This is a genomic window from Sulfitobacter sp. CW3, assembly GCF_019392245.1.
Lineage (GTDB): Bacteria > Pseudomonadota > Alphaproteobacteria > Rhodobacterales > Rhodobacteraceae > Sulfitobacter.
Map to the genome: position 1 here is coordinate 344,818 of NZ_JAHXRL010000002.1, position 56,797 is coordinate 401,614.

The following is a 56,797-nucleotide window of genomic DNA, read 5'->3' on the forward strand; positions in this document are numbered from 1 at the left end:
CGCCCACATCCCCTGGACGGGCAAGCCCGACCATCGCGTTCATATTGGCCCCGTCGATATAGACCTGACCACCATGGTCATGGGTGATACGGGTAACTTCGGTTACCGTTTCCTCGAACACGCCGTGGGTCGAGGGATAGGTGATCATGCAGCCCGCCAGGTTTTCGCTGTGCTTTTCAGCCTTTTCGCGGAAGTCGTCCAAATCGATATCGCCATTGGCCGCGGTTTTGATCACGACCACCTTCCAGCCGACCATATTGGCGCTGGCGGGGTTCGTCCCATGCGCCGACATCGGGATCAGACAGATGTTGCGATGCCCTTCGCCATTGGCGCGGTGATAGGCAGCAATGGCCAGCAGCCCCGCATATTCACCCTGCGCGCCCGAATTGGGCTGCATGGAAATCGCGTCATAGCCGGTGATATCGCACAGCTTGGCCGACAGATCGTCGATCATGTGTTTATACCCAAGCGCCTGATCTTGGGGCACAAACGGGTGGATCATCGAAAATTCGCGCCAGCTGACAGGCATCATTTCCGCGGCTGAATTCAGCTTCATCGTGCACGACCCCAGCGGGATCATCGCGCGGTCCAACGCCAGATCGCGGTCAGCCAGACGACGCATATAGCGCATCATCTCGGTCTCGGCGCGGTTCATGTGGAAAATCGGATGGGTCAGATATTGGCTCTCGCGGATCATCTGATCGGGGAAACGATACTGCGCCTCGAATTTTTCGTCCGTGCGCAGGATGCCAAAGGCACGCCAGACCGCTTCGATGGTCGCAGAGACGCTGCGTTCGTCCAGCGTGATGCCGACGCGGGTTTCGCCAACGCGGCGCAGGTTGATGCCTTCGTCTACGGCGGACTTCATCACAGCTGCCTGCAAGGGGCCAACGTCAACGGTGATCGTGTCAAAAAACGCCTGCGGATCGACCTTGAACCCGGCTTCCTCTAACCCGTTCGCCAAACGCACAGTCTTGCGGTGGATGCGCTGCGCAATCGCTTTCAAGCCTTCCGGTCCGTGGAACACCGCATACATCGACGCCATCACAGCCAGCAAAGCCTGCGCCGTACACACGTTCGATGTCGCCTTTTCGCGGCGGATATGCTGCTCGCGGGTTTGCAGGGACAACCGATAGGCGCGGTTGCCATGTGCATCAATCGACACGCCTACAATTCGCCCCGGCATCGCGCGCTTATATGCGTCCTTGCACGCCATATAGGCGGCATGCGGGCCACCGTATCCTTCGGGCACGCCAAACCGTTGGGTTGAACCCACAGCAATGTCGGCCCCCATCGCGCCGGGCTCCTTCAGCAGGGTCAGCGCCATCGGGTCAGCTGTCACGACACCCAACGCACCAGCATCATGCAGCGCAGCGATATGCGATGTGAAATCACGCACATGCCCATAGGTGCCGGGATACTGGAACAACGCACCAAAGACGGCGCTCGCGTCCATCTTGTCAGGGTCCCCAATGATCACTTCAATATCCAATGGTGCCGCGCGCGTTTGGATCACGGCGATGTTCTGCGGATGGCAATCGCGATCAACAAAAAACGCCTTGGCCTTCGACTTTGCAACCCGCATCGCCATGGTCATCGCTTCGGCACAGGCTGTCGCCTCGTCCAGCAATGACGCATTGGCAATTTCAAGCCCTGTCAAATCACTGATCATGGTCTGGAAATTCAACAGCGCCTCAAGACGCCCCTGGCTGATCTCGGGCTGATAAGGCGTATAGGCCGTGTACCAGGCGGGGTTCTCAAAAATGTTGCGCTGGATTGCAGGCGGCGTGACCGTCCCGTGATACCCCTGCCCGATCAGCGACGTCAGCACCTTGTTCTTGCCCGCCACCACGCGCATGTGCTCAAGCACTTCGCGCTCGGACATGGGCTTGCCGAAATCCAACGGCTCTTTTTGCCGGATCTTGGCGGGCATTGTGTCGTCGATCAGCGCCGCAAGGCTTTGCGCCCCCACGGTCTTGAGCATCTCCGACATTTCCGCCGGAGACGGCCCGATATGTCTGCGGTTGGCAAAATCATACGGCAAATATTCGGTTGGCTTGAAAACCATGGCGCAACGCCCCTCATTCCAAATGGTCTAAAATCCCCGCCGGAGGCTCCGACGGGGGCAAATCGGTTTACCCGATGAATTTTTGATAGGCGGCTTCATCCATGAAATCGTCCATCTGGCTTGGATCAGACGCTTTCATCTTAAAGAACCACGCCTCGCCTTGCGGGTCGTCATTCACCATACCTGGATTGTCCGTCAGGGCACCGTTCACCTCGATGATCTCGCCATCGATAGGGGCCAGAATATCGGATGCGGCTTTGACGGATTCGATCACAACGACCTCGTCGTCTTTGCTGACGGTCACGCCTTCGGATGGCAGTTCCACAAACACCACATCGCCCAGCTGCTCTGCCGCGTGAATGGTGATGCCCACGGTGATTTCGTCGCCTTCAACGCGCAGCCATTCGTGTTCTTCAGTAAATATCATCTGTTCGTCCCTTGTTGATTATCGCTTAAAATTCGCCGCCACAAAGGGCAGCTTGGCCACACGCACAGGCAAACGCTTACCGCGCACCTCGCCCCACAGCGCGGTATCCACGCTGGCATATTCACTACCGACATAGCCCATAGCAACAGGTCCACCCACGGTCGGTCCAAAACTGCCCGAAGTAACACTGCCCACCAGCCGCCCGCCGGTTTCGGCATCGTAAAGCTGCGTGCCTTCGCGCATCGGCGCACGGCCTTCGGGGGCCAGCCCGACGCGCTTGCGCGCCACACCGTCCGCGAACGCCTTTTGCACCATTTCTGCACCCGGATAGCCGCCTGCACGCTCACCATCGGCACGGCGTACTTTTTGGATGGCCCAGTTCAAACTTGCCTCAACCGGGCTGGCCTGGGCATCAATGTCATTGCCATACAGGCACAAGCCCGCCTCAAGCCGCAGTGAATCCCGTGCGCCCAGCCCAATGGCCTCCACGCCTTCCAAGGCAAGCAAACGACGCGCGAGTGTCTCGGCATCCGCATCAGCCACGGAAATTTCAAACCCGTCTTCGCCGGTATATCCCGACCGCGATGCCCAGACCTCGATCCCGTCCAAATTCAATGTGCCAAAATCCATGAACCGCATATCCGCCGCCGCCGGATCCAGAGAGGCAACCGCCGCTGCCGCCGTGGGCCCTTGCAACGCAATCAATGCGCGATCGGTAATCGGCGTTACGGTCACATCAGGTTCAAGTGTGGCCTTCATCCGCGCGATATCCGCGCCTTTGCAGGCGGCGTTCACCACCACAAACAGATCATCACCGCGCCGGGCGAACATCAGATCATCCTCGATCCCGCCCGCATCATTGGTAAACAACCCATAGCGCTGCCGCCCATCGGCCAGCCCCAGCACATCCATCGGCACAAGCCTCTCGAATGCCGTCGCCACCGCGTCCCATGATGGGCCTGACAAGATCACCTGCCCCATATGGCTGACATCGAACAACCCGGCATCGCTGCGCGTATGCAGGTGTTCTTTCATGACGCCCATCGGGTATTGCACGGGCATCGAATACCCAGCAAAGGGCACCATTTTGCCACCCAGTTCCAGATGCAAATCGTATAGCGGGGTTTGATGCAAATCGCTCATGGTCTCAGGCCTTTTCTTTTCAAATCCAGAAGGCCTTTGACCAAACTGGCACTCAGCAGGCAGCACGATGCGACCCACAAAATGCCCCCTCTGTCCTTTCGCCTGAGATCGTTATCCCTTCGGCGGGTGCATGTGGCACCACTCTCCAGAGTGTTTCGGTCACGTAACGGTCCACTTGCCTGAGAGTTTCCGGGGCGGTTGCTCCTTCGGCACTGGGCTGTCCCAGTTCTCCCGTTACGGTGGCTATTGCTATGCCGGATCACAGCGCAGCGTCAAGCTAAGTCGCGCCTTTTCCTGCAATTGTTTTTCGCACTGCCGGTAGGTTATGCATCGCGCGCAGAGCAGTGGACATCCGCGCAATCATCGGCCAAAACACCCTAATGACACCGTATTTTTTCGGCTATGGCAGCCTCGTAAACCGCAACACCCACACCTATCCCGATGCGCGCCTTGCGCAGTTGCAGGGCTGGCGGCGGGTCTGGGTGCGCACCGCGTTGCGCGACATGGTTTTCCTCAGCGTTGAACCGGATCCCGGCACGACCATCGACGGGCTGGTGGCAGCCGTCCCCGGCGCGGATTGGGAGGCGCTTGATACCCGCGAAACCGGCTATGACCGCATCAGCTCCGGCGGCGCTGTGCTGCATGATATTCTGCCCTCCCCCGACATGGCGCATTATTCGATTGCCCCGAAAAACCAACAGCAAGGCGGCGATAACGCCATCCTGCTTAGCTATCTTGATGTGGTCGTTCAGGGTTTTCTACGCGAATATGGCACCGAAGGCGTGACGCGGTTTTTTGATACCACACGGGGCTGGGATGCCCCCGTGCTGAATGACCGTGCAGCGCCGCAGTATCCCCGCCACCAATCCCTGACCGCGCCGGAAAAAGCGCTCGTCGACGACAACCTGAACCGGTTAGCGGCGCAGGTGAAGTAGCGACATCAACCGGCCTTCGCGGCCGAACGCCTCGGGCCGTGGCCCTTTGGGTCGCCCGCCTGCCGCAATCAACCGCAGCGCCAACACCCAGGCAAACCCGCCAAACAAAATGCCCGCTGCCGCTTGCCCGATCAACACACCCGGCGCGCCGAACAAGGCGCTGCCCAGCCACACCAGCGGCACCATCCCAATCGTGTTGCGCCCCCAATTCGTGACCGTAGAATAATAGGGATGGCCCATGTTGTTGAACGCGGCGTTTGACACGAACAGCACCCCGTTAAAGAAAAACGCCAGCGACAGCGGGCCACAAAACAAAAATATTAACGTCATGGTGATACCATCGGCATCAAACAGCGCCGCCAACGGCCCGCGCGTCAGAAACAATCCGGCTGAAATTGTGACGATCACAATCGCCGCAAACAACACCCCCGCATTATAGGTGCGCTTGACCCGCCCCATATCGCCCGCGCCAAAGTTCTGGCCGATGATCGGCCCCACCGCCCCCGACAGCGCAAATATCACCGCAAAAGCCACCGGCATCATGCGGCTGACAATCGCCATTCCGGCGACCGCGTCTTCGCCATATGCCGCCATCGCGCGCGTGACATAGGCTTGGCCAACCGGCGTCGCCACTTGGGTCAAAATCGCAGGCACCGCAATGGCCAGCACGGGAAACAAGTCGCGCCACATGCCCGCAAGCTTGGGCCGCGCGATGCCGCCATAATGGCGCACAATCGGCATCAGCGCGGTATAGGCAATCACCACCCGCGCCACAAAAGATGCCAAGGCGGCACCGGTCAGATCAAGCTCAAAGCCAAAGATCAGGATCGGATCAAGGATCGCGTTCACAATCCCGCCCGCAATCGTTGCCATCATCGCGCGGCGGGCATCCCCATGGGCACGCAGAATGGCGCTGCCCATCATCCCCAACATCAAAAACGGCACCGATGGCACAACAATCTGCAAGAAATGCACGGCCAAATCCGCCGTCTCCCCCTGCGCGCCAACCAGATGCACCAACGGGTCCAGCGACAAAAACACCAAGACCGCAAACACCACCCCGAAAATCGCGCCATAACACAGCGCATGGGTGGTCCGCTCGCGCGCCAGTTCCATATCGCCCTGCCCCAAGGCCCGCGCCACCAAAGCCCCCGCGGCAATCCCCAGACCAATCCCGAACGAGGTGGTGAAAAACAAGATCGCACCAGCATAGCCGACAGCCGCCGCCAGTTCAGCCTTGCCCAGCATCGAAATGAAAATCATGTCGACAAAATCGACCAGAAACACAGCGACCAACCCGACCGACGCCAAAAGCGACATCGTCGCTACATGGCCGAACAGGTTGCCCGACAAAAATTTGGCGCGCCCGTCAGCCATGACACGCGCGCCCTATATTCATTTTGCCAAATAAACTCTCGCCGAAGGCTCCCGAACTTACGTCCAGGTGCCCGGTCAAATTCATCCGCGCGCCTTCACAACTTGCAAAAGTGGCAACACGGCAGCCATCTCGGGCCCGCGCGCTTGGCCGGTCAACGCCAGACGCAGCGGCATGAACAGCGTTTTACCTTTGCGCCCCGTCTTCTCTTTGACGGCGGCGGTCCAGGTGCTCCAGGTGGTTTCGTCAAACGCGCCCTCGGGCAGCATTGCCATGGCTTGCGCAATAAACTCTTTATCCTCATCGGCGATCACAGGCTCGGCCCCTTGGCTGAACATGTCCCACCAGCCTTTCAGGTCTTGCAGCGTGGTGATGTTTTCACGCGTGACCTGCCAGAACAGCGCCGCCTTGTCGTCGGGCACGCCGATCGCTGCGATATCATCCGCGACAGCCTCAAGCGGCAAGGTCTGCAAATAGCGGGCGGTCATCGGGAACAGGTCCTCGACGTCGAACTTGGTCGGAGCAGAGCTAAAGTGGCTGATGTCGAAACCGTCGATCAGTTCCTCCATGTTGGTGCGCAGCTCTACCGGGTCAGACGACCCGATCCGCGACAGCACACTCAGCAGCGCGAAAGGTTGAACACCACGCGCGCGCAGATCACGCAGGGCCAGCACGCCCAGACGTTTGGACAGGGCTTCGCCTTGCGGGCCGGTCAGCAGCGAATGGTGCGCGAACGAAGGGATAGTCCCGCCAAGCGCCTTCATGATCTGGATTTGTGTTGCCGTGTTGGTCACGTGATCCGATCCGCGCACCACATTGGTCACGCCCATTTCAGTATCATCGACAACCGACGCCAGCGTGTACAAAATCTGGCCGTCGGCACGGATCAGCACTGGGTCGGAAACCGATGCCGCATCAATCGAAATATCGCCCAGAATGCCGTCGTTCCATTCGATCCGTTCGTGATCCAGCTTGAAGCGCCAGACACCGGGGCCACGCTCTTCGCGCAGCTTGTTCTTTTCGGCTTCGGTCAGGTTCAGCGCGGCGCGGTCATAGACCGGCGGCTTGCCCATGTTCAGCTGTTTCTTGCGCTTGAGGTCCAGTTCTGTAGGCGTTTCCCACGCCTCATAGAAACGGCCCATCTCGCGCAGCTTGTCTGCCGCGGCGCGGTATTTGTCCAACCGTTCGGATTGACGCTCTACCCGGTCCCATTTCAGGCCCAGCCATGTCAGGTCTTCTTTCAGACCCTCGACGTATTCTTCCTTGCTGCGGATCGGATCGGTGTCGTCGATACGCAGAATAAAGGTGCCGCCATTCTTGCGGGCAATCAGATAGTTCATCAGCGCCGTGCGCAGGTTGCCGACGTGGATATAACCGGTGGGGGATGGGGCAAAGCGGGTGATGGTCATTGGGTTCTCCTGTTGGCCGCTGGCTTGTCACAGCGCGGCCAGATTGTCCAGAAAATGAGGCGGCGTTCAGCTGGGGTCGCGCCACCGGTTCACAATGGGGTAACGGCGATCCAGCCAGAAAGCGCCTTTGGTCAGGCGCGGGCCTGGGGCGGACTGAAACCGTTTGTATTCACTAATGTATATCAGGTGCTCGACCTTTTTTGCCACATCGCGGTCAAAGCCCGCTGCGACACAATCCGCAACTGACCCGTCCTGATCCACCAGAATATCCAGCATCGCATCCAGATCGGGATAGTCGGGCAGGCTATCGCTGTCTTTTTGATCTTCGCGCAGCTCCGCCGTGGGTGGTTTGTCGATGATACGCGGTGTAATCACCTCGCCCTCGGGCCCCATCATCCAGTCGCGATGGTTGTCATTGCGCCAGCGACAGGTCTCGAACACGCGGGTTTTATACATATCTTTGATCGGGTTATAGCCGCCCGCCATATCGCCATAGATCGTGGCATAGCCAACCGCGACCTCGGATTTATTGCCCGTGGTCAGCAGCATCTCGCCGAACTTGTTGCTCATCGCCATCAGCAGCAGACCGCGCAGACGCGACTGGATGTTTTCCTCGGTCAGGTCAGGCTGCATCCCTTCGAACAGCGGGGCCAGCGTGTGGGTAATCGCCGCGCGGCCCTGTGAAATCGGAACATAGTCGTAACGGCAGCCCAGCGCTTTGGCGACAGCCTCGGCATCATCCAGTGACGCTTGGGATGTGTATTCAGACGGCAGCATCACACAGCGCACATTATCCGCGCCCAGCGCATCAACTGCAATCGCCGCCACTATCGCCGAATCGATCCCGCCCGACAGGCCCAGCAGCACTTTCTTGAAACCAGTCTTGCGCATATAATCGCGCAGGCCCAGCACCATGACGCGGTAATCCTGTTCATATTCGGATGGCAAATGCGCCTTTGGACCGTCAACGATACGCCATCCTTCGGCATTCTGTTCAAGGTCGATATGCGCGACTTCAGCGTCAAAAGTAGGCATCTGGAACGCCAGCTTGCCGCTGGGATTCAACCCAAAGCTGGCACCGTCAAACACCTGATCATCCTGCCCACCGACCATATTCAGATAGATCAGCGGCAGTTCGGTTTCGATCACGCGGGCAACCATATTATTCAGCCGTGTTTCAAACTTGCCGCGATAATAGGGCGACCCGTTGGGAACCAACAGAAACTCGGCACCGGTTTCGGCCAAGGTTTCCGCGACGTCGGGGTGCCAGGCATCCTCGCAAATCGGGCTGCCAATGCGGGTGTTCCCAACAGAATAGGGACCGCCCAATGGGCCGCTGTCGAAAATGCGGACTTCGTCAAACACGGTCTCGTTCGGCAGATTATGCTTTAGAACCCGGCTGGCGATTTCACCGCCCTTAAGGATCAGGTAAGCGTTATAAAGATCGGCCCCCTCGACCCAAGGTGCGCCGATTGCCAATGCGGGGCCGTCGGCACAATCAGCGGCCAGCGCCTCAATATGGGTCATGACATCAAGCTGAAAGGCGCGCTTCATCACCAGATCTTGGGCGTTGTAGCCGGTAATGAACATTTCGGGCAATGCCACCAGATCGGCACCTGCCGCTTTGCCCTGCGCCCATACATCGCGGGCAAGGGCTGCGTTCCCCGCCAAATCCCCAACGGTCGGGTTCAACTGTCCCAGCGTGATGCGAAAACGCGATGTCATGTGGCCATCCTTCGATAATGTACGCAAGGGATGTAGCAGATCACGCGCCAAGGGAAAGGCCAAGCACCGCCGCCGCCCGCAAAAGAAGATTGCCCCCTTGCTGGCCATTGCTTAGTCTCCGCGCTAACAAAAGCGCCGTTCGTGATCTGGTGCCCCTTTAGTCGAAAGCTGTGCCATGCCCCGATTGCCCCTTACGCCTTTCATTCTGTGCCTCAGCTTGCTGCCGTTTTCGGTGCTGGCTCAAGACGGGTCGGTGCTGAGCAAGCAATATGACGATGGCGGTATTTACGAAGGCACATTTCGCGGCGGTGTCCAGCATGGCACAGGGACTTACACGCTCCCCAATGGCTATGAATATTCCGGCGAATGGGTCGATGGCGAGATCAAAGGGTCCGGCACGGCGCGTTTTCCCAATGGATCGATCTACGAGGGCAGCTTTGCCAAGGGCAAGCCCGATGGCATCGGCAAGATCACATTTGCAGATGGCGGCACCTTTGAGGGCGAATGGCAAGGCGGCGCGATCATGGGCCAAGGCATCGCGATCTATGCCAATGGTGTGCGCTATGAGGGGGCGTTTCGCAACGCGAAACACCACGGCAAGGGCGTGATGCAATCCCCCGGTGGCTATGCATATCAAGGCGATTGGGTGGATGGGGCCAAACAGGGCGTGGGCAAGATCACCTATCCCGATGGCGCGATATATGATGGCGAAATCCAAAGCGGTGAACGCAATGGAACGGGCACGCTAACCATGCCAGACGGGCTGGTCTATGTCGGGCTGTGGAAAGACGGGCAAATCGATGGTTCCGGCACATTGACCCAACCGAATGGCGACATTTACGAGGGTGATCTGGTCGCCGGGCAACGTCAGGGCACGGGTACAGTTACTTATGCCAATGGTGACACCTACGAGGGGCAATTCAAGGACGACCACCGCGACGGGCAAGGCACATTCACTGGAACCGACGGGTACGTCTATACTGGCGCATGGGTGGCCGGCCAGATCGAAGGCGAAGGTCAAGTTACCTATCCCGACGGGTCCGTATATGCGGGCAGTTTCCGGGATGATCTGGCCGATGGGCAGGGCAAAATCACCTATCCTGACGGGTCCAGCTACGAGGGGTCTTGGGCCGCAGGCGTTATCGAAGGGCGCGGCATTGCGACATATCCCAACGGCATTGTCTACGAGGGTGATTTCAAGAATGCGCGCAATGACGGTACAGGCACGATGACCTATGCCGACGGCTACCGTTACGAGGGCGACTGGAAAGACGGCCAACGACATGGCACCGGCAAAGCGGTCTATCCCGATGGCACAGCCTATGAGGGGACATTCGCCAATGGCAAACGCGATGGCACGGGCAAGATCACCATGGCCGATGGATTTACCTATGACGGCCAATGGGCCGACGGCATGATGTCAGGCCAAGGCACGGCAACCTATTCAAACGGTGATGTCTACGAGGGCACATTCGAGGATGGCAAACGCCAGGGGGCTGGCTCCATGCGTTATTCCACGGGCGAGGAAGCCTCAGGCACGTGGGTAAACGGTGCGCTCTCAGAATGATCGCCGTTATATTCGAAGCGTTCCCTTACGCAGACAAACGCAGCGACTATCTGGATATGGCCACAAGGATGCGCGCCTTGGTGGATCAGATCGACGGATTTATGTCGGTTGAACGTTTCCAGTCGCTCGCCAATCCGGACAAAATACTGTCGATATCCTTCTTTCGAGACGAGGCCGCCCTTAACGAATGGCGCGAGGTGACAGCCCGGCAAGCGGCCCCCAAAGCCGCGCGCGAAGATTACTTTCAGGATTTTCGCATTCGCGTTGCCCATGTGATGCGCGACTACGGCATGTTCTAGCGCCTGCACTCTCACAGAAATGCGCAGCGTTCATTTGCACCCAAACCCTTGTCCGCATTCTCTGGCTCTTAAATATCCCCGCGCGGAGCGCACTGAAACCGCGGCCACAGCCGCACCGCCTGTGGCAAACCACCGCTCTACCAAGGGACAGACGAACCCGCCCAGTCAAAGAATTCCCCCGTGTCATCCGCCCCCAACCCGTCGATCACTCGCGCGATATTTTCCGCCGCCGCGGACGCCTCGACAGCGGGATGGCGGGCAAGGTATTTCTCGGTGAACGGCGTTTTGACGGTACCCGGGTGCAGCGCCACGCAAATGCTGTGCTTGTGACTGCGCGCCAGCTCTATCGCGCCGGTTCTGATGATTTGGTTCAGTGCGGCTTTGGCACTGCGATAGCTGATCCAGCCGCCGATCTTGTTGTCACCGATGGACCCGACCCGCGCCGACAGCACCGCAAACACGCCTCGTCCGTCGCGGGGCAACAGGTCAGGCGCATGCCGCAACACCAACGCGGGGCCAACAGCATTTAGGGCAAACTGATCCATCATTGCCTTTTGACGGATAGACTTGATGGTTTTCTCAGGCTCTGCCCCGTCAATCTCAAGCGCGCCCGAGGCCACGATCACCACATCAAACGGCCCGTCCAAGCGGCCTATATGTGCCTCGACGCTCTCCTCATCCGTCAGGTCCAGCCCATCAACCGACCGCGACAGGCCCGTCACCTGATCGCCACGTGCCGCGTATGCGGTCGCCAAGGCCGATCCGACACCGCCCGACGCGCCAATAATCAAAATCTGTTTCATACCCTCAAATTAGCGGGAAAACCGCGCCCTTCAACATCCGCAAAGGAAACGCCCAAAAAACTCTTCCCATTTGGGTTCGCGCGGGTATAACGTGCCCCCATGACTTATGCTGATCATACACCGACCCTGACGCGCGCAAGCGCGCCGTCGTTGTGTGCAAACCTACTCCTGCTAATCCGCCTCTGAGCGTGCCATCCGGCGCGCCCGCTCAGAGGGATGTGCAGCGCGCCAAGGATTTGAAAAGCAGAATGAAAGAACCCAAAACATGACCGATACGACCAAACAAGACCGCGTCTTGATCTTTGACACGACGTTGCGCGATGGCGAACAATCGCCCGGCGCAACCATGACCCACGCCGAAAAGATCGAAATCGCCGGTCTGCTGGATGAAATGGGCGTCGATATCATCGAAGCCGGTTTCCCCATCGCCTCCGAAGGTGATTTTGCCGCCGTCAGCGAGATTGCAAAGCTGTCGAAGAATTCGGTGATCTGCGGGCTGGCACGTGCGCAGTTTGGCGACATTGACCGCTGCTGGGAGGCCGTGAAACACGCAGCCCAACCGCGCATCCATACCTTTATCGGCACCTCGCCCCTGCACCGCGCCATTCCGAACCTCACCATGGATGAAATGGCCGACCGAATTCACGAGACGGTCACCCATGCGCGCAACCTGTGTGACAATGTGCAATGGTCCCCGATGGACGCCACCCGGACCGAGCTTGATTATCTCTACCGCACCGTTGAAATCGCGATCAAGGCCGGGGCGACCACGATCAACATCCCCGATACGGTCGGCTATACCGCGCCACGCGAAAGCGCGGAATTGATCCGCAAACTGCTGGAAAACGTGCCCGGCGCAGACGAGATCATCTTTGCCACCCATTGCCACAACGACCTTGGCATGGCGACCGCCAACAGCCTTGCCGCTGTCGAGGCAGGCGCGCGTCAGATCGAATGTACCATCAACGGTCTGGGCGAACGCGCGGGCAACACCGCACTCGAAGAAGTCGTGATGGCCATGAAGGTCCGCAACGACATTATGCCCTATCAGACGGGTGTGGACAGCACCAAGCTGATGAACATCTCGCGCCGCGTCGCCACCGTGTCGGGCTTTGCCGTGCAGTTCAACAAGGCCATCGTCGGCAAGAACGCCTTTGCCCACGAAAGCGGCATCCATCAGGATGGCATGCTGAAAAACGCCGAAACATTCGAGATCATGCGCCCCGAAGATGTGGGCCTGACCGAAACCAATATCGTCATGGGCAAGCACTCGGGCCGCGCTGCGTTGCGCTCCAAGCTCGAAAACCTTGGCTATGAATTGGGCGACAACCAGCTCAAGGACGTGTTTGTCCGGTTCAAGGAACTGGCTGACCGCAAAAAGGAAATCTATGACGATGACCTGATTGCCTTGATGCGCACCGCGACAGATCCCGAAAGCGACCGGATCAAGCTGAAATCGATGCATGTTGTCTGCGGCACCGAGGGGCCGAACGTCGCCAAAATGACGCTGATCGTGGATGGCGAAGAACACAGCACCGAACAGACCGGCGACGGCCCCGTAGATGCGTCGTTCAAGTGCATCAAAGCGTTGGTCGATCACTCTGCCCGCCTGCAACTGTACCAAGTGCATGCCGTCACCGAAGGCACCGACGCGCAGGCAACCGTGTCTGTCCGTCTTGAGGAAGACGGTCGCATTGTGACCGGACAGGCCGCCAACACGGATACGGTCGTCAGTTCAGCCCAAGCCTATATTCACGCGCTCAACCGTCTGTTGGTACGCCGCGAAAAAGGCGGCACCGACAAACGTGAAATCAGCTACAAAGACGCTGGTTGATTGGACAAGGCAGGGTTTCGACCCTGCCTTTTTTATACGCCTGTCCGCGGGCAGCATTGGTCTCGCTCAAGCTCAAACTGTCGATGCTGCCGCTTGAATGAATACCGACTTCAATGCGCTGTTCGCGCTTCGGCTCAGTCTATTTATGAGCGAAAGTCCTGCCCTTTTCCGGCCAAAGGACAAAAAGCATCGCGCAGTGTGACGACCATCGCCTCTATCGCAGGTGACGTCCCTGCAGGATTGCGGTGCAGTACAACCCGTGCGTTGTCGATCGTGATAAACCCGTCCTCAGGTGTTAATTCGCGGCATCCAGGTGGAATTGAGCTGCGGGCCAACGGGGCAATGGCAATGCCATTTATCACGGCACTGCGCATGCTCGCCGAGGTGTCGCATTCGAAGGCCGAATAATAATCTACTCCGATTTGCTCCAGCGAGTGCAAAGCGTAGTCGCGGCACCAATCCGAACTGAAATATATCGATATGGGCAACGGTCGTCGCAAATGCTGGCAGTGAGTATTGGACGTGACCCAAACGGTCGGATCAATGGCCAGAACCTCTGCCTCATCTTCGCTGTAGCCTTCATAAACCACAGCAAGATCAATCTTGTCGGCCCCCAACGCGGCCAATTGCGGCGCGCTGAAATCGCAACGGGCGGTTACTTGTGTTTCGGGATGACGCTGTGAAAACGAGGCAAGCGCCGAAGGTAAGATGCTCTGCACATATTCATCAGGAATACCGACACGCACCGGCCCCGAAAGCGGTTTTTCCCGCAGCGCTGTTGCCGTTTCATCCAGCAGGCCGATCACACGGCGGGCAAACGGTAACAGTTGCCTGCCTCTTTCGGTAAGACTGACGCCATGCGGCTCGCGCACAAAGATGCTCTGGCCAAGACTTTCTTCGAGCCTTCGGATTTGCATCGATACCGCCGACTGCGTGCGGCCCATCTGATCTGCCGCGCGGGTCACAGAACCTGCATCAACAACGGCCAAAAAACCGCGCATGAGATTACTGTCAAGCGGTGGCTGCATGGCAAATCCCCATCAATTTTTCAGATACCTGACATCATTACTATGCGTTTGATTGATGTCAACCAATCGCCGAAAACCGATTTGAGTAACGGAAAGGCAGGCGATGAATGATTATAAAATTATATAAACGTTGGAAGGCCTTACGTGAACAGCGGCGGTCAATGGCGTGGATGTTGACCCGTGCAGACGACCGATGGCTGAATGATATAGGGCTAACGCGAAACGACCTTCGGGCGCTGCTGGAAGATTGGGAAGAGTGAGGTATCGTGATGTACCAGCTTCTGCCGTACATACTGTAACGGTTCGAACTACAAACCCAAGTAGGCGCTTTCAACAAGGCCTATGGTCCCAATTCTGAAACTGGATTGGTAGCTGGCAACCGCCGGAAAGTCCGCATAGCCGACATCGGCGCAGTCGGCAGCTAACGGCCGTTTGGAGCCCATTCAAACCGGATGCTGCGCTATGCACGAATGTCCGTTACCTTGAGAACGATCTAAAACCTTCAGCAACCACTCGGATTTTGAACGAGGTTTTTGGCAGCGTAGACTGGGGTGGTTTGGGCCTGTGCCACAAACGAGGTTTTTTGGAACAGGCATCTAAACAAATGACCGTGTTAATCGCGCGTCGAAGATCATAAAAAAAACCGCAGTGAATTACTGCGTTTGACTGCGGACTACATTTTGTAGGATTCCGATGAAGGCGAGGGAGGCAAGGTAGAACACCGGAAAGATAACCCCATTGGGAACGTCTGATAGACCTTTGCCGAGCAAGTGAATGACTACCACGGGGAAGAAGAAAAAGATGACAATTGCGCCTTGGAAGTAAGCTGTAGCTTTCTCAATCTTGGGTGACGATGGAAATGCAACCTGTCTATTTGCGGGGCTGTTGAAGATAAGGCGTTCCTTATTCTGGTTCATGTAGCGCAGAATAAACACTGAACCGACTATAAAAATCAGAAAGACGGTCAACTGAAGGCCAAGTGTGGTCGAACCCAAAAGAACAATGGTCATTAGAGCGGTCAAACCATGAATCCATAAGGCAATAGAGATCCCAAACTTGCCTCGAAGCGATAAGATGAACATCCAGATTTACCCCCTTTCACGTAGTTTCGTAATGTAATGTTACGCTATGCACAAATCGGTCTGCGAGAACTCCGAGCGAACAGTAACACCCTCCCAAAAACGACCGTTTGCTGAACGGCTCGCCAAACCGGACATTGAACCACGCGCAGCGGAAGTCCGGTTTGTCCGCATACCGGACATCGATGCAGACGGTCCCGTGTTTTTCATGAGCCAGCGCTTATTAGGCAGCGGCCTCCAGAAACTTCATTCCTAATGCTACTTTAGACGCTCGCCTGCTTTCACGAGGGGATTTTTTGCCGCGATCCGGCTCCTAAACGCCGCCACAGCCTTGCAAAAATATCCATAAGTATTTCTGCCTTTAAGCATTAATATAATTAGTTTTACACATGATAACCACATGGTCATAAAGCTGTACACCCTCAAAAGAGGCGTAAAATGCTGGGGGGCCCTCGTGGAAACAATGGAAAACGAACAGGAGCAAACGAACATGAATGCCCTTCCTTCACATCCCGAAGATGCAGCGGAAAGTGCTCTTGTTCACGTCCTGACGTCTCCCTGGAGCGATTCCACCATTGGTTACCGCGTTGGGGGCTTTAACCCCGGGCCCAACGTTCTTGTGGAATGTCACGACCCGGACGCGTCTTTGGTTTACGAGCGCCTCTTGAGATTGCCGACGCTTGCTTGGATGCGGGGTACTCTGAGCCTCGTATTCCGAGAGGTTATCGAGCGCGAAGGCCTGGAAGAGTGCGTTGCGGAGTTGATCGGATCCAAGCCAGACGAGCTGGTATCCCTGCCGCGTGACCTTGACGGAAAGCACCACACCGAAACGGCCATAGAAGGCTATTGGACGGTGTTACGGGCTTGCAAGGCTTTGGGCATGATCGAAGGACGAGGCGTTCAGCGGCCCGCCGTTGAGATCGGGAAAAGTTAGACGTTATCCGTCCGACACATCTGATTTCGAACACCACCGTGAGACAGCCGTGCGGCCCCACCTATCGTGGACGGTTCGCAGCGCAGACCCGCTGATTACGCAAAAATTAATGCCGTGAAGACTGATGTCGAAGCACCCGACGGTGCATCCGGCCTGAGGAGATTTCAAATGAACCAACACGTCACATCCGTCGAAGCCGATATCGATCTTTCCGAAGAGTTGGGGCTGGCAATTGCAGCAAACGACGCAGACCGGTTGGATGCGCTGTTCGAACCCCTGCCCTTGTCTGAAGCACTACGTGAGCTTCTAGAGCTTTCGGTCCCGGATCGCCGGACAGTCCTGACGCTCGTCTCGAGCGAGTTGGCCGCCGAGCTTGTCGAAGAAGCACCGCACGAGATGGGTGCCGACCTGATGGAAGGGCTTGAGACGTCTCGCGCCGTGGAAATCATGGACGAGATGGATTCGGATGTGCAGGCCGATCTGATCGGTGACATGGAAGACGCCGAGGCCGAAGCAATCCTTGCCCAAATGGACGCCGAGGATGCCGCTGATGTGCGCCGCCTTTCGGAATATGCCGACGACACGGCTGGTGGTTTGATGATGTCCGAGGTGTTCGAGTGTACGAACACGATGACAGTCAGTGACGTCATTCGGGTGCTTGCCAAAGACGACGACGACGTTGACCGCTATCGTGGCCAGCATCCCTATATCGTTGACGAAAACGGCGTGCTGGTAGGTGTCGTGTCATTGCGGGGCCTTTTGGCAACCAAACGTGCAGCACTTTTGACAACGATTATGGTCGAACCCATGTCGGTGCAGGTAGACACTGCGCTATCCGATCTCGATGATATCTTTGATAAATACGACTTCTTGGGTGTGCCGGTTATCGATGGTGACGGCAAACTGCTTGGCGTTGTGTCGCGCGATGCCGTGTCACAAGCGTTGTTGGAACGCGCCGAAAGCGAAAACCTGAAACTGCAAGGTGTGGTTGGGGATGAATTGCGTTCCATGCCAACATGGTTGCGGTCGCGGCGCCGGTTGGCGTGGCTGTCGGCAAACATTGTTCTCAACATTGTCGCAGCATCGGTCATCTCGGCCTACGAAGAGACACTTGTTGCGGTGATCGCTATCGCTGTGTTCCTGCCGATGGTGTCCGATATGTCCGGCTGCTCGGGCAACCAGGCGGTTGGTGTGACCATGCGAGAACTAAGCCTAGGTTTGGTCCGCCCCAAGGATGCATTCAAAGTTTGGCTGAAAGAAATCAGCGTGGGCGTCGTCAATGGCATCGCGCTTGGTGTTCTGATTGGCATCGTTGCATGGGTCTGGAAGGGCAGCCCTGCACTTGGTTTTGTCATCGGCGCAGCATTGGCTCTTAATACCATGCTGGCAGTGTCCATCGGTGGCGTCGTTCCGTTGCTGTTGAAACGGCTTGGGCAAGATCCGGCAGTCGCCAGCGGCCCGCTGCTTACTACCGTGACAGACATGGCGGGCTTCTTCTTTGTCCTAAGCTTGGCCACACTTATGATGCCGTGGCTGGTTTGATGAAGGGCACGCTGAAATCGAAAGAGCGTCGGCTGCTGGTCATCGGGTGGATGGAGCATGTCAGCCTCCCTGCGCTTGGGCTTGAGAACGTGAAGGCCAAGATCGACACTGGCGCGCGCACATCGGCGCTTCATGCTGTCGGGATCGAGACCTTCTTTCGGGGCGATACCGAGTGGGTGAGGTTTCAGGTTCCGATGGAAGGAATATCGCCAGCGCTTTGCGTCGAAGCACCGGTCCACGACCGGCGGCTGATCAAGAACACAAGCGGTGTCCCCGAAGAGCGGATCATCATCCGAACCCAGTTAAAATTGATGGACCAATCATGGCCCATCTCAGTCTCACTCGCTGATCGCAACAATATGCGATTTCCGATGATCGTCGGGCGCACCGCGCTCAAGAAACGAAATATCGCAGTGCATACGCGCCGCGCCAATCTGACCACCGAAATTGGTCAACAACGCCTTTGAGGCAGAAAGAATTTTCGAATGAAAATCGCAATGATGGCACGTAATGCCAACCTATACTCCCACAAACGCCTGAAAGAAGCCGCCGAAGCACGTGGTCATGAGCTGCACATTATCAACACGCTGCGCTGCTATATGAACATCGCTTCGCGTCGCCCAGAGATGTACTATAACGGCGAAAAGCTTGAAGGCTATGACGCGGTCATTCCTCGTATTGGTGCCTCTGTAACCTTCTACGGTCTGGCCGTTCTTCGCCAGTTCGAAATGATGGGCGTTTACCCGTTGAACGAAAGTGTCGCCATTGGCCGTAGCCGCGACAAACTGCGCTCGATGCAGCTTTTGGCCCGTGATGGTGTTGGCCTGCCAGTCACCACATTTGCCCATGACCCAAAACAGACTGACGAAGTGCTGGAACTTGCTGGCGGTGCGCCCGTGGTTATCAAACTTCTTGAAGGTACACAGGGCATCGGCGTCGTATTGGCCGATACCAAGCGTTCTGCGGTTTCCGTGGTCGAAGCGTTCCGCGGGGCCGGCGTGAACATCTTGTTGCAAGAGTTCATCAAGGAATCCGGCGGCACCGACATCCGCGCCATCGTTGTTGGAGGCAAGGTAATTGCCGCCATGAAACGTACCGGCGCAAAAGGCGATTTCCGTTCGAACCTGCACCGCGGCGGATCGGCCGAAGTTATCAAGCTGTCGCCGGAAGAGCGGTCTACCGCGATCCGCGCGGCCAAATCCATGGGTCTGAACGTCTGCGGCGTTGATATGCTGCGCGCCAACCATGGCCCCGTTGTGATGGAAGTAAACTCGTCCCCGGGTTTGGAAGGCGTTGAGAACGCAACCGGTCTGGATGTTGCAGGGAAAATCATCGAGTACATCGAAAAAAGCGCTGAGAAAGGCAACACCAAGACCAAAGGTAAAGGTTGATGGGTCGCCGCGCAGCATTTGAATTTGGGGGCGTCAGCATTGCAGCTGGCGCACGCCAAACCGTTGATCTTCCGGTCAGTGTTCTGTCAGACCACACGCCGGTTTCAATGTCTGTACATGTCATTCATGGAAAGCTGGAAGGGCCAACCATGTTCGTCAGTGCCGGCATTCACGGGGACGAAGTGATTGGCGTCGAAATCGTCAGACGTCTTTTGCGGACACCCAATCTGAAATCGCTGCGCGGCACGCTTATTGTGATCCCGATTGTGAACGCATTCGGGTTCATTAACCACTCTCGCTATCTTCCTGACCGCCGTGACCTGAACCGAATGTTTCCAGGCACGTCCGGCGGGTCGCTCGCGTCCCGATTGGCCAGTCTGTTCCTGAACGAGATCGTCGCCCGCTGCGATCTTGGGATTGACCTGCATTCAGCCGCAATCCATCGCACGAACCTGCCCCAGATCCGTATTTCCCCGGATAATCCCTATACGGCCGAGCTGGCCGAAGTGTTCGGCGCACCGGTCATTTTGCAATCCCCACTACGCGAGGGTTCCTTGCGGGGGGCCGCGAAAGACATCGGCAAGGATGTCCTGCTGTATGAAGCCGGTGAAGGCCTGCGTTTTGATGAGATGTCTGTACGCGCGGGGGTCGCAGGTATCTTGCGTGTAATGCGACACATCGGGATGCTTCCCGCCAAGGGTATCGCCAAGCCAAAAGCGGCGTCCCAGTATTGCCTCTCCAGCAAATGGCTGCGCGCACCGGCCGGTGGGCTTCTGCGCACCTTCAAGGCGGATGGCGATGTTGTGGCCAAAGGTGACGTGATGGCGATTGTCGCAGATCCATTTGGCGAAGAGGAAGAAGAAATCATCGCGCCATTTAACGGTATTGTGGTTGGCCGCGCGGTATTGCCAATCGTGAACGAAGGCGATGCCGTTTTCCACCTCGCGCGGGTAAAATCGATGATCAGAGCGGAAGGCGCGGTTGAAGAATTGAATGACCAGCTAACGGATGATCCGCTTTTTGACGAAGATGAAATTATCTAATTGGGCCGAACCGAACCCGAAAATGATAACACTCAAAAACTAATGGAATTGCAGGGGCAACAAGACATGCCCCGCTTGGGGGCTTTCGACAGCCCCCGGTTTCCAATTCAATAGATGCAGAGCAGCGCCCGTTGGTATTTTAGCAGCGGGCGCACCCAGCTTACGGACGTACCCCCTTTGCTATCAGTACGGATTTTTAGGCGACCGGTCGTCCGACAGGGACCGCTGTGACCGCTCGACAATCATCACGGTCGCATCTGCCAGATGTTGGCGTTCGATGTGGTGATCGCCACGCGCCACCCGCAGCTTATGGGCCTCTAGCATCACCTCGGCATGGGATGAACCGCGCGGCGGGATGAAAGTATAACATGCCAGTTCGATCAAAAACCCCAGCGGGTCCTTGAAATAGATCGAATGCATAAAACCGCGATCCTTGATGCCGGAATTACCGATGCCGCGTTCTTGCAGCCGGTCAAGCACTTGGTCGAACATGGCGCGGTCGACCTCGAACGCCAGATGATGCACGCAACCTGCATCGGTGGGGGTCCGGCTGTGAACCGGTTTGCGATCTTCGTTCGTGAAAATCGTGATCAAACGCCCGTCGCCGGGATCGAAATACAGATGCCCCTCGTTAGGGTTGTCCAGATTGGGCTGGTCAAAGATGAACGGCATCCCCAGCAGCCCCTCCCAGAAATCAATGCTGGTCTGGCGGTCCGCGCCCATCAGCGTGATGTGATGAACCCCGATGACTTGGATTTTCTGCATTTTCGCTTCCCCAATTTTAACACTTAGCTAAAATAATAGCGTAGTGGCGGCATCATGCCACCAGTATGGTCAATCCCCCTTTCGTCTTGGGGCACATCACCCTATACAACCCTACGACCTGTCGTTGATCAGAGTCGTTGGCCGAAAACGATTTTTTGCAAGGTTCTGCTGCTTATGTCGATATTTGATAAATTCCGTGGTTTGTTCTCGTCCGATATGGCCATCGACCTTGGGACGGCAAACACGTTGGTTTATGTCAAAGGCAAGGGCATCGTTCTATCAGAACCTTCGGTTGTGGCCTATCACGTCAAGGACGGCGTTAAAAAAGTGCTGGCCGTGGGTGAAGACGCCAAGCTGATGTTGGGCCGGACGCCGGGCAGCATCGAAGCGATCCGCCCCATGCGCGAAGGCGTGATTGCCGACTTTGATACCGCCGAGGAAATGATCAAGCATTTCATCCGTAAGGTGCACAAACGCTCGACCTTCTCAAAGCCCAAGATCATTGTCTGCGTTCCCCATGGTGCCACCCCCGTTGAAAAACGGGCAATCCGTCAGTCGGTTCTGTCGGCCGGTGCACGTCGCGCGGGTCTGATCGCAGAACCCATCGCTGCTGCCATCGGTGCGGGCATGCCGATCACCGATCCAACGGGTAACATGGTTGTCGATATCGGTGGTGGTACGACCGAAGTTGCGGTTCTGTCGCTGGGCGACATCGTTTACGCGCGTTCCGTTCGCGTTGGTGGTGACCGCATGGACGAAGCGATCATCAGCTATCTGCGTCGTCAGCAAAACTTGCTGGTAGGTGAAACAACCGCCGAACGCATCAAAACATCTATTGGTACGGCACGGATGCCCGATGATGGGCGCGGCACATCAATGCAAATCCGCGGGCGCGACCTGTTGAACGGCGTCCCCAAGGAAATCGAAGTCACCCAAGCGCAAATCGCCGAAGCCTTGGCCGAACCCGTGCAGCAAATCTGCGAAGCAGTGATGACAGCGCTTGAAACCACGCCACCCGATCTGGCCGCCGATATCGTGGATCGCGGCGTGATGCTGACAGGTGGTGGCGCGTTGCTGGGCGATCTGGATCTGGCGCTGCGCGAACAGACAGGTCTGGCCATTTCTGTGGCAGACGAGCCATTGAACTGTGTGGCCTTAGGCACGGGCAAGGCATTGGAATACGAAAAACAATTGCGCCACGCCATCGACTACGACAGCTAAATCAGGCACACTTTACCAAAGCCCGATCAGCGGCAGGACGGCCCTGCCCTAAAGGCAGGGAACACGTCACGTCATGGCTACAGACCGATCATCATCCAACGACTTTGGCCGGCCTTTACGGCGGATCATGTTGGCTGTGCTGTTCTTACTGCTTGTTGGCGTATTTCTGCTGTGGCGCATCGACAGCCCGCGTGTCGAACGGTTTCGCGCACAAATCACAGATCGCATCGTTCCCAATCTGGATTGGGCCATGGCCCCCGTGACCGGAACCGTCAATCTGCTGCGCGACTATCAAAGCTATCAACGGCTCACCGTACAAAACCAAGAGCTGCGGTCCGAACTGCGCAAGATGCAGACATGGAAAGAAGCCGCGCTTCAACTTGAACAGGAAAACGCCCGGTTGCTGGACCTGAACAAGGTGCGGCTTGATCCACGTCTGACCTATATCACAGGCGTGGTACTGGCCGATTCAGGATCACCGTTTCGCCAATCCGTTTTGCTGAATGTCGGATCAAGAGACGGCATCGTAGAAGGCTGGGCCACGGTGGATGGGATTGGCCTTGTGGGCAGAATTTCGGGGGTCGGAAAAGACACCGCACGGGTCATTTTGGTCACCGACATATCCAGCCGCATACCCGCGACCATCCAACCCTCTGGCCAGCGCGCGATTATCGCGGGCGATAACTCTTCTGCGCCGCCGATTGATTTTCTTGAAAACCCCGATCTTGTGCGCCCCGGTGACCGTGTGATCAGCTCGGGCGACGGGGGTGTGTTTCCAGCGGGCTTGTTGATCGGTCAGGTCGCCGCTGATCCCGGTGGCCGCTTGCGTGTACGGCTCGCTGCCGATTTTGAACGTCTGGAGTTTTTGCGGGTGTTGCGCGGGCACAGCGTCGAGACGGTGACCGAGGGCGCGTCAATTATACTGGACCAAAGCCGACCCGACCCAGCATCAAACACCCCCGAGCCCCTTGGCGAATAATGGACACTCAATCACCTCTTCGCCTGTGGATGATGCGCGCGGTGTTCCTGATGCTGGCGATGACGTTGCTGTTCTTTCACCTTCTGCCAATTGAAACGCAGCCCGTGGCCTTGTTTCAGGTCGATCTGCTGCCCCCACTTTCCAGCATCGACCCCGCAGAGGCGCGACTGCGCAACCTGCTAAACCAAGGTAATGCACGCTACATGGTTGCACCTGATCTGCTGATTGCTTTCGCCTTTGCATGGTCCGTGCGGCGGCCCGAATATGTGCCCGCCATTCTGCTCTGCGCTGTGTTTTTACTAACCGATTTATTGCTTCAGCGCCCGCCAGGCCTGTGGGCATTATTGGCCCTGATTGCCTGCGAAAACCTGAAAATACGCGGGCGGTCCTTGCGCGATAGCAGTTTCGGACCTGAATGGCTTGCCGTGACAATCTGGCTTGTGGCAGTTTTGCTGCTAAACCGCTTTGTGCTAGTATTGGTGTTGGCTCCCCGGCCTGACCTAAAATTGAGCCTGATCGAATTGGGGCTGACGGTTTTGGTCTATCCTATTGTGGTTTTGGTCACCCATCTGTTCATGGGCGTACGCAAGGCCACACCGGGCGACTTTGACAGCGCTGGCAGCCGCGGATGAGGAGACGGGGATGAGACGCAGCAGGGCAGAAACAGACGCGAGCCAAGCCAAGTTGAGCCGTCGCGCTGCGTTATTGGGCGGCGTGCAGTTGCTTTTTATGGGCGGTCTTGCCGCGCGCATGAACTATCTACAGGTCGAGCAGGCCGATCAATACCTGCTGCTCGCCGAAGAAAACCGCATTAACATCCGTCTGATCCCGCCCACACGTGGCGAGATTTTTGACCGCAACGGCATACAGCTGGCTCAAAACGTCCCCTCCTACCGCATCGTCATGGTCCGCGAGGAAGCTGGCGATGTCGAAGAGGTCATGCACCGTCTGGCCAAAGTGATCGACCTTGACCCCGAAGCCCGCGACCGCGCCATCGCCGAAGTGAAAGCCGCCGAGCGGTTTTTGCCCGTCACTGTCGCCGATAACGTCAGCTGGGATTATCTGAGCCGCGTTTCCGTGAATGCCCCCGCGCTGCCCGGCGTTAGCCCCGAGGTCGGCCTCACACGTGTCTATCCGCGCGGGTCCGACTTTGCCCATATCGTGGGGCGCGTTGGCCGCGTAAGTCAGGCAGATATAGACGCGCAGGAAACCCCGGACGCGGTACTGCGTATCCCGCGTTTTCAAATTGGCCGCATCAACGTCGAGGCCCGCGAAGAAGGGCTGCTACGGGGTCTCGCTGGCACAAAGCAGGTCGAAGTAAACGCCACAGGCAGGGTCATGCGCGAACTGTCTCGTCGCGAGGGGCAATCTGGCGCTGACCTTCAGCTGACCATCGATTCCAAGTTGCAAAACTATGTTCAGGCCCGATTGGGCACGGAAAGTGCGGCAGTCGTCATCATTGATTGTGAAAACGGTGACTTGGTCGCGAACGCGTCTTCGCCCAGCTATGACCCGAACCTGTTCATCGGGGGTATTTCATCAGCCGATTACGATCCGATGCTGGAATCAAAGCACCGCCCCTTGGTGAATAAGACCGTTCAAGGCACCTATCCCCCTGGATCAACCTATAAAATGGTCGTGGCTATGGCCGCATTGGAAGAAGGCATTATCGGGCCGGACGACACCGTCTATTGCCCCGGCCATGTTGAGGTTGGGGGGCGCAAATTCCACTGTTGGAAACGCGCAGGCCACGGCTCGATGGATCTCGAAAATTCGCTCAAGCAGTCCTGCGATGTGTATTACTATGACCTTGCCCTGAAAGTCGGGATCGAAAAAATATCAGCAATCGCCAAGCGGTTCGGGTTGGGCATCCGCCACGATCTGCCCTTGTCCTCGGTCGCGTCCGGCCTGGCCCCGACAAAAGCGTGGAAAAGAGAAACACGCGGCGCAGAATGGGTAATCGGCGATACCGTCAATGCGTCGATTGGCCAAGGGTTCACGCTCAGCTCGCCGCTCCAGTTGGCGGTGATGACAGCACGGATCGCGACCAACCGTATGGTCACGCCGCGCCTAATCAAATCCATCGATGGGATCGAACAGCCCTCGGGCGGGGGCGAACCGTTGGGGATGAACGAAAACAACCTGCGCAAAATCCGCAAGGGGATGCATGTTGTCGTCAATGACAGACGGGGCACGGGATACCGGTCGCGTATCATTGCCGAAGGGATGCGCATGGCGGGCAAAACGGGCACCAGCCAAGTGCGCAGCATCACCACCGCCGAGCGCGCCCGGGGTGTCAGCCGCAACGAGGATCTGCCCTGGGAACGGCGCGACCATGCGCTGTTCGTGGCTTTTGCCCCCTCGGACAAGCCGCGCTATGCCGTATCAGTACTGGTCGAACATGGCGGTGGTGGTTCAACAGCCGCTGCACCAATTGCGCGCGACGTGCTTTTACAGGCGCTTTATGGTGGCGAGCCCCCCCTTGATGCCTATCCAACAGGCGACAGAGACCGTATTGCGGAACAGCAAAAAGAACTGCGCGATGTGCAACCCCAGGCCACGATCAAAGGTAAAGATCAGGCATGAGTTATCTTGAATATAACGTCAAACACGTCCCCACCGGGTTCAGGAAAATCCTGCATCTGAACTGGCCCCTGACCATTCTGCTGATTGCTGTATCCTGTGTCGGTTTCCTGATGCTGTATTCTGTTGCGGGCGGCAGGTTTATGCCTTGGGCCGAACCGCAAATGAAACGCTTTGCCATGGGGCTGGGGCTGATGATTGCCGTGGGGATGGTACCCATTTGGCTGTGGCGCAACCTTGCCGGGGTCGCCTATCTCGGGACAGTGGTTTTGCTGATCGCGGTCGAACTGTTCGGCTCTGTCGGGATGGGTGCACAGCGCTGGATTGAACTGGGTTCATTTCGCCTACAGCCATCGGAGTTAATGAAAATCACCCTCGTGATGATGCTGGCTGCCTATTACGATTGGCTGCCAGCCAAACGCACATCGCGGCCCATTTGGGTGCTGCTTCCCATAGTCATGATCCTTGTGCCCACTGCGTTGGTGCTCAAGCAACCCGACCTTGGTACGGCGCTATTGCTGATGTGCGCAGGCGGGGGGCTGATGTTTCTGGCCGGTGTGCATTGGGCCTATTTCGCCGTTGTCTTTTCAGCCGGCATCGGGTTGATCACCGCGGTTTTCCAATCGCGCGGCACGCCGTGGCAATTGCTAAAAGACTATCAGTTTCGGCGCATCGATACGTTTATCGACCCCAGTACCGATCCCTTGGGCGCAGGGTATCACATCACTCAGTCCAAAATTGCCCTTGGGTCCGGTGGCTGGACGGGCAGGGGCTTTATGCAAGGCACGCAATCGCGCCTGAATTTCCTACCCGAAAAACATACTGATTTTATCTTTACCACCCTTGCCGAAGAATTCGGATTTATTGGCGGTTTTTCGTTACTGGGCCTGTACGCGTTGATTATTATCTTCTGTATTGCCGCCGCTGTGATCAACAAGGATCGGTTTTCTTCCTTGCTCACCTTGGGCATCGCGCTGAACTTCTTTTTGTTCTTTGCCGTGAATATGTCAATGGTGATGGGAATGGCCCCGGTCGTGGGCGTGCCTCTGCCGCTCGTCAGCTATGGCGGATCTGCCATGCTGGTCCTTTTACTGGCTTTCGGGCTGGTTCAATCTGCACATGTTCATCGTCCAAGGTAGGTCTTTATGCCCCTCAATATTCTTTTTGCCGCTCGCGCCGAACGCTGGGCGACCTACGAACAACCCCTGCGCGACGCACTGCGTGATACGGGTATCACCGCCAACCTTAGCACTGATATTGCGCCGTCCGAGGTCGATTATATCGTTTATGCGCCGAACAGTGACTTGCAGGATTTCACCCCCTACACCCGCACCAAGGCTGTGCTGAATCTATGGGCCGGCGTTGAAAAAATTACGGGTAATCCGACCCTCAAGGTGCCGCTGGCACGTATGGTTGATCCCGGCTTGACCAAGGGAATGGTAGAATGGGTGACCGGGCACGTGATGCGCTATCACCTTGGGCTGGATATCGACATTTTACACACCGGTACCGATTGGACGCCGCGCACGCCGCCCCTGGCACAAGAACGCAAGGTTGGTATTCTTGGTATGGGGGCTTTGGGCACTGAGGCGGCCAAAACGCTTGCCAGCCTAGGATTTGATGTGGCGGGCTGGTCGCGTAGCGCCAAAACCGCACCGGGGATAAAGTGTTTCGATGGGAAACAAGGATTGCAGGATATCCTGACGCGCAGTGAAATACTGGTGCTTTTGCTGCCCGATACTCCGGCGACAGAAAACACCATCGACAAAGCTGCACTGGCAACGATGCCAAAGGGTGCGTTTATCATCAACCCTGGCCGGGGACCGCTAATTGACGATGATGCCCTGATCAACGCGCTCGATAGCGGCCAGATTGCTCATGCCACCCTAGACGTTTTCCGAACCGAACCCTTGCCCGCGCAGCATCCCTATTGGGCGCATCCAAATGTCACTGTCACGCCCCACATCGCCGCAGAAACGCGCGCCGTGACAGCATCACAAATGGTCGTCGAAAACATCCAACGCGGCGAAACAGGGCAACCCTTTTTGCATCTGGTCGATCGCGCCTTAGGCTACTGAACGCGCCCGCCTTAAGGCTGGAATTTGAGTTTATTTGGCAAAATGAAATCAGCGCGGTTTACCTGATATTTCATTTTGCCCTTAAACTCTCGCCGAAGGCAAAAAGGTTTTTTCTCAAGCTGCGATTAACCCGCGCCCTTTCAGTAGTGCCTCAACGCCTGGCAGTCGTCCTCTGAACGCCTTGTACAGCTCTGCCGCGTCGTGACTGCCGCCCGTGGAAAGAATGTGCGCCTCAAGCGCCTTTGCCTTTTCTGGGTCAAAAGCCCCACCTGCTTCCTCGAAGGCTTCGAAGGCATCGGCATCCATGACCTCTGACCACATATAACTGTAGTACCCGCTGGAATAGCCGTCCCCCGAAAAGACATGTGCGAATTGCGGGGTCGCGTGGCGCATGGTGATTGCAGCAGGCATGCCCAGATCGGCCAGAACCTGCGCCTGAGTAGCCATCGGATCGCTGGGCACGGTGCCATCGTGAAATTCCAGATCGACCAGGGCCGACGCTACATATTCGACCGTCGCAAACCCCATGCCAAAATTGGCGGCACCCAGAACTTTATCCAACATCTCCTTCGGCATTGGCTCGCCAGTTTTGGCGTGGGTCGCGAATTCGCCCAGCACTTCTGGAACGTCCAACCAGTGTTCGTAAAGCTGGCTCGGCAGTTCCACAAAGTCACGGGCGACCGACGTACCGCTCACCGATTCATACGTCACATTCGATAACATCTGATGCAAAGCATGGCCGAACTCGTGGAACAAAGTCCGCGCATCGTCATAGGACAACAAGGCCGGTGTCCCTTTGGCAAAGTTGCAGACATTGATCACAATTGGCGATTGCTCTGCCGGGAACTTTGCCTGCGCGCGCATGGCCGAACACCACGCACCTGACCGCTTCGACCCTCGTGCAAAATAATCCCCGATAAACACGGCGACATGTTTGCCGCCTCGTGTCACCTCCCACGCGCGGCAGTCAGGATGATAGAGCGGCACATCAAGGGGCGCGAATTCGAGAGCGAACAAACGCGTGGCGCAGCTAAAGGCCGCGTCAATCATCCGGTCCAGCTGGAAATACGGTTTCAACGCGGCCTCGTCGAGATCATGCTCGGCCATGCGCTGTTTCTCCGCATAGTAGCGCCAGTCCCACGGGGCCAGATCGCCGTTCACGCCATCCGCGTGCATCATCTCTGTCAACACCGCGCCGTCTGCCTCGGCCTGCGCTTTCGCGGGCTCCCAAACGTCCATCAACAGCTGACGCACGGCTTCGGGCGTCTTTGCCATTTCGGTTTCCAGCTTGAAGGCTGCGAAATTCTTATACCCCAGCAGTTTGGCGCGTTCTTCGCGCAATGCCAGTGTTTCAGCGGCAATGGAGCGGTTATCCGTTTCGCCATCATTCGCACCGCGCGCCTGCCACGCCAGAAATGCCTTTTCGCGCAGATCACGGCGGGGCGAGAATTGCAGGAACGGCACAATCAGCGATCTAGACAGGGTAATAACCGGGCCGCCTGCGTCTTTTTCTGCACCAGCATTGCGCGCGGCATCGATGACGAACTCGGGCAACCCCTCAAGGTCGGCTTCCTCAAGCTTCATGAACCACGACCGTTCATCTGCCAAAAGGTTCTGGGTGAACTGCGTCCCAAGCACCGCCAAGCGACCCTTTATTTCCTTCATCCGCGCATCCTGTGCGCCTTCCAAGGCGGCACCGGACCGCACGAACCCGCGGTGGGTCAGCATCAGCACGCGGGCTTGCTCTGGTGTCAAATCAAAGCTGTCGCGCTTTTTCCACACCTCGGCCACACGGGCGAACAGGGCTTTGTTGCTTGATATCTCTGAATAATGCGCGGCCAATAGCGGCGAGAACTTGCGCTGCAGTTCTTCTCGAACAGGGTTGCTGTCGGCACCAGCCACGGTGAAAAACACACCCAACACGCGGTCAAGCTGGCTGCCCGCCTCTTCCAGTGCCTCAATCGTATTGCCGAATGTGGGCGCGGCATCGCAACTGGCGATCGCATCAATCTCCATCCGGTGCTTGGTCAGCGCCTCATCCAGCGCGGGCTCGAAATCATCGTCTGAAATCTTGTCAAACGGGGCCAGCTCAAACGGCGTATCCCAATCCTGAAGCAAGGGGTTTGTCATGGTATTCTCCTTTGGATCACAAGGTAGGTATCCCAGCAGTGGGTTGCAATCGTCAGCGTAAAAGCTCAGGCTTAAGACGCGATTGTTGTGGAGGATCAAATGATCCGCAGGATCAGGAATTTAATCGAACGCCAGATGCAAAAGGCCGTTCTGGAAGGCAAACTCCAAGGGCTGAAGGGCGAAGGAAAACCTCTTGAGAACCGGCCAGAAGACGCATTTGTCAGCGCAGGCGACGCCGTAGGCTTTCGTATGATGGCTGAGGCCGGCGTCCTGCCCGAAGAAATCCTGATCAAGAAAGAAATCACCGCTCAGCAAGAGGCACTGAAAGCGGCCACATCAGAGGCCGAGCGCGCGCCCATCCTCGCGAAATTGACGGATCTAGAACTGCGATACAATATCGCGACCGAAGCACGGCAAAAGTTCATGAAGAGCTAGCCCCGCGTACAGTCGGTGCACCCGGGGCTTGGCCCTTTATCAAGGGCGGACGTAAGCGAACCCGTCTTCCTGCAATTCGATCAACCGAACGATACCCGATGGCACGACAGTTGCCTCGGACAACAATACAACATCGTGACCCGATTTTTTCTTCATGCCTGCCATCGTATTGGCACATGCTGAAAAGCTGATGTTGTCCAATTCCAGGGACATCGCAGAAATACGCTGCGCGACCGGGCTTTTGTCGGCGATCAACATGTTCAAACCGGGGCCATAGGTCACCATTTCGATGGTCACTGTGTCGCCTTGGCTTTCATAATAGCTGGCAACGTTTTGGGCGTTATTCAACGCCATATTCATCACCTGAGGGTCGTTTTGATCAACGTGAATGGCAACCTTATGCGCCACGCCCTCAGCGAATACCGCCAGCGGAGCCAAGGCCAAAGCGGCGGCAAGTACGAATCGTTTCATGGATTTTTCCTCCTTCAATATTGGGATCAGTCTATCGCGTTTTTTGAACACCGCGGTTTTTATGAGACGTCACCACAAACCGGGCAATCATCACGTTTACTGACGCCGATCACACGATTTTCGCCATACAGCGCATCATAAATCACCATCTGCCCCCGCAGCGGTGACCCCGCCCCTGTGATAACCTTTATCGCCTCGACGGCCATCATCGACCCGATGACACCGGGCAAAGGACCAATCACGCCCGCCTGCGCACAAGACGGGGCCAGATGTGCGGCGGGGGCCTGCGGAAACACGCATTGATAGCACGGCGCGCCCTTGGCCGGGTCAAAGACACTCAACTGCCCCTCCCACTGGCTGAGCGCACCTGAAATCAGCGGCACCTCAGCCGCGACACAGGCACGGTTGACCAAATAGCGCGTATCGAAATTATCAGTCCCATCCAGAACGATGTCATAATCAGCGACAAGCGTCTCGGCGATCTCGGCGTTCAACCGGCGGTGATAGGGGCGTATTGTAACGAATGGGTTCTGTGCCTCCAGCTCGGCTTTGGCCGAGAATACCTTGGGCATACCGATGTTTTTGTCCTTGTGTATGACCTGACGTTGCAGGTTTGCATTTTCGACGACGTCATCGTCAATGACACCGATTGTACCAACGCCCGCAGCCGCAAGATACTGCAAGACGGGCGCGCCCAGCCCACCAGCCCCTACGACCAAAACCTTGGCATTCTTCAACGCCTTCTGACCACTACCGCCCACCTCACGCAGAACGATGTGGCGGGCATATCGGTTCAGCTCGGTCTCGGAGAACGTGCCTGCCGGCTGGGATGGCGCATTCTCGGCCGGGGCGGCGCGGCTGCGTAAATACTTCACCCCCCACCCATAGGTAAAAGCCAAAAGGACAAACCCGGTCAACAACAACCAAGGTGCTGCACTGCCGCCTGTTGCCACGCGCAACGGGTGCGCGTCTGGCAATAGCAGGTTCACACCGATCACCGCGCCGAACACCGCACCTAACAGTTTCAGTCGGGTCTCGCGTGCGCTGCCCATCGCCGCACCAGCCCCCCAAATCACGGCCGCAAGAATAAGAACCAGCAACATCTATTTCAGCCCTGTCGACCCAAACCCGCCAGCCCCGCGCGTACTGTCTGACAATGCGATGACCTCAACCGTGGCATAGCGTTTGACGTCGGCAACCACCGCCTGCGCGATCCGGTCACCATGCTGGATTTCAAAAGGCTCATCGCCGATATAATACAGCCCCACCATCACCACGCCGCGGTAATCCTCATCTACCGTCCCGGGGGCATTTGGGATCAGGAACCCGTGCTTAAGCGCTAGCCCCGATCTTGGCCTAATCTGCATCTCGGTCCCTCGGGGAAGCTCGACATGAAAACCCGTCGAAATCAACTTGATGTCGCCCTTTCCGAAAACCATAGGCCCGTCGGGCAAGAACGCGCGCAGATCCATCCCTGCCGCACCGGCTGTGGCGTAGTCGGGCAATGACAAATCCGCGTTGCCGGGAACCCGCTTAAACTTAATCTCAGACATGTTCTTTCCCCAAAAGCATCGGCGCAGCAGCTATTTCCAAATGGTCCTAAATCCTCGCCGAAGGCATAGAATCTTTTACTTCAGCGCATCCGAAATGCGTGCGGCCAACTGTTTTGCCACCTGACCCTTGCTCATCCGCGGCCACTCCTCTGCCCCGTCGTCACTGATCACGGTCACCGCATTTTCAGCGCCGCCCATGATCCCGGTTCCCGGGGACACGTCGTTGGCAACGATCCAGTCACATCCTTTGCGCAGGCGTTTGGCGGTCGCGTTCTCGATCACATCATTCGTTTCAGCGGCAAAGCCGACAACCAGCGTGGGCCGGCCAGACGTCATCTGGCTGACCGCTTTTAGGATGTCGGGGTTTTCTGCAAACTCCAGCAGTGGCAACCCGTCCTTTGACTTTTTCAACTTCCGGTCGCTGGCAGTGGTGACACGCCAATCTGCCACGGCTGCGGCAAAGACACCGGCATCAGCTGGCAACGCGGCATCAACCGCCTCTTGCATCTGTAAAGCGGTTTCAACACGCACGACCTGAACGCCGCTTGGGGGCGGAACATCGGCGGGTCCGGTGATAAACACCACATCAGCGCCCAATGCAGCAAGGGCACTGGCGATGGCCGTCCCTTGTGCGCCAGAAGACCGGTTTGCGATATAGCGCACCGGGTCGATCGGTTCATGGGTCGGGCCCGACGTGACCAGAATGCGCCGCCCTTTCAGTGGGCCATCATTCAGTTGGGTTTCAATCGCGGCCACGATCTCGAGCGGTTCCGACATGCGGCCGGGGCCAAACTCACCGCATGCCATGTCGCCGTCATTTGGCCCGACAACCGTGATCCCATCACCACGCAACGTGGCAAGGTTGCGCTGCGTGGCGGCTTGTTCCCACATGCGCACGTTCATCGCAGGTACAATCATGACCGGCGTATCCGTGGCCAGCAAAAGCGTCGAGGCAAGATCATTCGCCAAACCGCCCGCCATCTTGGCCATCAGATCCGCCGTCGCTGGCGCAACCACCACCAGATCAGCAACACGGCTTAGCTGAATATGGCCCATTTCGGCCTCGTCGCCCAAGTCAAACAAATCGCGGTACAGCTTTTGGCCCGCCAAAGCCGACACAGACAGCGGCGTCACAAATTCTTCGCCAGCACGGGTAAGAACGGGGGTGACCGTCGCGCCTCGTTCGCGCAAACGGCGGATTAAATCCAGCGATTTGAACGCCGCGATGCCACCACCGATAATCAGCAGAATATGTTTACCAGCCAGCATGTTCGGCCCTCTTTAACGCAGTTAAGGTGAACCATAGGCCGCAAGGGCCCGTTCTGCCAGCCCCATCAGGGTTTCTTAAATGCCAAACAAGGGTCTTCGCGCGCAGTTGCCGGCGACTGTAGGACCGCATCGAAACGCCCCTCTGGTACGACGCCGTCCTCGCCTTGGCCTACTGTCATGACGGCCGCATCCGGCCGCACCAGCGCTATGGCTGCGGGCATTCCCCAGTCGGGGCGCGCATGACCATTTCCGGTTATCACGACAACCGGACCGCCGGTGTCGTCCAATGCTTCGATCGATATCTGCGCCAACCGTGCATCCCGCAAGCGTTGAACATCAACCATCGCAGGCAGCAATTCAGCAGGCAACGCATCACAATGCGCCTTCATCTGCAAAGCTTCGCGCGCGATCTGCTGGTCGGCATCCAACGGCGCGGCCAATCCAAATTCCTCAGCCTGCGCGCCAAATGCAGCGACGAGGCCATCGCCCATTACTTCGCGCGCTGCCTCTCGCGGAACAGCAGCCCCAAAGGTTTTGGCCCCTACGCTGGCCGCAAATACCGGATAATAAATCGAAAAATCAGGCCAGCCGCTTTCGTTCCAACCAAGCACCTGCTCTAGCGCCACTTCGTCGCGCATGATGTCGCCGCGCACCAGTGCCGCCTGAGCCCCGGTGATCATTTCATAAACGACAGCCTTGGGCGCGATCTTGGCAACAATATCCGCCTGGGTTCGATGATGGGCAGGGTTGTCGTGCGTTTCCCCCAAAACAACAATTTGCGCCGCAGATAGTTGCGTAAACAGATCATCGTTCAAGGTTTCAGCAGAGACAAAGGCTGGCAGCGCCAGAAATACTGTAAGGTACCGAATCATATCAAGAAATGATGGACCTCGGCCGACTGTGTTTCAAGCGTTTTGCGCATTTTTCCAAAGGCCGCGGCCTCTAGCTGGCGCACCCGTTCTTTTGACAGCTTCAACTCTTCGCCCAAGCTTTCCAAGGTTCTCGGCTGATCACGCAATTTCCGCTCGCGGACAATAAACTGTTCACGTTCGTTCAAGGCATGCATCGCACCCAAAAGCCAATTACGCAGCGTGGTCGTATCGTGGCTTTCCTCGACTTTTTGGGCGGCCTGCGCGCTGTCATCCACCAGCGCATCAATCCATTCGCGCCCCTCGTCCTCTGCTGACTGAGTAGCATTCAGCGAATAATCGGACCCCGACAAACGGCCCTCCATCATCTCGACATCATGCATGGGCACGCCAATCTCGGTCGAGATCATCTGACGCAGCTGATGCCCGTCCAACGTTTCACCAGCCACTTGAGCTTCACGCTCGATACGCGCCTGAACGCGACGCATGTTGAAAAACAGCGATTTTTGCGATGACGTTGACCCGGTGCGCACCATCGACCAGTTGCGCATGACGTGATCCTGAATGCTCGCCTTGATCCACCAAACTGCATAGGTCGAAAAACGCACCCCGCGATCGGGGTCGAATTTGTCAGCGGCTTTCATCAACCCCAGACTTGCCTCTTGAATCAGATCATTCATCGGCGCGCCGTAGCGTTTGAATTTGCCTGCCATCGAAATGGCCAGCCGCATATAGGCGGTGATCAACCGGTGCAGCGCTTCTTCGTCGCGACGATCACGCCAAGCATAGGCCAGCCTTAATTCCGTATCCGCATCCAAAAGTTCGGCTTTCATTGCGGTCCGGGTCAAAGAAAATTCGCGCGTTTGAGATAGTGCCACAGTGATCACCCCTGATAGAAGAATTTTGGCTCTTTATTTTATCAACGCCGTGACGGGCCGTATGGTTCAAATATTATTAATATTTCTGCGCTCAAGCGCTTGAGGACAGTGCCAACTGCGCTAGGGTATGCGCCGCATAGGCAGGTTTTTAGGGCGGTTAGATGACAACTTGGCATTGGGTTCGACACGGACCGACGCATGAAAAAACCCTTGTGGGATGGCGCGATGTCCCCGCTGATTTATCTGACCACGCCCAGATCGCCCGCCTGAATGCGCATTTGCCCCGCGATGCGATCCTTGTGTCATCCGACCTGATCCGCGCCGCAGCAACGGCAGATGTCTTGGCCCACCCACAGCGCCAGCGTCTGCCCCATGACGAAAAACTACGCGAGATGGATTTCGGCGAGTGGGATGGCATGCATGCCCGCGATGTATCCGAGCAACATCCCGAACTCAGCCGGGCATATTGGTCGACGCCCGGCGATGTTGCGCCCCCACAAGGCGAAAGCTGGAACGCGGCGGCACGGCGCGTCAACGCAGCCGTGGATCGTCTGAACGCCCTTTACCCCGATGAACACATCATCGCTGTCGCCCATTTCGGGGTCATCCTGACGCAAATCCAACGCGCCCTGAACATCAGCGCACACGCCGCATTCGCCCATAAGATCGACAACTTGTCAGCCACGCAAATCACAGTATCCCAAGCGCAGTGGGACGTTACCCATATCAATCATTCTCCGTGATCGGATACGTCACAAAATTGCATTTGCGCTGATCGGGCATCGCTGGATAGAAACCGCCCATGACATATGATCTTTATATCGGCGACAAAACATTCTCCAGCTGGTCCCTGCGTGGCTGGCTGATGCTTGAAAAATTCGGCCTGCCCTACCGCAGCCATATGGTCGGCCTGTACGACGGCACCATGGCGCAAGATATGGCAGAACTGGCACCCGCAAGGCTGGTTCCGACCCTGAAAACGCCACAGGGCGAGGTAATCGGCGAAACGCTGGCCATGGCCGAAACATTGGCCGAACGGCATCCAGACAAAGCGCTTTGGCCCACTGATCCTGCCGCACGCACCCGCGCCCGTTGGTTATGTGCCGCGATGACGGCAGGATTTTCGGCGTTGCGCGGCGAATGCCCCATGCAGCTTCGACATGTGAACAAGGGCTTGCCTGTCTCGGACGCAGTGACAAAAGACCTCTCGCGCCTCCAAGAGCTGTGGGATTATGCGAACGGCGCATCCGATGGCAAAGGCCCGTGGCTTTTCGGCAGCTATAGCCTCGCCGATGTGTTCTACGCGCCCGTCTGTGCGCGGATCGTGGGATACGACCTCACAGTCCAGCAGTCGGCAAGGGACTATTGCCGCGTCACCCTCAACGATCCCGCGTTCAAAACATGGCGCGCAGAGGGGCTCAAGGTCACCTATGACCCCTTCCCATATGACATGGGCTGCACCACATCCCCTTGGCCCGTGGCATGACCCCACGCCTGTTTCATTTTGCAAAATAAACTCAAATTCCACGATATCCGCAGGAGTTAACGCTTCTTAAACTCCCCAGACCTACGCATTAACCATCTTGGCCACCGAAAGGGCCCCTATGGTTTCGCGTGCATATACAGTTGCGTTTCAGGGCGTCGAGGCGCGCATCGTCGAAGTACAATGCGCGGTTTCAGCCGGCTTACCTGCATTTTCAATTGTTGGCCTGCCAGACAAAGCTGTGTCCGAGGCGCGCGATCGGGTGCGCGCGGCGCTGTCGTCGATGGCGATTGCACTACCTAGCAAACGTATCACCATTAACCTAAGCCCTGCCGATCTCCCAAAAGAAGGCAGTCATTTTGACCTGCCCATCGCCCTTGCGCTGCTTTCTGCAATCGACATTTTGCCCCATGATGTCATCCAATCCGTCGTCGCACTGGGCGAACTGTCATTGGATGGAACGTTGATACCCGTCATTGGCGCGCTGCCCGCTGCGATGACAGCAGCAGAACATAACCGCAGCCTTTTATGCCCCGAAGCCTCCGGTGCAGAAGCGGCTTGGGTCGGCAATACGCAAGTGATCGCGGCCAGTTCTTTGGGGGCCGTTGTGCGTCATTACACCGGTCAGGTACCGATCCCCCCCGCCGACCCGGGCGAGGTTTCGGCACCTCACCAAACCAAAGACCTGCGCGATGTCAAAGGGCAGGAACGCGCCAAACGTGCCTTGGAAATAGCCGCCGCTGGGCGTCATCACCTGATGTTTGTCGGCACCCCGGGGTCGGGGAAATCAATGCTGGCCGCCCGCCTTCCGTCGATCCTGCCGCCGCTCACCCCGCGCGAGGCCCTCAGCACGTCAATGATCCATTCCCTTGCCGGACTTCTGGTTGAAGGCGGGATATCGCGCACGCGCCCGTTTCGCGAACCGCATCATACCGCGTCGATGGCGGCGATCATCGGTGGCGGGCGGCAGGCCAAACCGGGCGAGGTCAGCTTGGCCCATAATGGTGTGCTGTTCATGGATGAATTTCCCGAATTTCCCCGCATGGTGCTCGAGACGTTGCGCCAACCGGTAGAGACTGGCGAGGTTATGATCGCCCGCGCCAATGCCCATGTGCGATATCCGTGTCAGTTCATGCTCGTCGCCGCAGCGAACCCATGCAAATGTGGATATCTTAGCGATCCGTCGCGGGCTTGCAGCCGCGCGCCCGCCTGCGGAGACGATTATATGGCCCGCATATCTGGCCCCCTGATGGACAGGTTTGACCTGCGCGTCGATGTGCCCCCTGTCGCCTTTACCGATCTGGACCTGCCCGGCGATAGCGAAGGGTCGGCCGAGGTCGCGGCCCGCGTCGCATCCGCGCGCCACACCCAAGAGGCCCGCTTTGCCGATGCACCCAATGCGCATTTGAACGCAGATGCAGAGGGCGACCTGTTAGAGAGCATCGCAACGCCTGATCCCGATGCCCGCGCGCTATTGTTGCGCGCAGCGGAACGGTTTCACTTGTCGGCGCGCGGCTACCACCGCGTTTTGCGCGTCGCGCGAACCATCGCCGATTTGGACGAGGCTGAAACTGTCCAAAAACATCATCTGGCCGAGGCGCTTAGCTTTCGGATACCGGCGTCGGCAGGGCTGTAATCCACCCCGCAAGGTCATCCAAGGTCTGGCGCGCCTCGGGTAGGATGTTGTGAAAAATCGGCCAAACATGCGGCAGGTCATGTTCCTCGTGAAAGGTTACGTCTACATCGCAAGACTTCAAATGCTGGCTTAATGCACGCGAGTCATCCCGCAGAATTTCCGTATCTCCCACACACAGCCACACGGGCGGGGCACCGCCAAAATCTGCGCTTAGCGTGTTTAATCTCGCGTCTGAACGATCCGCATCCGCCAAGTACATTTCAAGCATGTCCACCGCGCGCTCCGGTGCCAGCACGGCTTCGCGATCCGCGTTCTCGACAAAGCTTGCCCCTTGGCGTGTGAAATCAACAAAGGGTGAAAACCCGAAAACACCGCGTGGCGCTGGCAGTTTTTTAGTCAGAATTCCCGACAGCAAACCAAAGGCCAGCGCGCCCCCTGCGCTGTCGCCACCGACCACGATATTTTGCGCGGCCACGCCAGATGCAATAAGCGCGCCATAGGCCGCTTCCACATCGTCAGCTGCTGCGGGAAACTTGAACTCGGGTGCAAGCCGGTACCGTGGCATCACAACCCGTGCCCCCACCCGCGCCGCCAACTGGCCCAGCATGGCCGCGTGGGTTTCCGGGCTGCCAAAGACAAAACCACCGCCGTGGATGTAGAAAATAACGATGTCAGACGTGACGTATTTTGGCGTCACCGTCAGCACATCGACGTCCCCCGGTAACATCGTTTTTTCAATCTTCGTCCCGCGCGGTGCATGAAAAAGCAGCCGCGCACTAAGCTCAAGGTTCTGGCGCAGTTTCTGCGGCGTCTTGGCGCGGCGCATCTTGCGCTTTTCAATCAGCCGCAAATAGGTGTTCAGCGCGGGACGTATCAGGCTCATGCGCGGCGCGCTTCAATCGCCTCCCAGATTTTGGCGGCTATGTTGGTGCCGTCAAACCGCTCAAGTTCTTGGATACCGGTTGGCGAGGTCACGTTGATTTCGGTCAGATAGTCCCCGATCACATCGATGCCGACAAATATCTGGCCTTTTTCCTTAAGCACCGGGCCGATGGCCGCACAAATCTCAAGGTCGCGGTCGGTCAGGCCGACTTTTTCAGGCCTGCCCCCAACATGCATATTGGACCGCGTTTCGCCCTCTGCGGGAACACGGTTGATGGCACCAACCGCTTCGCCATCCACCAAAATCACACGTTTGTCGCCTTTGGATACCGCCGGCAGGAATTTTTGCACGATCAACGGTTCGCGCGAGAACCCCGTAAAGAGTTCATAAAGCGACCCAAGATTGCGGTCGTTGCCGTCAAGCCGGAACACACCGGCCCCGCCATTGCCGTAAAGCGGCTTCAGGATCACATCCCCATGTTTGGCCTTGAACGCTTTGATCGTATCCAGATCACGCGCGATTGTGGTCGGCGGGATCAGATCGGGAAAATCCAGACACATCAGTTTTTCAGGGTAATTCCGCACCCAAAACGGGTCATTCACGACAAGCGTCGTTTCTTTGATCCGGTCCAAAAGATGCGTCGATGTGATGTAATGCATGTCGAATGGCGGGTCTTGGCGCAGCCAGACAACATCGAAATCTGCCAAATCAACCTCGCGCAGCGGGCCTAGCGTTGCGTGATCGCCCTGAACACGCTGGACCGTCAGATCATGGCCCTTTGCCGTGATCCGGCCCTCTTGAAACGCAAGATTGTCAGGCAGGTAATAAAAGAGTGAATGCCCACGCGCCTGCGCCTCTTCGGCGATGCGAAAGCTGCTGTCAGCGTTGATGTTAACGGCCCCGATCGGGTCCATTTGAAAGGCGATTTTCATACCAGATCTCCGTACTGTTCAACATTAGATGACGCAGCACGGCGCGGGGTGCAATGGTTCAGTCGTGGCCAAACGCGTTTTCGACAATGCGCAACTGGCCCGTTTGATCCACCAAAGCGACGTCAAATCGCACATTGGTCAGCGCGCCATTCGGCTCACCGGCCAGGAATTCTTCGGCGGATCCAAAAATCCTGTCCATCTGGCGGCGCGTTATCCGCAAGGCAGCGCGTTCAAAGCTTTTGCTTTTCTTTACCTCGACAAAAATCAGGTCGGGGCCATGCCGCATGATCAGGTCGATTTCACCGCGCTTGCCCCGCCACCTTTCGCGGGCAATGGTGAACCCGCGACGCACGTAATCCTGCGCGACGGCATTTTCAGCGGCCTGACCCGCATAATAGCTGATCGACCCCTGAATTTGCTTTGCCGCAGACATGATTAACTGTTCCCTTTGCCCTGTTCCAATGCGGCCTGATATACTTGCCTGCGCGGCAGGTTATGCGCCTGTGCCACCATATCGACAGCATCCCGCATCGACATCGTCGCCAAGGCAGATGCCAGATCAGAGCTTAGGTCACTCTGGCTAACAGATTGTGAACGACCACGGTCGATGAGAACCACAATCTCGCCTTTGGGTGCCTTTTCGGCATAATGGTCTTGCAGCTCGGCCAATGTCCCGCGGCGAATTTCCTCGAATTTTTTCGTCAACTCACGGCAGACCGCAGCGGGACGGTCATCGCCCAACGCTTTTGCGGCATCACGCAACATGGCCCCGACACGTTTGGGCGATTCGTAAAATACCAGTGTCCCTTGGACGTCTTTCAGCTTTTGAATCGCGGTCAGGCGGGCTGATTTCGCATTTGGCAAAAATCCGGCAAAGAAAAATGCGTCGGTCGGCAACCCCGCCAACGCCAGCGCCGTCAACACCGCTGACGGCCCCGGTGCACAGGTCACCATCAATCCGGCCTGCGACACAGCGCGGGACAGCTCGAACCCCGGATCGGCAATAAGGGGCATACCCGCCTCGGACGCGTAAGCGACGGATTTCCCTTCGCGAATGGCGGCCAACAGCTTGTCCTGCACGCCCGCGCCCGAATGATCATGCAGCGCAAGCACCTTGCGCCCGTCCAACGGAACACCGTGTATTTCCATCAATCTGCGCAGGCTACGGGTATCTTCGGCCGCCAGAACATCGGCCGAAGCCAACACGTCAAGCGCACGCAAAGTAATGTCGCGGGCTGTTCCAATTGGCACGCCGACAAAGTAAAGCCCCGCTGAAAGCGGTACCTTCTGGTAATTCAAGCTGGACCCGCCTTTCGCACGCACTATGATTAAAACATCTGTTCACGGGCTATTGCCGCCGCCCCGCCACCAATGGAGTGACCCCGCCATGTTCGCCGTTTTCGACACCCTTCGCAAGCCACTGCGGCTTTTGATCCTGCCCGTTGTGGCATTTGTTCTGGCAGCATGCGAGCCGGGCGGAATGACAAATATGGGGTCAAACAATGGCCCCCGCGTGGATGCCAGCAAACCCGTTCCGGTTGCGCTGCTGATCCCGCGTGGCGGCTCTGCCAGCGATGATCTGCTTGCGAAAGACCTTGAAAATGCCGCGCTGCTTGCGATCCGTGACCTTTCTGGTGTGCAGATTGATCTGCGCGTCTATGGCACCGGCGGCAACGCGGATCTGGCAGCTAAGGCTGCGGCACAGGCCGTCAACGAAGGGGCGCAAATCATTATCGGGCCGCTTTATGGCGAAGCCGCGAATGCTGCGGGCAAAGCCGTCGCCGCAAAAGGTGTCAACGTTCTTGCGTTCTCGAACAACTCCAGCATTGCAGGCGGCAACGTCTTTGTGATGGGCCAGGGGTTCGGCGACACGTCAGACCGGCTGGTGCGCTTTGCGAAGGCGAACGGAAAAGACAGAATTCTGATTTTGCATGGCGATGACGTCGCAGGCCAAGTGGGCCGCAACGCGATCCAACGCGCCATTGCGGCAAACGGGGCCACGTCAGCTGGCGTCGTCGATTATTCGCTGAGCCAAGAAGCCGTTATTGCAGCAGTTCCCCGCGTTAAGGCTGCGGTGACTGCAAACGGTGCCAATGCGGTTTTTCTGACCTCGTCTTCGTCCAGCGCGCTGCCGCTGTTCACGCAGTTGTTGCCCGAAGCAGGCCTGCCCGTGTCAACAACCCAATACATCGGACTGACCCGCTGGGATATCCCGGCCCAGACATTGGCACTGCCCGGCGTTCAGGGCGGTTGGTTTGCGCTGCCTGACCCATCGGCATCGACTGCATTCTCGCAGCGCTACACTGCAGCCTATGGATCACTGCCAAACCCGATTGCAGGTCTGGCATTTGATGGCATCGCGGCTGTCGGTGCTCTGGTCAAATCCGGTCACTCAGATGCGCTATCAGCTGCCCGCTTGACCCAAGGGGCAGGCTTCCGCGGGGCCAGCGGTGTGTTCCGCTTCAAAGCTGACGGCACAACCGAGCATGGCCTGGCAGTAGCCACAGTTCGCAATAATGCCGTTGTGATCATTGATCCCGCACCAAAAGGGTTCGGCGGTGCCGGTTTTTAAAGGATACTAAGTGGTCAAACCATTAGTTGCACAAGCTGAGACAGGTGAAGCAACCGCGCTTCACCTGATCAGCGCGCCCGAGTTGATATTCGATGAAGATGGGATTTCAGACGCCCTGACTGCCGCGTTCGAGGGCGTAACAGACAGCAGCGAAGTGCGGGCTGCGGCTGTGCGCATCTTGGGTGATGCGCAAAAAGCAGGCCGCGCCGAGATCGCGCGCGCCTTTGCCGCCACCCCGTTCGACGCCCGCGCCATGACATCCGCATATTGTTTCCTGACCGATCAGCTGGTGCGCAGCACGTTGCAGATTGCGGTTCAGCGATTGCACCCGAAACCAAACCCCACGTCGGGTGAACGGCTGGCCGTGATTGGCGTTGGCGGCTATGGCAGGGGCGAAATGGCCCCGTTCTCGGACGTTGATCTGCTGTTTTTGATACCCTACAAAGCGACCGCCTGGACCGAAAGCGTGATCGAATCCATGCTTTATATGTTGTGGGATCTAAAGTTGAAGGTCGGCCATTCAACCCGGACCATCCGCGATTGTATACGCCTTGGGTCGGAAGATTTCACAATCCAGACCGCCCTGCTGGAACATCGGTTTATCGCCGGCAATCTTGAGCTGGCAGCCGAGCTGGACGAGACGTTGAAAACCGATCTTTTCTCGGGGTCGGGGCGTAACTTTATCGAGGCGAAGCTGGAAGAGCGTGCCCTGCGCCACCGCAAACAGGGTCTGCGCTATCAGGTTGAACCAAACGTGAAAGAAGCAAAGGGTGGCCTGCGCGATCTGCAGTCGCTGTTCTGGATCGCCAAGCGTATCTATGGCGTCGAAACCGCTGCCGATCTGGTGGATCGCGGCATCTTTCTCGAAGAGGAATTCAAAACCTTTGTCGCCGCCGAGAACTTTCTTTGGGCGGTTCGCGGACATCTGCATTTGCTGTCAGGCCGCGCGACAGAGCAGCTGACCTTTGACATGCAGGTCGCCGTTGCCGAGGCGATGGGATACACGGATACAGGCGGCAGGCGCGGCGTCGAAGTGTTCATGCAGGCCTATTTCCGCCACGCCACCCAGGTGGGCGAGCTGACGCGCATTTTCCTGACCAAGCTGGAAAGCATCCACATCAAGGCAGAACCCCTGCTGGAGCGTATATTTCGCCGTCGCCCCAAGATGCGAAACGGCTACAAAGTCGTCGGTGGCCGTCTGGCCATTGTTGATGATGCTACGTTCATTGCCGATAAGTTGAACCTGCTGCGTATATTCGAGGAAGCTTTGCGGACGGGCATGTTGATCCACCCTGACGCCATGCGGCTGGTACAGCGCAACTTGAATCTGATCGACGACGAAATGCGGAATGATGCCGAAGCACAGCGCATTTTCCTTGATCTGATGCTCAAGCACGGCAACCCCGAACGCGGGCTGCGCCGCATGAACGAGCTGGGCGTTCTATCCGCCTTTATCCCCGAATTTGAAAACATCGTCGCGATGATGCAGTTCAACATGTATCACAGCTATACCGTCGACGAACACACGATCCAGTGCATCACCAACCTTGCGCTGATCGAAAAGGGCGAGCTTGAGGAAGACCTGCCCGTTGCGTCGAGTATCCTCAAACGCGGCGTGAACCGCAAAGTCATCTATGTGGCGTTGCTGCTGCATGACATCGCAAAAGGCCGGCCCGAAGACCATTCGATCCTTGGTGCGCAAATGGTCCGCAAGATCGCGCCACGGCTGGGCCTGAACAAAGCCGAAGTCGACACCGTCGAGTGGTTGGTCCGCTATCACCTGTTGATGTCCGACATGGCCCAAAAACGTGATATTGCCGACCCCCGTACCGTGCGTGATTTCGCCAAAGCGGTACAAACGGTCAAACGGCTTGACCTGCTATGTGTGCTGACCGTTTGCGACATTCGCGGCGTGGGGCCAAACACGTGGAACAACTGGAAGGCCGTGTTGATCCGCGGCTTGTACCGCCAGACCAGGAAAGCGCTGGAAACCGGTCTTGAGGATCTGAACCGTGCGAACCGCGGCGACGAGGCCAAAAAGACCTTGCGTGCAGCTCTTGCCGATTGGCCGCGCAAGGATTTGCAGACCGAAACCGCCCGTCACTATCCGCCGTACTGGCAAGGGCTGCACATCACCGCCCATGTGGTGTTTGCGAAATTGCTGCGTGATATTGAGGACGGCGAAATTCGCATCGATCTTCACCCTGACGAAGACCGCGATGCCACCCGTGCGTGTTTCGTTATGGCGGATCACCCCGGTATCTTTGCGCGGCTTGCCGGTGCCTTGGCGCTGGTCGGTGCAAATGTGGTTGATGCCCGCAGCTACACAACCAAAGACGGCTATGTGACCGATGCGTTCTGGATTCAGGATGCTGATGGAAACCCTTATGACGCGGCCCGCCTGCCCCGATTGCGTCAAATGATCTCGAAAACGCTCAAGGGCGAAATCCTTGCCCGCGAGGAATTGAAATCCCGCGATAAAGTCAAAAAGCGCGAAAGGGCGTTCAGGGTTCCAACGCACATCACCTTTGATAACGACGGGTCCGAAATCTATACGATCATCGAGGTCGACACCCGCGACCGCCCTGGCCTGCTCCACGATCTGACGCGCAGCCTGGCCGAGGCGAACGTATATATCGCCAATGCGGTTATCGCGACCTACGGGGAACAGGTGGTCGATACGTTCTATGTCAAAGACATGTTCGGGCTGAAATACCACTCTGAAAGCAAGCAAAAAAGCCTTGAGAAACGCCTGCGGCTCGCCATCGCAGAAGGGATCGAACGCGCGCAAAACGTGTGATGCACGGCAGGCAAGGTTGATCTAACTGGACCGGCGGTTTTCCGTTTGCCGCCGGGCGCGCGCTCATATCAACAATTGCGCTATGCGATGCTAAACGATACGCCATTTGCATCGCAGTCACAGGGCAAGCACTCTCATGAAACCAATCCGACTGATGTCTGGCTTTTTCACGGTCGGTATCTGGACCTTTCTAAGCCGCATTATGGGTTTCGTTCGCGACGTGATGGTTGCGGGCTATCTGGGCTCGGGCCCCGCAGCCGAGGCTTTTCTCGTCGCCTTTTCCCTGCCCAACATGTTCCGCCGCTTCTTTGCCGAGGGCGCATTCAACATGGCCTTTGTGCCGATGTTCTCAAAGAAACTCGAAAGCGGCGAAGGCCCCGAGGAATTTGCCCAAGACGCGTTCGTCGGCATGGCCTTTATCCTGACGATATTCACCATCATTGGCATTATCGCGATGCCCGGTCTGGTGCTGCTGATGGCATCGGGCTTTGCGGGCGACATACGGTTCGATCTGGCTGTTGAATATGGGCGGCTTGCCTTTCCCTATATCCTTTTCATCTCTCTCGCTGCACTCGTGTCGGGCGTGCTTAACGCCACGGGCCGCTTTATGGCGGCAGCCGCTGCCCCGGTTGTGCTGAACATCATCTTCATCATTGCGGTTCTTGTCGGTGCCGCGCTTGGCCGCGATGGATCAGAGGCGTTAGGCATTGGCATCGACAAAGCCCTTGGCATGCAGATCGGTGATACCTTGGCATTGTCAGTCCCCATTGCGGGCATCGCCCAGCTGGCACTGGTCTGGTGGGCCGCCAAACGCGCGGGCTTTACTTTGGGCTTCGACCGACGCCCCCGTATGACGCCCGAACTCAAACGCCTGGCCATCATCGCGGCCCCGGCCGCCCTTGCTGGCGGTGTCATGCAGATCAACCTGCTGGTCGGCCGCCAAGTGGCCAGCTTTTACGATGGTGCCGTTGCATGGCTCAACTACGCTGATCGGTTGTACCAACTGCCGCTGGGCGTGGTGGGCATTGCCGTTGGCGTGGTCTTGCTGCCCGACCTGTCCCGCCGCCTCAAGGCTGGGGATGAACAGGGCTCTCACACCCAGATCAGCCGCGCTGCCGAAGTTTCCCTCGCCCTTACAATCCCCTCTGCGGTTGCCTTGATGGTCATCCCATTCACATTGGCCTCGGTGCTTTTCCAACGCGGTGCAACAACAGTTGACGATGCCGCGGCGATCGCAATGGCCGTTGCCATATACGGGCTGGGCCTGCCCGCTTTCGTTCTGCAGAAAATCCTGCAACCGCTGTATTACGCCCGCGAAGATACAAAACGCCCGTTCTACTTTGCCGTCGTGGCGATGGTCGTGAATGTGGTGCTGGCCGTGGGCCTTAGCCCCTATATCGGATGGATCGCCCCGGCCATCGCCACCACGCTTGCCGGATGGGCCATGTTCGGTCTACTCGCCTTTGGCGCACGCGGCTTTGGCCTTGCCGCAAAATTCGACGCCCGGTTTCATAAACGGATCTGGCGCATTCTGGCAGCATCAGCCGCGATGGGTATTGCGCTTTGGTTTGCAAACGTCGCGCTGCAGCCGTTGCTTGGCCAATCATGGTGGCGCGGCATCGGATTGGTAATCCTGATCGTGCTTGGCAATGTTGTCTACTTCGGCACGGGCCAGCTCATCGGTGCCTTCAAACTACGTGAATTTAAAGGCGCATTAAAACGCGGCTAGGTCCCATTTTCCAAATGGTACAAAATCCCGGGGGGTCAGGGGGGCTGGCCCCCCTGCCTTGCGTCAAAAATCAACGATGCCGAACACGCCCGCGCAGCTTGGCCCATTCACCGGGGGCCAGAACGAAACACAGCCCAAAGCCGACAAAGAAACCGAACAGCTCTGCCAGCCATTGCGTTCCGGACTCGAAAAACACGCCCCACAACAGCTGTATTCCCATCAACACAGCGATCAGTGAAAACGCGCGATATTGCTGTTCTCCACGGCTCGCCAGCTTGCGCCACATCACAAAAGAATAAGCCCCGATCAGCCCGTAGACATTGGGATACGCCCCTACCAGCCACACCGGATCATCCAGCACCAGCGCATATAAAACCGCGCCCATAATCCCCGAGGCAAAAAAGATCAGCAAAAACGCGGCTTGCCCCATCGCCTCGGCCACCATTTTGCCAAGGGCCAGCAAAAGAACTACGGCGAAAACCGCGTGGGTGAACCCCAGATGGACGAACGAATAGCTCACGGCGCGCAAAGCGTCTGAGGGCGGGAACCGCCAGTTTGCGATCATCCAGTCGAAAATCTCATTCGAGAACCCGTAATCGCGCACCAATGCCAACCGCCACCCAACGGCACCGGGGCCACCGATGATGCCAGCCTCGGCAAGGGATAGACCCGCCTCGACGCCTGCGATGGCCAGAAAAAGCAGCGTCACGACAGCGGGCATCGGGTTGACGGGCGGGTGAAAATCAGGATCAGTCATGGGGCCTCCTTGACGGGGTTGGTGCGCATGGGTAAGCCCATCGTGCCGTCTTTTCCAGCCTTATCGGAGCGTTGCCATGACCGACACCCAATTCACCCCGCGCGTGTTCTCGGGCATTCAGCCATCCGGTGGTCTGACGCTTGGCAATTATCTGGGCGCGATGAAGCGTTTTGTGGACATGCAGGAAGAAGGATCGTTTCAAACGGTTTACTGCATGGTTGACCTGCATGCGATCACCGCCAAGCTTCAAGACCCGGCCACCTTGCGCCACAACACGCGCGAACTGGCTGCCGGTTTCATTGCTGCGGGCGTTGATCCTGCGAAATCCATTCTGATCAACCAATCCCAAGTTCCAGAACACGCGCAGCTTGCGTGGATATTCAATTGCGTGGCGCGCATGGGCTGGATGGGGCGCATGACCCAGTGGAAAGACAAGGCCGGCAAGAACGCCGAGGCCGCATCGCTGGGCCTGTTCGCCTATCCTGCGTTGATGGCAGCCGATATTCTGATTTACCACGCCACCCATGTGCCGGTGGGCGAAGACCAGAAGCAGCATCTGGAGCTGACCCGCGACATCGCCACCAAGTTCAACCATGACTACGGCGTTGATTTCTTTCCGTTGACCGAACCGGTGATCGAAGGGGCCGCGACGCGGGTCATGTCCTTGCGCGATGGATCAAAGAAGATGTCCAAGTCTGACCCATCCGACGCCAGCCGGATCAATCTGACCGACGATGCCGATACGATTGCCAAGAAAATCCGCAAAGCCAAAACAGACCCTGACGCGCTGCCCTCCGAGATCGAAGGCCTGAAGGATCGCCCCGAAGCGCGGAACCTTGTGAACATCTATGCCGCGTTGAATGACCAAACGGTTGAACAGGTGCTTGCCGATGTCGGCGGGCAGCAGTTCGGCAGCTTCAAACCCCTGTTGGCTGATCTCGCTGTGGCCAAGATGTCGCCGATCAGCACCCGCATGGCCGAACTGATGGCCGACACCGCCGAGATCGACCGCATCCTTGCCCATGGTGCGACCCAAGCGCGGGAAATCACCGCGCCGATCCTCAAGAAAACCTACGAGATCGTGGGGATGGTCGGGTAACGCGCGGACCTTTTTACGCGCACACCCCATTTTCCGTGAACGGGCATCTTGCGGGTCCGTAGAATATCGCCTTTGCATGGTGTGATGCATATTCGCACAGGCGGTGCGCGGTAACGGCTGTGGCAAAGTGAGGTGGCAGGTTACATTCTAGTCAGGCCAACCCTGACGATGAAAGGACACCGTATGACCCACGCAACGATTGGCCACGTTCACCTAAAAGTCGCCGATCTGGATCGTGCGATTTCTTTTTACCACGATATTCTGGGCTTTGATTTGACCCAGAGATACGGTGACCAAGCCGCCTTTTTGGGGGCTGGCGGGTATCATCACCATATCGGCCTAAACACCTGGGAAAGCGCGGGCGGCACGCCAGCCCCTGCCGGACATACCGGGTTGTACCACGCTGCTTTCCTCTATCCTGACCGCGCGGCTCTTGCGACGGTACTTAAACGTATCATGCAGGCGGGCATCGCGCTTGACGGGGCCGCTGACCATGGCGTGAGCGAGGCGATATATCTGCGCGACCCTGATAACAACGGGGTCGAACTGTATCGTGACCGGCCTCAAAGCGACTGGCCACGCGACGCGGATGGCACGCTTATGATGTCAAACAGGCCGCTGGACCTTGACGCATTGCTTGCCGAAGCGCCCGCCTAAGCATCGCGGACAGCCCTGCTGAGCTTGATCGGGTTTCAGACAGACGCCATTCTTGGGGGCGGCGGCAACTTTGCCCGCATGAGGCGTATCGGCGGGCTGGTATTGGCCCACGAAGATACCTATCTAGAAATCTATGTCCCGTTCTGTGGCCACGCTAGCATTGCAGCCCTCGCAGACAGTGATACCATCGTGCCAGATCCGCATGCGGAGAACCATCATATCCGCCAGCCCAGCCCCCAATTTGACGCCGTCCTGCGCGATGCCATTGATGTAATGGCGCAAGATCTGAACCTATAAGAGAGACCTCATGCCGACACCAAACCCAGACGCGCTGCATTTTTTGCAAACCCGCCGGTCCCGCCCCGCCAAGACGCTGACCACGCCCGTACCAGACCGGGATACGCTGCTGCCCCTGCTGACAGCTGCCGCGCGCACCCCCGACCATGGCAAGCTTGAGCCGTGGCGCTTTATCGTGATCGACAAGCCCGCGATGGGCCGTTTGGCAGACATCGCACAGGCCCGTGGCGAGGCATTGAACCTTGATCCCATGCAAGTTCAAAAGGGCCGTGGCCAGTTTGATCAGGGCCATCTGGCCGTCGTCGTGGTCGAGGTGCAAAAACCGTCGCCAAAGGTTCCCCCGCTCGAGCAGACATATTCCGCCGGTGCCGTGTGCCTTGCGCTGACAAACGCGGCACTGGCTGCGGGCTGGGGCGCAAATTGGCTGAGCGGTTGGGTCAGCCACGACCGTGATTTTATGGAAAAGGGTTTTGGATTGGCCGAACATGAACGCATCGCCGGGATCATCCATATCGGCACTGAAACCGCTGCCCCGCCAGAACGCCCACGCCCCGACGTTGCTGCATTAACCACATGGCTATAACGCAGATATTTCAGGCGATTGGCCTTGCGTTAGGCCAATTGACCGACCCGCGTTTTCGTGGGGTACTGGCGAAAGGCATCGGCTTGGCCTTGCTTTTGCTGATCGGCATCGCCGCAGCCTTTATTTGGTTTGTGGGATGGTTAACGGGCGACATGACGTCGATCCCCCTGTTGGGCGAGGTCACATGGCTGGATGATCTGTTCAGCTGGGGTGCCGGGCTGCTGCTGATGGGGCTGTCGGTGTTCTTGATGATACCCGTTGCATCGGCGATCACGTCGATGTTTCTGGATGACGTGGCCGATGCCGTCGAAGCCGAACATTACCCGCATCTGCCCCCCGCAAACCACGTATCATTTGGTGATGCGCTTCGAGATACCGTCAATTTCATGGGCGTGCTGATCGGGGTGAACCTGATCGCGCTGATTTTTTACATCATCTTTGCCCCGTTTGCGCCGCTGATCTTTTGGGCGGTGAACGGGTTTTTGCTGGGCCGTGAATATTTCACGCTTGCCGCCATCCGCCGTGTGGGGCGAGCCCGTGCCAAACAGCTCAGACGCAAGCATATGGTCACGATCTGGGCCGCAGGGGTACTGATGGCGATGCCGCTTTCTGTGCCCCTGCTGAACCTTGTTATCCCTATCTTAGGGGCGGCGACATTTACCCATCTGTTCCACCAATTGGTGTCAGATCCCCATGCAGCCAATGTTCAATATCCGCCACGGTGACGATACCCGACAGGATGAACCAGACGGTGAACGCCCACAGCACCAGCGTGATACCCGTCGTCCACCATGCCTTTTTCTTGAGGTGATGTTGCTCGGGCGCGCCCGCGTGCGTACCTTCTACGATCTCGCCCAGATCCCCTTGGGTTTTCACCCGAATGGGCAGCGCGATCATAAAGATCATCGCCCAGATAACGGCAAACAGAACAAACGCTGATGTGACACCCATGGTTACACCTGCTCCAACTCGACCAGCGCACCGTTAAAGTCTTTGGGGTGCAAGAAAATCACTGGCTTTCCATGGGCACCGATCTTGGGTTCGCCGTTGCCAAGAACACGCGCGCCGGTTGCTTTCAGGTGATCACGGGCCGCGATGATATCGTCGACTTCGTAACAGATGTGATGAATCCCGCCGGCGGGGTTCTTTTCCAGAAACCCGTTGATCGGGCTGTCGTCACCCAACGGGTATAGCAGTTCGATTTTGGTGTTCGGCAGTTCAATGAAAATGACGGTTACGCCATGATCGGGTTCATCCTGCGCGGGGCCAACGTTGGCACCAAGCGCATTCCGGTACTGGTCTGCAGCGGCTTCCAAATCTGGCACAGCAATTGCTACGTGGTTGAGACGGCCGATCATCTTACTTCTCCTGCTTTCCTAAATGTTGCCAGTTTATGGGCCGGGTTTGGCCCAAGGGCAATGCGTCACGTTAACGTCGTATTAGCCAAGCAGGCCTAACCATAGTCCCATCAAGGTCGTGGGACTGTTAGGAGAAAGAGAATATGGACAAACTGGGCCTACAGACAGACACCCTTCCTAGCCCTACGGCCGAACGGCCCTTGCTGGGGCTGACGGTCTTGGTGATCGAAGACAGCCGTTATGCCTGCGAGGCGATGCGCCTGCTTTGCCTGCGGTCCGGCGCGCGGATCAGACGGGCAGATTGCATACGTGCAGCGCGCCGGCATTTGCAGGTCTACCGCCCGTCCGTGGTGATTACCGATCTGGGCCTGCCGGACGGAAATGGCATAGACCTGATACAAGAACTGTCGCGGGCGCAACAACGTGTCGATGCGATACTGGCCATCTCTGGTGATACACATCTGGCCGCTGATGCGATTGCTGCGGGTGCCGACGGGTTTATCGAAAAACCTTTGAATTCATTGGCGCAGTTCCAGCAAAGCGTTCTGTCCGTCCTGCCCGCTGATCGCCAACCCAAAGGGCTGCGCACCTTGGCAGATGAAACGGTCGAGCCCGACGAAATCGCTTATCAAGATGACATGGCCCATATTGCGGATGTGCTGGATGATATCGGTGACACCGTTACGCTGGATTATGTTGCGCAGTTTCTGGGCGGGGTTGCGCGCAGCGCGTGCGACACTGCGCTAGAACAAGCCGCCCTTGCCTTGGCCGAAAAGCGTGCATTGGGGCAATCGGCAGAGACCGAAAGGGCCGCCATTGCAGGGTTGGTCCAGAACCGGCTGTCACAGCGTATCGCTATTTAAGCCGACCGGTCCTAGACATCCGGGTCGCTTGCCACGCGCACCAATCGGGTCAGGTCCGACAGGCTCTCGCGTTGCTGGCCATCGGCGTCGAAATTGCCCGGTGCAAGCCATGTGCGAAACGCCTCTTTCAGGGCGGACCACTCCGTATCAATCGCCGCAAACCAAGCGGTGTCCCGGTTGCGCCCTTTCACGACAGCTGCTTGGCGAAAGATGCCCTCGTAGCTGAAGCCCAGACGTTGCGCAGCCCGCCGCGACGGCATGTTCAGCGCGTTGCATTTCCATTCATAGCGCCGATATCCTGCATCAAACGCCCACTCCATCATCAGATACATCGCCTCGGTCGCGGCGCGTGTGCGTTGCAACGCAGGGCTAAAGGTAATTGAACCGACCTCGATCGAACCGGCAGCCGGGGCAATGCGCAGGTAACTTGCGACACCTTCCCAACGTCCTGTCTCGAGGTTCTTGATCGCATAAAAGAACGGGTCATCCCGTGTCTCGGTTTCACGCACCCAGCGATGAAACTGCGCCGAAGATGAAAACGGTCCATCGTACATATAATGCCACAGATGATCCTGCCCTTCGAATGCATTAAACAAGACCGCCGCATGGGCATGTGCGGTAAGTGGTTCCAGTTTTACATATTTCCCCACAATCGCCTCGCGCGGCGGCAAAGGGGGTGCGACGAAATCCGGTACAGGAAAGCCAAGCGGCGGAGAGTTGGATGCATTATCATTCATAAGCATCACGTTATGGCCAACTGATGCGAACGCCAAGCCTGTAAAATTCAAGGGTAATGTCAATGATAGCGCATAATGGGACCAAAGTTTGGACACAAAGCGCCTGCACCATTGGTTCGAATGAACCCGCTTGGCGTCAAAGGAGCCCGACATATGCTGGTCAACTTCAAAACGGCGTGCAGGGTATACCGGAATGAAACCCGTCTGGACTGGGTCGTTTTGATGGCGAATGTGGTGGGTGTGGCGATTGTCGGGTTGGCTTTTATCCACGCACGTATCGCCGACACCGCGCCCGAGGCGACACTCCAGATTGCCACTGCACTGCTCTGAACCAGCTCTCGCATTTTGACCCGAACGTCGTGGCGATGTCGCCATGATGTCATGGTTTTCCCTTTGACACCGAAACGCGTGCGGCTGACATCTGACTAGGACCGGCCATAAAAAAGCCCGCTATCGGCTATCCGATAGCGGGCTTTTTCAGGTCTATTCAGGTTGCTTAATCTTGCGGGATAACCCGCAGACCAAGTTCCATCAGTTGGTCAGGCATTGGATCATTCGGCGCGTTCATCATCAGGTCTTCGGCGCGCTGGTTCATCGGGAACAAGATCACTTCACGAATGTTCGCTTCCTCGGCCAGCAACATCACGATGCGGTCGATACCAGCCGCGCAACCACCGTGGGGCGGGGCACCGTATTGGAAGGCATTAACCATACCGCCGAAACGTTTTTCGACTTCTTCCTTGCCGTAGCCTGCGATTTCAAACGCTTTGAACATGATCTCTGGCTTGTGGTTCCGGATCGCACCGGACACCAGCTCATAACCGTTACAGGCCAAGTCATACTGATAGCCAAGCACCTCAAGCGGGTCGCCCATCAGCGCGTCCATACCACCTTGGGGCATGGAGAACGGGTTGTGTTCAAAGTCGATCTTGCCGGATTCTGCGTCTTTCTCGTAGATCGGGAAATCGACGATCCATGCAAAGGCAAAGCGGTTTTCATCCGTCAGCCCCAGTTCGGAACCGATGACATTGCGGGCACGTCCTGCGACGCCTTCGAACGCCTTGGGCTTGCCACCCAAGAAGAACGCCGCATCACCGACCGACAGGCCAAGCTGCTGGCGGATCGCTTCGGTGCGCTCTGGCCCGATGTTCTTGGCCAGCGGGCCTGCCGCTTCCAAAGGCCTAACGCCTGTCGACTTGGCCATCTCTTCAAGATCATTTATCTCTGCGTGTTTAAGCCGTGCCTTCTCAGCAAGGTCCGCTTGCAGAGTTTCGTCTTTTTTCTTCTCCGCCTTAACCATCTGTGAGTTCAAATCGCCGAGTTCTCCTCGAAGAACATCTCCTTTGTCGCGCCAGAAGATATAGCCCATGCCGGGCAGTCCTTCTTTTTGCGCAAAGGCGTTCATGCGGTCACAGAACTTGCGCGAGCCACCGGTCGGCGCAGGGATCGCGCGGATTTGCGTGCCTTCTTGTTCAAGCAATTTGGCAAAGATCGCAAAGCCTGAGCCCGCGAAATGTTCGGATACAACCTGCATCTTGATCGGGTTGCGCAGGTCGGGTTTGTCTGACCCATACCAAAGCGCCGCGTCCTTATAGGAAATCTGCGGCCATTCCTGATCAACGGCTTTACCACCGCCAAATTCCTCAAAAATACCGGTCAGCACGGGCTGGATCGTGTCAAACACGTCCTGCTGCTCAACAAAGGACATCTCGAGGTCGAGCTGGTAGAAATCTGTCGGCGACCGGTCGGCGCGCGGGTCTTCGTCGCGGAAACACGGGGCAATCTGGAAGTACTTGTCAAAGCCGGACACCATCAACAGCTGTTTGAACTGCTGCGGCGCTTGGGGCAGCGCGTAGAATTTGCCGGGGTGCAAACGCGATGGCACCAAGAAATCGCGCGCGCCTTCGGGGGACGATGCGGTGATGATCGGCGTTTGGAATTCTTTGAACTTGCGGTCCCACATGCGGCGGCGGATCGACGACACCACGTCAGAGCGCAGAACCATGTTCGCCTGCATCTTCTCGCGGCGTAGATCTAGGTAGCGGTAACGCAGGCGCGTTTCCTCAGGGTATTCCTGATCGCCAAACACCTGCAAAGGCAGTTCCTTGGAGGCACCCAAAACTTCGATCTCGCGCACGAATACTTCGATCTCGCCGGTCGGGATTTTGGAGTTCACCAGATCATCGGCACGCGCTTTGACTTCGCCGTCGATGCGAATGCACCATTCGGAACGTACTTTTTCCACGTCGGCAAAAGCAGCTGAATCAGGGTCGCACAACACTTGGGTCATGCCGTAGTGGTCGCGCAAATCGATAAACAGGATGCCGCCGTGATCGCGCACGCGATGTACCCAACCTGACAGGCGTACCTTGTCGCCTACGTTTGATTTGTCCAGATCGGCGCATGTATGGCTGCGATATGCGTGCATGACGGGTCCCTTCCTAGGGCTGAAATTGTTCGTCGCAGGTACACCTTTTGAGGCCGGGGAAGTCAAGACTTTCCAGTAAAATAGCGCCATTCTTACCGGTTTCGGCTTCCTGAAAATAATGAGACCGCCTGCTCCTCCCAAAGCAGGCGG

55 protein-coding genes and 1 riboswitch (1 of these 56 cut by a window edge) are annotated in these 56,797 nt (G+C 57.3%); of the genes, 29 read left to right on the forward strand and 26 right to left on the reverse strand.

What is annotated here, in order from left to right:
- From gcvP to gcvT, 3 genes are all read right to left on the reverse strand, one after another.
- A protein-coding gene (gcvP, locus tag KZZ06_RS05030) for an aminomethyl-transferring glycine dehydrogenase (RefSeq protein ID WP_219578947.1) crosses the window boundary here: on the reverse strand, positions 1–2,068 show its 5' portion. 776 nt of this gene lie to the left of the window's left edge; the window shows 2,068 of its 2,844 coding nt (coding positions 1–2,068); it begins with the start codon at positions 2,066–2,068; its stop codon lies off the left edge, out of view.
- Positions 2,069–2,135: 67 nt separating this feature from the next.
- Positions 2,136–2,495, reverse strand: coding sequence for a glycine cleavage system protein GcvH (gene gcvH, locus KZZ06_RS05035; RefSeq protein WP_219578948.1), 360 nt, complete (start codon positions 2,493–2,495; stop codon positions 2,136–2,138).
- Positions 2,496–2,513: 18 nt separating this feature from the next.
- The gene (gcvT, locus tag KZZ06_RS05040; RefSeq protein ID WP_219578949.1) at positions 2,514–3,638 is read right to left on the reverse strand and encodes a glycine cleavage system aminomethyltransferase GcvT; all 1,125 of its coding nucleotides are present in this window, start codon (positions 3,636–3,638) and stop codon (positions 2,514–2,516) included.
- A gap of 157 nt (positions 3,639–3,795) precedes the next feature.
- Positions 3,796–3,882, reverse strand: a riboswitch (glycine riboswitch).
- A 136-nt stretch (positions 3,883–4,018) separates the two neighbouring features.
- Here gcvT and KZZ06_RS05045 point away from each other — a divergent pair.
- Positions 4,019–4,573, forward strand: coding sequence for a gamma-glutamylcyclotransferase family protein (locus KZZ06_RS05045; protein WP_219578950.1), 555 nt, complete (start codon positions 4,019–4,021; stop codon positions 4,571–4,573).
- On the opposite strand, the gene KZZ06_RS05050 is transcribed toward KZZ06_RS05045, so the two are convergent.
- The 3 genes from KZZ06_RS05050 to KZZ06_RS05060 all read right to left on the reverse strand — a co-directional run bounded on the left by KZZ06_RS05050 (position 4,553) and on the right by KZZ06_RS05060 (position 9,082).
- Positions 4,553–5,950 (reverse strand): MATE family efflux transporter, encoded by a 1,398-nt coding sequence (locus KZZ06_RS05050; RefSeq protein ID WP_219578951.1) that lies wholly within the window; start codon positions 5,948–5,950, stop codon positions 4,553–4,555. The two genes, KZZ06_RS05045 and KZZ06_RS05050, sit on opposite strands and share 21 nt — an antisense overlap.
- Before the next feature lie 81 nt (positions 5,951–6,031).
- Positions 6,032–7,357 carry a glutamate--tRNA ligase gene (gene gltX, locus KZZ06_RS05055; RefSeq protein WP_219578952.1) on the reverse strand — a complete coding sequence of 442 codons (1,326 nt, stop codon included), beginning with the start codon at positions 7,355–7,357 and terminating at the stop codon, positions 6,032–6,034.
- 66 nt (positions 7,358–7,423) lie between these two features.
- The gene (locus KZZ06_RS05060) at positions 7,424–9,082 is read right to left on the reverse strand and encodes an NAD+ synthase (RefSeq protein ID WP_219578953.1); all 1,659 of its coding nucleotides are present in this window, start codon (positions 9,080–9,082) and stop codon (positions 7,424–7,426) included.
- A gap of 175 nt (positions 9,083–9,257) precedes the next feature.
- On the opposite strand from KZZ06_RS05060, the gene KZZ06_RS05065 reads away from it, so the two are divergent.
- Together KZZ06_RS05065 and KZZ06_RS05070 are read left to right on the forward strand one after the other, a co-directional pair.
- On the forward strand, positions 9,258–10,649 hold the full coding sequence (locus KZZ06_RS05065) for an MORN repeat-containing protein (RefSeq protein WP_219578954.1): 1,392 nt from the start codon (positions 9,258–9,260) through the stop codon (positions 10,647–10,649).
- Positions 10,646–10,948, forward strand: coding sequence for an antibiotic biosynthesis monooxygenase (locus KZZ06_RS05070; RefSeq protein WP_219578955.1), 303 nt, complete (start codon positions 10,646–10,648; stop codon positions 10,946–10,948). The genes KZZ06_RS05065 and KZZ06_RS05070 overlap by 4 nt, the downstream gene beginning before the upstream one ends.
- Positions 10,949–11,085: 137 nt before the next feature.
- Here KZZ06_RS05070 and KZZ06_RS05075 read toward each other — a convergent pair whose 3' ends face one another.
- Positions 11,086–11,751 (reverse strand): SDR family NAD(P)-dependent oxidoreductase, encoded by a 666-nt coding sequence (locus tag KZZ06_RS05075; RefSeq protein WP_219578956.1) that lies wholly within the window; start codon positions 11,749–11,751, stop codon positions 11,086–11,088.
- 265 nt (positions 11,752–12,016) lie between these two features.
- Between KZZ06_RS05075 and KZZ06_RS05080 the strand changes: the two genes are divergently transcribed.
- Positions 12,017–13,585, forward strand: a complete 1,569-nt coding sequence (locus KZZ06_RS05080; RefSeq protein WP_219578957.1) for a 2-isopropylmalate synthase — start codon at positions 12,017–12,019, stop codon at positions 13,583–13,585.
- A gap of 143 nt (positions 13,586–13,728) precedes the next feature.
- On the opposite strand, the gene KZZ06_RS05085 is transcribed toward KZZ06_RS05080, so the two are convergent.
- Both KZZ06_RS05085 and KZZ06_RS05090 read right to left on the reverse strand, forming a co-directional pair.
- On the reverse strand, positions 13,729–14,613 hold the full coding sequence (locus KZZ06_RS05085) for a LysR family transcriptional regulator (protein WP_219578958.1): 885 nt from the start codon (positions 14,611–14,613) through the stop codon (positions 13,729–13,731).
- 653 nt (positions 14,614–15,266) lie between these two features.
- Positions 15,267–15,695, reverse strand: coding sequence for a hypothetical protein (locus KZZ06_RS05090; RefSeq protein WP_219578959.1), 429 nt, complete (start codon positions 15,693–15,695; stop codon positions 15,267–15,269).
- Positions 15,696–16,146: 451 nt separating this feature from the next.
- Between KZZ06_RS05090 and KZZ06_RS05095 the strand changes: the two genes are divergently transcribed.
- The 5 genes from KZZ06_RS05095 (at position 16,147) to KZZ06_RS05115 (ending at position 20,602) form a co-directional block, all read left to right on the forward strand.
- Positions 16,147–16,626 (forward strand): hypothetical protein, encoded by a 480-nt coding sequence (locus KZZ06_RS05095; RefSeq protein WP_219578960.1) that lies wholly within the window; start codon positions 16,147–16,149, stop codon positions 16,624–16,626.
- 168 nt (positions 16,627–16,794) lie between these two features.
- Positions 16,795–18,168, forward strand: a complete 1,374-nt coding sequence (mgtE, locus tag KZZ06_RS05100) for a magnesium transporter (protein ID WP_219578961.1) — start codon at positions 16,795–16,797, stop codon at positions 18,166–18,168.
- Positions 18,168–18,635, forward strand: coding sequence for a RimK/LysX family protein (locus KZZ06_RS05105; RefSeq protein ID WP_219578962.1), 468 nt, complete (start codon positions 18,168–18,170; stop codon positions 18,633–18,635). Before mgtE ends, KZZ06_RS05105 begins: the two co-directional genes overlap by 1 nt.
- 18 nt (positions 18,636–18,653) lie before the next feature.
- Complete coding sequence (gene rimK / locus KZZ06_RS05110; protein ID WP_219578963.1) at positions 18,654–19,559, forward strand: 30S ribosomal protein S6--L-glutamate ligase; 906 nt, start codon at positions 18,654–18,656, stop codon at positions 19,557–19,559.
- A complete protein-coding gene (locus KZZ06_RS05115) occupies positions 19,559–20,602 on the forward strand; it encodes a succinylglutamate desuccinylase/aspartoacylase family protein (RefSeq protein WP_219578964.1) in 1,044 nt (347 codons plus the stop codon). Before rimK ends, KZZ06_RS05115 begins: the two co-directional genes overlap by 1 nt.
- A 183-nt stretch (positions 20,603–20,785) precedes the next feature.
- Here the strand turns inward: KZZ06_RS05115 and KZZ06_RS05120 are convergent, their stop codons facing one another.
- A complete protein-coding gene (locus tag KZZ06_RS05120; protein WP_219578965.1) occupies positions 20,786–21,367 on the reverse strand; it encodes a VOC family protein in 582 nt (193 codons plus the stop codon).
- A gap of 174 nt (positions 21,368–21,541) precedes the next feature.
- On the opposite strand from KZZ06_RS05120, the gene KZZ06_RS05125 reads away from it, so the two are divergent.
- The 6 genes from KZZ06_RS05125 (at position 21,542) to KZZ06_RS05150 (ending at position 28,228) form a co-directional block, all read left to right on the forward strand.
- Positions 21,542–22,588 carry a rod shape-determining protein gene (locus KZZ06_RS05125; RefSeq protein ID WP_257884210.1) on the forward strand — a complete coding sequence of 349 codons (1,047 nt, stop codon included), beginning with the start codon at positions 21,542–21,544 and terminating at the stop codon, positions 22,586–22,588.
- A gap of 73 nt (positions 22,589–22,661) precedes the next feature.
- Positions 22,662–23,567: a rod shape-determining protein MreC gene (gene mreC / locus KZZ06_RS05130; RefSeq protein ID WP_219578966.1), complete on the forward strand. Its 906-nt coding sequence runs from the start codon at positions 22,662–22,664 to the stop codon at positions 23,565–23,567.
- On the forward strand, positions 23,567–24,199 hold the full coding sequence (locus tag KZZ06_RS05135; RefSeq protein WP_219578967.1) for a rod shape-determining protein MreD: 633 nt from the start codon (positions 23,567–23,569) through the stop codon (positions 24,197–24,199). Before mreC ends, KZZ06_RS05135 begins: the two co-directional genes overlap by 1 nt.
- A gap of 10 nt (positions 24,200–24,209) precedes the next feature.
- On the forward strand, positions 24,210–26,153 hold the full coding sequence (gene mrdA / locus KZZ06_RS05140) for a penicillin-binding protein 2 (RefSeq protein ID WP_219578968.1): 1,944 nt from the start codon (positions 24,210–24,212) through the stop codon (positions 26,151–26,153).
- The gene (gene rodA / locus KZZ06_RS05145) at positions 26,150–27,289 is read left to right on the forward strand and encodes a rod shape-determining protein RodA (protein ID WP_219578969.1); all 1,140 of its coding nucleotides are present in this window, start codon (positions 26,150–26,152) and stop codon (positions 27,287–27,289) included. Before mrdA ends, rodA begins: the two co-directional genes overlap by 4 nt.
- A gap of 6 nt (positions 27,290–27,295) precedes the next feature.
- Positions 27,296–28,228, forward strand: a complete 933-nt coding sequence (locus tag KZZ06_RS05150; RefSeq protein ID WP_219578970.1) for a glyoxylate/hydroxypyruvate reductase A — start codon at positions 27,296–27,298, stop codon at positions 28,226–28,228.
- A 114-nt stretch (positions 28,229–28,342) separates the two neighbouring features.
- Here KZZ06_RS05150 and KZZ06_RS05155 read toward each other — a convergent pair whose 3' ends face one another.
- On the reverse strand, positions 28,343–30,358 hold the full coding sequence (locus KZZ06_RS05155; RefSeq protein ID WP_219578971.1) for a M3 family metallopeptidase: 2,016 nt from the start codon (positions 30,356–30,358) through the stop codon (positions 28,343–28,345).
- Positions 30,359–30,457: 99 nt separating this feature from the next.
- On the opposite strand from KZZ06_RS05155, the gene KZZ06_RS05160 reads away from it, so the two are divergent.
- Positions 30,458–30,793 (forward strand): DUF1992 domain-containing protein, encoded by a 336-nt coding sequence (locus tag KZZ06_RS05160; RefSeq protein WP_219578972.1) that lies wholly within the window; start codon positions 30,458–30,460, stop codon positions 30,791–30,793.
- Positions 30,794–30,832: 39 nt separating this feature from the next.
- Here KZZ06_RS05160 and KZZ06_RS05165 read toward each other — a convergent pair whose 3' ends face one another.
- The 6 genes from KZZ06_RS05165 to KZZ06_RS05190 form a co-directional block, all read right to left on the reverse strand.
- Positions 30,833–31,264, reverse strand: coding sequence for a DsrE family protein (locus KZZ06_RS05165; RefSeq protein WP_219578973.1), 432 nt, complete (start codon positions 31,262–31,264; stop codon positions 30,833–30,835).
- Between the two features lie 59 nt (positions 31,265–31,323).
- Positions 31,324–32,367 carry a molybdopterin-synthase adenylyltransferase MoeB gene (locus KZZ06_RS05170; protein WP_219578974.1) on the reverse strand — a complete coding sequence of 348 codons (1,044 nt, stop codon included), beginning with the start codon at positions 32,365–32,367 and terminating at the stop codon, positions 31,324–31,326.
- A complete protein-coding gene (gene dut, locus KZZ06_RS05175) occupies positions 32,368–32,817 on the reverse strand; it encodes a dUTP diphosphatase (RefSeq protein WP_219578975.1) in 450 nt (149 codons plus the stop codon).
- 75 nt (positions 32,818–32,892) lie between these two features.
- On the reverse strand, positions 32,893–34,086 hold the full coding sequence (gene coaBC / locus KZZ06_RS05180) for a bifunctional phosphopantothenoylcysteine decarboxylase/phosphopantothenate--cysteine ligase CoaBC (protein ID WP_219578976.1): 1,194 nt from the start codon (positions 34,084–34,086) through the stop codon (positions 32,893–32,895).
- Positions 34,087–34,151: 65 nt separating this feature from the next.
- Entirely contained in the window at positions 34,152–34,958 is an 807-nt protein-coding gene (locus tag KZZ06_RS05185) for a ChaN family lipoprotein (RefSeq protein ID WP_219578977.1), read from the reverse strand.
- Entirely contained in the window at positions 34,955–35,833 is an 879-nt protein-coding gene (locus tag KZZ06_RS05190) for an RNA polymerase factor sigma-32 (protein WP_219578978.1), read from the reverse strand. Before KZZ06_RS05190 ends, KZZ06_RS05185 begins: the two co-directional genes overlap by 4 nt.
- A gap of 161 nt (positions 35,834–35,994) precedes the next feature.
- Here KZZ06_RS05190 and KZZ06_RS05195 point away from each other — a divergent pair, with 161 nt between their 5' ends.
- The 3 genes from KZZ06_RS05195 to KZZ06_RS05205 all read left to right on the forward strand — a co-directional run bounded on the left by KZZ06_RS05195 (position 35,995) and on the right by KZZ06_RS05205 (position 38,952).
- Positions 35,995–36,576, forward strand: a complete 582-nt coding sequence (locus KZZ06_RS05195) for a histidine phosphatase family protein (RefSeq protein WP_219578979.1) — start codon at positions 35,995–35,997, stop codon at positions 36,574–36,576.
- Between the two features lie 59 nt (positions 36,577–36,635).
- Positions 36,636–37,319, forward strand: a complete 684-nt coding sequence (locus tag KZZ06_RS05200) for a glutathione S-transferase (RefSeq protein WP_219578980.1) — start codon at positions 36,636–36,638, stop codon at positions 37,317–37,319.
- Between the two features lie 118 nt (positions 37,320–37,437).
- Complete coding sequence (locus KZZ06_RS05205; protein ID WP_219578981.1) at positions 37,438–38,952, forward strand: YifB family Mg chelatase-like AAA ATPase; 1,515 nt, start codon at positions 37,438–37,440, stop codon at positions 38,950–38,952.
- Here KZZ06_RS05205 and KZZ06_RS05210 read toward each other — a convergent pair.
- From KZZ06_RS05210 to rsmI, 4 genes are read right to left on the reverse strand one after another with little or no spacing between them, the layout of a single operon-like run.
- The gene (locus KZZ06_RS05210; RefSeq protein WP_219578982.1) at positions 38,918–39,835 is read right to left on the reverse strand and encodes an alpha/beta hydrolase; all 918 of its coding nucleotides are present in this window, start codon (positions 39,833–39,835) and stop codon (positions 38,918–38,920) included. The genes KZZ06_RS05205 and KZZ06_RS05210 overlap by 35 nt on opposite strands.
- The gene (gene gshB, locus KZZ06_RS05215) at positions 39,832–40,767 is read right to left on the reverse strand and encodes a glutathione synthase (RefSeq protein ID WP_219578983.1); all 936 of its coding nucleotides are present in this window, start codon (positions 40,765–40,767) and stop codon (positions 39,832–39,834) included. Before gshB ends, KZZ06_RS05210 begins: the two co-directional genes overlap by 4 nt.
- Before the next feature lie 58 nt (positions 40,768–40,825).
- Positions 40,826–41,182, reverse strand: a complete 357-nt coding sequence (locus KZZ06_RS05220) for a YraN family protein (RefSeq protein WP_219579286.1) — start codon at positions 41,180–41,182, stop codon at positions 40,826–40,828.
- Between the two features lie 20 nt (positions 41,183–41,202).
- Entirely contained in the window at positions 41,203–42,066 is an 864-nt protein-coding gene (rsmI, locus tag KZZ06_RS05225; protein ID WP_219578984.1) for a 16S rRNA (cytidine(1402)-2'-O)-methyltransferase, read from the reverse strand.
- A gap of 88 nt (positions 42,067–42,154) precedes the next feature.
- Here rsmI and KZZ06_RS05230 point away from each other — a divergent pair, with 88 nt between their 5' ends.
- From KZZ06_RS05230 to murJ, 3 genes are all read left to right on the forward strand, one after another.
- Positions 42,155–43,339 (forward strand): penicillin-binding protein activator, encoded by a 1,185-nt coding sequence (locus KZZ06_RS05230; RefSeq protein WP_219578985.1) that lies wholly within the window; start codon positions 42,155–42,157, stop codon positions 43,337–43,339.
- 10 nt (positions 43,340–43,349) lie between these two features.
- Positions 43,350–46,139: a [protein-PII] uridylyltransferase gene (locus KZZ06_RS05235; protein ID WP_219578986.1), complete on the forward strand. Its 2,790-nt coding sequence runs from the start codon at positions 43,350–43,352 to the stop codon at positions 46,137–46,139.
- 136 nt (positions 46,140–46,275) lie between these two features.
- Positions 46,276–47,868 (forward strand): murein biosynthesis integral membrane protein MurJ, encoded by a 1,593-nt coding sequence (gene murJ, locus KZZ06_RS05240; RefSeq protein WP_219578987.1) that lies wholly within the window; start codon positions 46,276–46,278, stop codon positions 47,866–47,868.
- Between the two features lie 70 nt (positions 47,869–47,938).
- Here the strand turns inward: murJ and KZZ06_RS05245 are convergent, their stop codons facing one another.
- Positions 47,939–48,625 carry a rhomboid family intramembrane serine protease gene (locus tag KZZ06_RS05245; protein WP_219578988.1) on the reverse strand — a complete coding sequence of 229 codons (687 nt, stop codon included), beginning with the start codon at positions 48,623–48,625 and terminating at the stop codon, positions 47,939–47,941.
- A 76-nt stretch (positions 48,626–48,701) separates the two neighbouring features.
- Here KZZ06_RS05245 and trpS point away from each other — a divergent pair, with 76 nt between their 5' ends.
- The 5 genes from trpS (at position 48,702) to KZZ06_RS05270 (ending at position 51,986) form a co-directional block, all read left to right on the forward strand.
- Positions 48,702–49,724, forward strand: coding sequence for a tryptophan--tRNA ligase (trpS, locus tag KZZ06_RS05250; RefSeq protein ID WP_219578989.1), 1,023 nt, complete (start codon positions 48,702–48,704; stop codon positions 49,722–49,724).
- A 183-nt stretch (positions 49,725–49,907) separates the two neighbouring features.
- On the forward strand, positions 49,908–50,381 hold the full coding sequence (locus tag KZZ06_RS05255) for a VOC family protein (RefSeq protein WP_219578990.1): 474 nt from the start codon (positions 49,908–49,910) through the stop codon (positions 50,379–50,381).
- A 24-nt stretch (positions 50,382–50,405) separates the two neighbouring features.
- Positions 50,406–50,678, forward strand: a complete 273-nt coding sequence (locus KZZ06_RS05260) for a hypothetical protein (protein WP_257884212.1) — start codon at positions 50,406–50,408, stop codon at positions 50,676–50,678.
- A gap of 10 nt (positions 50,679–50,688) precedes the next feature.
- Positions 50,689–51,261, forward strand: coding sequence for a nitroreductase (locus KZZ06_RS05265; protein WP_219578991.1), 573 nt, complete (start codon positions 50,689–50,691; stop codon positions 51,259–51,261).
- Entirely contained in the window at positions 51,252–51,986 is a 735-nt protein-coding gene (locus KZZ06_RS05270) for an EI24 domain-containing protein (RefSeq protein ID WP_219578992.1), read from the forward strand. The genes KZZ06_RS05265 and KZZ06_RS05270 overlap by 10 nt, the downstream gene beginning before the upstream one ends.
- Here the strand turns inward: KZZ06_RS05270 and KZZ06_RS05275 are convergent.
- Positions 51,919–52,212 carry a DUF1467 family protein gene (locus KZZ06_RS05275; protein WP_219578993.1) on the reverse strand — a complete coding sequence of 98 codons (294 nt, stop codon included), beginning with the start codon at positions 52,210–52,212 and terminating at the stop codon, positions 51,919–51,921. The two genes, KZZ06_RS05270 and KZZ06_RS05275, sit on opposite strands and share 68 nt — an antisense overlap.
- Positions 52,213–52,214: 2 nt before the next feature.
- On the reverse strand, positions 52,215–52,619 hold the full coding sequence (mce, locus tag KZZ06_RS05280) for a methylmalonyl-CoA epimerase (RefSeq protein ID WP_093916674.1): 405 nt from the start codon (positions 52,617–52,619) through the stop codon (positions 52,215–52,217).
- Between the two features lie 143 nt (positions 52,620–52,762).
- Here mce and KZZ06_RS05285 point away from each other — a divergent pair, with 143 nt between their 5' ends.
- Complete coding sequence (locus KZZ06_RS05285; RefSeq protein ID WP_219578994.1) at positions 52,763–53,482, forward strand: response regulator; 720 nt, start codon at positions 52,763–52,765, stop codon at positions 53,480–53,482.
- A gap of 11 nt (positions 53,483–53,493) precedes the next feature.
- Here KZZ06_RS05285 and KZZ06_RS05290 read toward each other — a convergent pair whose 3' ends face one another.
- On the reverse strand, positions 53,494–54,219 hold the full coding sequence (locus KZZ06_RS05290; RefSeq protein WP_219578995.1) for a GNAT family N-acetyltransferase: 726 nt from the start codon (positions 54,217–54,219) through the stop codon (positions 53,494–53,496).
- 153 nt (positions 54,220–54,372) lie between these two features.
- Here KZZ06_RS05290 and KZZ06_RS05295 point away from each other — a divergent pair, with 153 nt between their 5' ends.
- Entirely contained in the window at positions 54,373–54,549 is a 177-nt protein-coding gene (locus KZZ06_RS05295; RefSeq protein WP_219578996.1) for a hypothetical protein, read from the forward strand.
- 166 nt (positions 54,550–54,715) lie between these two features.
- On the opposite strand, the gene aspS is transcribed toward KZZ06_RS05295, so the two are convergent.
- A complete protein-coding gene (gene aspS, locus KZZ06_RS05300) occupies positions 54,716–56,647 on the reverse strand; it encodes an aspartate--tRNA ligase (RefSeq protein WP_219578997.1) in 1,932 nt (643 codons plus the stop codon).
- Positions 56,648–56,797 lie beyond the last annotated feature (150 nt).

Bases quoted from the DNA above. Each gene is read 5' to 3' on its own strand.
- gcvH (WP_219578948.1), bottom strand. From the start codon at position 2,495: ATGATATTTACTGAAGAACACGAATGGCTGCGCGTTGAAGGCGACGAA.
- gcvT (WP_219578949.1), bottom strand. From the start codon at position 3,638: ATGAGCGATTTGCATCAAACCCCGCTATACGATTTGCATCTGGAACTG.
- KZZ06_RS05045 (WP_219578950.1), top strand. From the start codon at position 4,019: ATGACACCGTATTTTTTCGGCTATGGCAGCCTCGTAAACCGCAACACC.
- KZZ06_RS05050 (WP_219578951.1), bottom strand. From the start codon at position 5,950: ATGGCTGACGGGCGCGCCAAATTTTTGTCGGGCAACCTGTTCGGCCAT.
- gltX (WP_219578952.1), bottom strand. From the start codon at position 7,357: ATGACCATCACCCGCTTTGCCCCATCCCCCACCGGTTATATCCACGTC.
- KZZ06_RS05060 (WP_219578953.1), bottom strand. From the start codon at position 9,082: ATGACATCGCGTTTTCGCATCACGCTGGGACAGTTGAACCCGACCGTT.
- KZZ06_RS05065 (WP_219578954.1), top strand. From the start codon at position 9,258: ATGCCCCGATTGCCCCTTACGCCTTTCATTCTGTGCCTCAGCTTGCTG.
- KZZ06_RS05070 (WP_219578955.1), top strand. From the start codon at position 10,646: ATGATCGCCGTTATATTCGAAGCGTTCCCTTACGCAGACAAACGCAGC.
- KZZ06_RS05075 (WP_219578956.1), bottom strand. From the start codon at position 11,751: ATGAAACAGATTTTGATTATTGGCGCGTCGGGCGGTGTCGGATCGGCC.
- KZZ06_RS05080 (WP_219578957.1), top strand. From the start codon at position 12,017: ATGACCGATACGACCAAACAAGACCGCGTCTTGATCTTTGACACGACG.
- KZZ06_RS05085 (WP_219578958.1), bottom strand. From the start codon at position 14,613: ATGCAGCCACCGCTTGACAGTAATCTCATGCGCGGTTTTTTGGCCGTT.
- KZZ06_RS05090 (WP_219578959.1), bottom strand. From the start codon at position 15,695: ATGTTCATCTTATCGCTTCGAGGCAAGTTTGGGATCTCTATTGCCTTA.
- mgtE (WP_219578961.1), top strand. From the start codon at position 16,795: ATGAACCAACACGTCACATCCGTCGAAGCCGATATCGATCTTTCCGAA.
- KZZ06_RS05105 (WP_219578962.1), top strand. From the start codon at position 18,168: ATGAAGGGCACGCTGAAATCGAAAGAGCGTCGGCTGCTGGTCATCGGG.
- rimK (WP_219578963.1), top strand. From the start codon at position 18,654: ATGAAAATCGCAATGATGGCACGTAATGCCAACCTATACTCCCACAAA.
- KZZ06_RS05115 (WP_219578964.1), top strand. From the start codon at position 19,559: ATGGGTCGCCGCGCAGCATTTGAATTTGGGGGCGTCAGCATTGCAGCT.
- KZZ06_RS05120 (WP_219578965.1), bottom strand. From the start codon at position 21,367: ATGCAGAAAATCCAAGTCATCGGGGTTCATCACATCACGCTGATGGGC.
- KZZ06_RS05125 (WP_257884210.1), top strand. From the start codon at position 21,542: ATGTCGATATTTGATAAATTCCGTGGTTTGTTCTCGTCCGATATGGCC.
- mreC (WP_219578966.1), top strand. From the start codon at position 22,662: ATGGCTACAGACCGATCATCATCCAACGACTTTGGCCGGCCTTTACGG.
- KZZ06_RS05135 (WP_219578967.1), top strand. From the start codon at position 23,567: ATGGACACTCAATCACCTCTTCGCCTGTGGATGATGCGCGCGGTGTTC.
- mrdA (WP_219578968.1), top strand. From the start codon at position 24,210: ATGAGACGCAGCAGGGCAGAAACAGACGCGAGCCAAGCCAAGTTGAGC.
- rodA (WP_219578969.1), top strand. From the start codon at position 26,150: ATGAGTTATCTTGAATATAACGTCAAACACGTCCCCACCGGGTTCAGG.
- KZZ06_RS05150 (WP_219578970.1), top strand. From the start codon at position 27,296: ATGCCCCTCAATATTCTTTTTGCCGCTCGCGCCGAACGCTGGGCGACC.
- KZZ06_RS05155 (WP_219578971.1), bottom strand. From the start codon at position 30,358: ATGACAAACCCCTTGCTTCAGGATTGGGATACGCCGTTTGAGCTGGCC.
- KZZ06_RS05160 (WP_219578972.1), top strand. From the start codon at position 30,458: ATGATCCGCAGGATCAGGAATTTAATCGAACGCCAGATGCAAAAGGCC.
- KZZ06_RS05165 (WP_219578973.1), bottom strand. From the start codon at position 31,264: ATGAAACGATTCGTACTTGCCGCCGCTTTGGCCTTGGCTCCGCTGGCG.
- KZZ06_RS05170 (WP_219578974.1), bottom strand. From the start codon at position 32,367: ATGTTGCTGGTTCTTATTCTTGCGGCCGTGATTTGGGGGGCTGGTGCG.
- dut (WP_219578975.1), bottom strand. From the start codon at position 32,817: ATGTCTGAGATTAAGTTTAAGCGGGTTCCCGGCAACGCGGATTTGTCA.
- coaBC (WP_219578976.1), bottom strand. From the start codon at position 34,086: ATGCTGGCTGGTAAACATATTCTGCTGATTATCGGTGGTGGCATCGCG.
- KZZ06_RS05185 (WP_219578977.1), bottom strand. From the start codon at position 34,958: ATGATTCGGTACCTTACAGTATTTCTGGCGCTGCCAGCCTTTGTCTCT.
- KZZ06_RS05195 (WP_219578979.1), top strand. From the start codon at position 35,995: ATGACAACTTGGCATTGGGTTCGACACGGACCGACGCATGAAAAAACC.
- KZZ06_RS05200 (WP_219578980.1), top strand. From the start codon at position 36,636: ATGACATATGATCTTTATATCGGCGACAAAACATTCTCCAGCTGGTCC.
- KZZ06_RS05205 (WP_219578981.1), top strand. From the start codon at position 37,438: ATGGTTTCGCGTGCATATACAGTTGCGTTTCAGGGCGTCGAGGCGCGC.
- KZZ06_RS05210 (WP_219578982.1), bottom strand. From the start codon at position 39,835: ATGAGCCTGATACGTCCCGCGCTGAACACCTATTTGCGGCTGATTGAA.
- gshB (WP_219578983.1), bottom strand. From the start codon at position 40,767: ATGAAAATCGCCTTTCAAATGGACCCGATCGGGGCCGTTAACATCAAC.
- KZZ06_RS05230 (WP_219578985.1), top strand. From the start codon at position 42,155: ATGTTCGCCGTTTTCGACACCCTTCGCAAGCCACTGCGGCTTTTGATC.
- murJ (WP_219578987.1), top strand. From the start codon at position 46,276: ATGAAACCAATCCGACTGATGTCTGGCTTTTTCACGGTCGGTATCTGG.
- KZZ06_RS05245 (WP_219578988.1), bottom strand. From the start codon at position 48,625: ATGACTGATCCTGATTTTCACCCGCCCGTCAACCCGATGCCCGCTGTC.
- trpS (WP_219578989.1), top strand. From the start codon at position 48,702: ATGACCGACACCCAATTCACCCCGCGCGTGTTCTCGGGCATTCAGCCA.
- KZZ06_RS05255 (WP_219578990.1), top strand. From the start codon at position 49,908: ATGACCCACGCAACGATTGGCCACGTTCACCTAAAAGTCGCCGATCTG.
- KZZ06_RS05265 (WP_219578991.1), top strand. From the start codon at position 50,689: ATGCCGACACCAAACCCAGACGCGCTGCATTTTTTGCAAACCCGCCGG.
- KZZ06_RS05270 (WP_219578992.1), top strand. From the start codon at position 51,252: ATGGCTATAACGCAGATATTTCAGGCGATTGGCCTTGCGTTAGGCCAA.
- KZZ06_RS05275 (WP_219578993.1), bottom strand. From the start codon at position 52,212: ATGGGTGTCACATCAGCGTTTGTTCTGTTTGCCGTTATCTGGGCGATG.
- mce (WP_093916674.1), bottom strand. From the start codon at position 52,619: ATGATCGGCCGTCTCAACCACGTAGCAATTGCTGTGCCAGATTTGGAA.
- KZZ06_RS05285 (WP_219578994.1), top strand. From the start codon at position 52,763: ATGGACAAACTGGGCCTACAGACAGACACCCTTCCTAGCCCTACGGCC.
- KZZ06_RS05290 (WP_219578995.1), bottom strand. From the start codon at position 54,219: ATGAATGATAATGCATCCAACTCTCCGCCGCTTGGCTTTCCTGTACCG.
- KZZ06_RS05295 (WP_219578996.1), top strand. From the start codon at position 54,373: ATGCTGGTCAACTTCAAAACGGCGTGCAGGGTATACCGGAATGAAACC.
- aspS (WP_219578997.1), bottom strand. From the start codon at position 56,647: ATGCACGCATATCGCAGCCATACATGCGCCGATCTGGACAAATCAAAC.